The organism is Paraburkholderia domus (assembly GCF_905220705.1).
Lineage (GTDB): Bacteria > Pseudomonadota > Gammaproteobacteria > Burkholderiales > Burkholderiaceae > Paraburkholderia > Paraburkholderia domus.
Genome location: NZ_CAJNAT010000004.1, coordinates 285,349 through 343,019 on the forward strand (window position 1 = coordinate 285,349; position 57,671 = coordinate 343,019).

At 59.9% G+C, this 57,671-nt stretch carries 51 protein-coding genes and 1 pseudogene (2 of these 52 only partly in view); 35 read left to right on the plus strand and 17 right to left on the minus strand.

The window, feature by feature from the left end; translation table 11 throughout:
• Positions 1–912: the 5' portion of a LysR family transcriptional regulator gene (locus tag KHO31_RS11515; RefSeq protein ID WP_201085590.1), read on the minus strand. 15 nt of this gene lie to the left of the window's left edge; only the first 912 of its 927 coding nucleotides appear in the window; the start codon lies at positions 910–912; its stop codon lies off the left edge, out of view.
• Between the two features lie 280 nt (positions 913–1,192).
• Between KHO31_RS11515 and KHO31_RS11520 the strand changes: the two genes are divergently transcribed.
• The 3 genes from KHO31_RS11520 to betA all read left to right on the plus strand — a co-directional run bounded on the left by KHO31_RS11520 (position 1,193) and on the right by betA (position 6,093).
• Complete coding sequence (locus tag KHO31_RS11520; protein ID WP_201085589.1) at positions 1,193–2,701, plus strand: aldehyde dehydrogenase family protein; 1,509 nt, start codon at positions 1,193–1,195, stop codon at positions 2,699–2,701.
• A 130-nt stretch (positions 2,702–2,831) separates the two neighbouring features.
• Positions 2,832–4,358 carry a purine-cytosine permease family protein gene (locus KHO31_RS11525; protein WP_201074702.1) on the plus strand — a complete coding sequence of 509 codons (1,527 nt, stop codon included), beginning with the start codon at positions 2,832–2,834 and terminating at the stop codon, positions 4,356–4,358.
• Between the two features lie 43 nt (positions 4,359–4,401).
• Positions 4,402–6,093, plus strand: a complete 1,692-nt coding sequence (betA, locus tag KHO31_RS11530; protein ID WP_201074703.1) for a choline dehydrogenase — start codon at positions 4,402–4,404, stop codon at positions 6,091–6,093.
• Between the two features lie 68 nt (positions 6,094–6,161).
• On the opposite strand, the gene cuyB is transcribed toward betA, so the two are convergent.
• The 3 genes from cuyB to KHO31_RS11545 all read right to left on the minus strand — a co-directional run bounded on the left by cuyB (position 6,162) and on the right by KHO31_RS11545 (position 10,027).
• A complete protein-coding gene (cuyB, locus tag KHO31_RS11535; RefSeq protein WP_201074704.1) occupies positions 6,162–7,646 on the minus strand; it encodes a cysteate racemase in 1,485 nt (494 codons plus the stop codon).
• Complete coding sequence (locus KHO31_RS11540) at positions 7,643–8,932, minus strand: dicarboxylate/amino acid:cation symporter (RefSeq protein ID WP_201074705.1); 1,290 nt, start codon at positions 8,930–8,932, stop codon at positions 7,643–7,645. Before KHO31_RS11540 ends, cuyB begins: the two co-directional genes overlap by 4 nt.
• 180 nt (positions 8,933–9,112) lie before the next feature.
• Positions 9,113–10,027, minus strand: coding sequence for a LysR substrate-binding domain-containing protein (locus KHO31_RS11545; protein ID WP_201074707.1), 915 nt, complete (start codon positions 10,025–10,027; stop codon positions 9,113–9,115).
• A 410-nt stretch (positions 10,028–10,437) separates the two neighbouring features.
• Here KHO31_RS11545 and KHO31_RS11550 point away from each other — a divergent pair, with 410 nt between their 5' ends.
• From KHO31_RS11550 to KHO31_RS11560, 3 genes are all read left to right on the plus strand, one after another.
• A complete protein-coding gene (locus tag KHO31_RS11550; RefSeq protein ID WP_201074708.1) occupies positions 10,438–10,884 on the plus strand; it encodes an Ohr family peroxiredoxin in 447 nt (148 codons plus the stop codon).
• A 51-nt stretch (positions 10,885–10,935) separates the two neighbouring features.
• The gene (locus tag KHO31_RS11555) at positions 10,936–11,208 is read left to right on the plus strand and encodes a hypothetical protein (protein WP_201074710.1); all 273 of its coding nucleotides are present in this window, start codon (positions 10,936–10,938) and stop codon (positions 11,206–11,208) included.
• A gap of 146 nt (positions 11,209–11,354) precedes the next feature.
• The gene (locus tag KHO31_RS11560; RefSeq protein ID WP_201074712.1) at positions 11,355–11,816 is read left to right on the plus strand and encodes a MarR family winged helix-turn-helix transcriptional regulator; all 462 of its coding nucleotides are present in this window, start codon (positions 11,355–11,357) and stop codon (positions 11,814–11,816) included.
• Positions 11,817–11,820: 4 nt separating this feature from the next.
• Here the strand turns inward: KHO31_RS11560 and KHO31_RS11565 are convergent, their stop codons facing one another.
• On the minus strand, positions 11,821–13,176 hold the full coding sequence (locus KHO31_RS11565) for an epoxide hydrolase family protein (protein WP_211623353.1): 1,356 nt from the start codon (positions 13,174–13,176) through the stop codon (positions 11,821–11,823).
• Between the two features lie 10 nt (positions 13,177–13,186).
• Between KHO31_RS11565 and KHO31_RS11570 the strand changes: the two genes are divergently transcribed.
• Positions 13,187–13,360, plus strand: a complete 174-nt coding sequence (locus tag KHO31_RS11570) for a hypothetical protein (RefSeq protein WP_201074716.1) — start codon at positions 13,187–13,189, stop codon at positions 13,358–13,360.
• On the opposite strand, the gene KHO31_RS11575 is transcribed toward KHO31_RS11570, so the two are convergent.
• Both KHO31_RS11575 and KHO31_RS11580 read right to left on the minus strand, forming a co-directional pair.
• On the minus strand, positions 13,361–13,597 hold the full coding sequence (locus tag KHO31_RS11575; RefSeq protein ID WP_201074718.1) for a DUF4148 domain-containing protein: 237 nt from the start codon (positions 13,595–13,597) through the stop codon (positions 13,361–13,363).
• A gap of 209 nt (positions 13,598–13,806) precedes the next feature.
• Complete coding sequence (locus KHO31_RS11580) at positions 13,807–14,388, minus strand: thioredoxin family protein (RefSeq protein ID WP_201074720.1); 582 nt, start codon at positions 14,386–14,388, stop codon at positions 13,807–13,809.
• A gap of 214 nt (positions 14,389–14,602) precedes the next feature.
• Here KHO31_RS11580 and KHO31_RS11585 point away from each other — a divergent pair, with 214 nt between their 5' ends.
• The 3 genes from KHO31_RS11585 to KHO31_RS11595 all read left to right on the plus strand — a co-directional run bounded on the left by KHO31_RS11585 (position 14,603) and on the right by KHO31_RS11595 (position 17,154).
• A complete protein-coding gene (locus KHO31_RS11585; RefSeq protein WP_201074820.1) occupies positions 14,603–14,974 on the plus strand; it encodes a GFA family protein in 372 nt (123 codons plus the stop codon).
• A gap of 126 nt (positions 14,975–15,100) precedes the next feature.
• Positions 15,101–15,841 carry a response regulator gene (locus tag KHO31_RS11590; RefSeq protein WP_201074722.1) on the plus strand — a complete coding sequence of 247 codons (741 nt, stop codon included), beginning with the start codon at positions 15,101–15,103 and terminating at the stop codon, positions 15,839–15,841.
• Positions 15,838–17,154: a sensor histidine kinase gene (locus tag KHO31_RS11595; protein ID WP_201074724.1), complete on the plus strand. Its 1,317-nt coding sequence runs from the start codon at positions 15,838–15,840 to the stop codon at positions 17,152–17,154. The genes KHO31_RS11590 and KHO31_RS11595 overlap by 4 nt, the downstream gene beginning before the upstream one ends.
• A 108-nt stretch (positions 17,155–17,262) precedes the next feature.
• On the opposite strand, the gene KHO31_RS11600 is transcribed toward KHO31_RS11595, so the two are convergent.
• From KHO31_RS11600 to KHO31_RS11610, 3 genes are all read right to left on the minus strand, one after another.
• Positions 17,263–18,528, minus strand: coding sequence for an MFS transporter (locus tag KHO31_RS11600; RefSeq protein WP_201085588.1), 1,266 nt, complete (start codon positions 18,526–18,528; stop codon positions 17,263–17,265).
• Between the two features lie 196 nt (positions 18,529–18,724).
• Positions 18,725–19,651 carry a LysR family transcriptional regulator gene (locus tag KHO31_RS11605; RefSeq protein WP_201074727.1) on the minus strand — a complete coding sequence of 309 codons (927 nt, stop codon included), beginning with the start codon at positions 19,649–19,651 and terminating at the stop codon, positions 18,725–18,727.
• A 6-nt stretch (positions 19,652–19,657) separates the two neighbouring features.
• The gene (locus KHO31_RS11610) at positions 19,658–20,638 is read right to left on the minus strand and encodes a LysR family transcriptional regulator (protein WP_201085587.1); all 981 of its coding nucleotides are present in this window, start codon (positions 20,636–20,638) and stop codon (positions 19,658–19,660) included.
• A 158-nt stretch (positions 20,639–20,796) separates the two neighbouring features.
• Here KHO31_RS11610 and KHO31_RS11615 point away from each other — a divergent pair, with 158 nt between their 5' ends.
• Together KHO31_RS11615 and KHO31_RS11620 are read left to right on the plus strand one after the other, a co-directional pair.
• Positions 20,797–21,000, plus strand: coding sequence for a tautomerase family protein (locus KHO31_RS11615; RefSeq protein WP_172164264.1), 204 nt, complete (start codon positions 20,797–20,799; stop codon positions 20,998–21,000).
• A 30-nt stretch (positions 21,001–21,030) separates the two neighbouring features.
• Positions 21,031–22,107, plus strand: a complete 1,077-nt coding sequence (locus tag KHO31_RS11620; protein WP_201108062.1) for an NAD(P)H-dependent flavin oxidoreductase — start codon at positions 21,031–21,033, stop codon at positions 22,105–22,107.
• Positions 22,108–22,231: 124 nt separating this feature from the next.
• On the opposite strand, the gene KHO31_RS11625 is transcribed toward KHO31_RS11620, so the two are convergent.
• Together KHO31_RS11625 and KHO31_RS11630 are read right to left on the minus strand one after the other, a co-directional pair.
• Complete coding sequence (locus KHO31_RS11625; protein WP_201074732.1) at positions 22,232–23,341, minus strand: polyamine ABC transporter substrate-binding protein; 1,110 nt, start codon at positions 23,339–23,341, stop codon at positions 22,232–22,234.
• A 48-nt stretch (positions 23,342–23,389) separates the two neighbouring features.
• Positions 23,390–24,517 (minus strand): DmpA family aminopeptidase, encoded by a 1,128-nt coding sequence (locus KHO31_RS11630; RefSeq protein WP_201074733.1) that lies wholly within the window; start codon positions 24,515–24,517, stop codon positions 23,390–23,392.
• Between the two features lie 155 nt (positions 24,518–24,672).
• Between KHO31_RS11630 and KHO31_RS11635 the strand changes: the two genes are divergently transcribed.
• From KHO31_RS11635 to KHO31_RS39260, 10 genes are all read left to right on the plus strand, one after another.
• A complete protein-coding gene (locus KHO31_RS11635; RefSeq protein ID WP_201074734.1) occupies positions 24,673–25,476 on the plus strand; it encodes a helix-turn-helix transcriptional regulator in 804 nt (267 codons plus the stop codon).
• A gap of 232 nt (positions 25,477–25,708) precedes the next feature.
• A complete protein-coding gene (locus tag KHO31_RS11640; protein ID WP_236071195.1) occupies positions 25,709–27,619 on the plus strand; it encodes a potassium transporter Kup in 1,911 nt (636 codons plus the stop codon).
• A gap of 16 nt (positions 27,620–27,635) precedes the next feature.
• Entirely contained in the window at positions 27,636–29,192 is a 1,557-nt protein-coding gene (locus KHO31_RS11645) for a DUF2235 domain-containing protein (protein WP_201074735.1), read from the plus strand.
• A 145-nt stretch (positions 29,193–29,337) separates the two neighbouring features.
• Complete coding sequence (locus KHO31_RS11650; protein ID WP_201074736.1) at positions 29,338–31,107, plus strand: ABC transporter ATP-binding protein/permease; 1,770 nt, start codon at positions 29,338–29,340, stop codon at positions 31,105–31,107.
• 355 nt (positions 31,108–31,462) lie between these two features.
• Complete coding sequence (locus KHO31_RS11655; RefSeq protein WP_236061348.1) at positions 31,463–33,094, plus strand: ShlB/FhaC/HecB family hemolysin secretion/activation protein; 1,632 nt, start codon at positions 31,463–31,465, stop codon at positions 33,092–33,094.
• A 37-nt stretch (positions 33,095–33,131) separates the two neighbouring features.
• The gene (locus KHO31_RS11660) at positions 33,132–36,764 is read left to right on the plus strand and encodes a beta strand repeat-containing protein (protein WP_201139151.1); all 3,633 of its coding nucleotides are present in this window, start codon (positions 33,132–33,134) and stop codon (positions 36,762–36,764) included.
• A gap of 10 nt (positions 36,765–36,774) precedes the next feature.
• Positions 36,775–37,539, plus strand: coding sequence for a FecR family protein (locus tag KHO31_RS11665; RefSeq protein WP_201074738.1), 765 nt, complete (start codon positions 36,775–36,777; stop codon positions 37,537–37,539).
• A gap of 195 nt (positions 37,540–37,734) precedes the next feature.
• Entirely contained in the window at positions 37,735–38,766 is a 1,032-nt protein-coding gene (locus KHO31_RS11670) for a hypothetical protein (protein ID WP_201085582.1), read from the plus strand.
• 24 nt (positions 38,767–38,790) lie between these two features.
• Positions 38,791–39,795 (plus strand): hypothetical protein, encoded by a 1,005-nt coding sequence (locus KHO31_RS11675; protein ID WP_201085581.1) that lies wholly within the window; start codon positions 38,791–38,793, stop codon positions 39,793–39,795.
• Positions 39,796–39,930: 135 nt separating this feature from the next.
• The gene (locus KHO31_RS39260) at positions 39,931–40,125 is read left to right on the plus strand and encodes a hypothetical protein (RefSeq protein ID WP_236061346.1); all 195 of its coding nucleotides are present in this window, start codon (positions 39,931–39,933) and stop codon (positions 40,123–40,125) included.
• A gap of 90 nt (positions 40,126–40,215) precedes the next feature.
• Here KHO31_RS39260 and KHO31_RS39265 read toward each other — a convergent pair whose 3' ends face one another.
• The gene (locus KHO31_RS39265; protein WP_236061344.1) at positions 40,216–40,857 is read right to left on the minus strand and encodes a TonB family protein; all 642 of its coding nucleotides are present in this window, start codon (positions 40,855–40,857) and stop codon (positions 40,216–40,218) included.
• A 645-nt stretch (positions 40,858–41,502) separates the two neighbouring features.
• Between KHO31_RS39265 and KHO31_RS11690 the strand changes: the two genes are divergently transcribed.
• Positions 41,503–41,739, plus strand: coding sequence for a hypothetical protein (locus KHO31_RS11690; RefSeq protein WP_201074745.1), 237 nt, complete (start codon positions 41,503–41,505; stop codon positions 41,737–41,739).
• A 125-nt stretch (positions 41,740–41,864) separates the two neighbouring features.
• On the opposite strand, the gene KHO31_RS11695 is transcribed toward KHO31_RS11690, so the two are convergent.
• Positions 41,865–42,884: a Crp/Fnr family transcriptional regulator gene (locus tag KHO31_RS11695; protein WP_201085580.1), complete on the minus strand. Its 1,020-nt coding sequence runs from the start codon at positions 42,882–42,884 to the stop codon at positions 41,865–41,867.
• A gap of 201 nt (positions 42,885–43,085) precedes the next feature.
• Here KHO31_RS11695 and KHO31_RS11700 point away from each other — a divergent pair, with 201 nt between their 5' ends.
• The 5 genes from KHO31_RS11700 (at position 43,086) to KHO31_RS11720 (ending at position 46,512) form a co-directional block, all read left to right on the plus strand.
• Positions 43,086–43,448, plus strand: a complete 363-nt coding sequence (locus KHO31_RS11700; protein WP_201074748.1) for a hypothetical protein — start codon at positions 43,086–43,088, stop codon at positions 43,446–43,448.
• 49 nt (positions 43,449–43,497) lie between these two features.
• Positions 43,498–43,710, plus strand: coding sequence for a hypothetical protein (locus tag KHO31_RS11705; protein WP_201074750.1), 213 nt, complete (start codon positions 43,498–43,500; stop codon positions 43,708–43,710).
• Between the two features lie 21 nt (positions 43,711–43,731).
• On the plus strand, positions 43,732–44,028 hold the full coding sequence (locus tag KHO31_RS40000) for a transposase (protein WP_201074752.1): 297 nt from the start codon (positions 43,732–43,734) through the stop codon (positions 44,026–44,028).
• 1,406 nt (positions 44,029–45,434) lie between these two features.
• A complete protein-coding gene (locus KHO31_RS39270; protein ID WP_211623355.1) occupies positions 45,435–45,818 on the plus strand; it encodes an AMP-binding protein in 384 nt (127 codons plus the stop codon).
• A 1-nt stretch (position 45,819) separates the two neighbouring features.
• On the plus strand, positions 45,820–46,512 hold the full coding sequence (locus tag KHO31_RS11720) for a formyltransferase family protein (RefSeq protein ID WP_201074757.1): 693 nt from the start codon (positions 45,820–45,822) through the stop codon (positions 46,510–46,512).
• A 481-nt stretch (positions 46,513–46,993) separates the two neighbouring features.
• Here KHO31_RS11720 and KHO31_RS11725 read toward each other — a convergent pair whose 3' ends face one another.
• On the minus strand, positions 46,994–47,182 hold the full coding sequence (locus KHO31_RS11725) for a hypothetical protein (protein ID WP_201074759.1): 189 nt from the start codon (positions 47,180–47,182) through the stop codon (positions 46,994–46,996).
• A gap of 384 nt (positions 47,183–47,566) precedes the next feature.
• Here KHO31_RS11725 and KHO31_RS11730 point away from each other — a divergent pair, with 384 nt between their 5' ends.
• From KHO31_RS11730 to KHO31_RS11735, 3 genes are all read left to right on the plus strand, one after another.
• The gene (locus KHO31_RS11730) at positions 47,567–48,016 is read left to right on the plus strand and encodes an ester cyclase (protein ID WP_201074827.1); all 450 of its coding nucleotides are present in this window, start codon (positions 47,567–47,569) and stop codon (positions 48,014–48,016) included.
• A 195-nt stretch (positions 48,017–48,211) separates the two neighbouring features.
• Positions 48,212–48,481, plus strand: coding sequence for an aromatic-ring hydroxylase C-terminal domain-containing protein (locus tag KHO31_RS39275; RefSeq protein ID WP_328821097.1), 270 nt, complete (start codon positions 48,212–48,214; stop codon positions 48,479–48,481).
• Between the two features lie 177 nt (positions 48,482–48,658).
• Positions 48,659–49,222 (plus strand): isochorismatase family cysteine hydrolase, encoded by a 564-nt coding sequence (locus tag KHO31_RS11735; RefSeq protein WP_201074761.1) that lies wholly within the window; start codon positions 48,659–48,661, stop codon positions 49,220–49,222.
• Between the two features lie 70 nt (positions 49,223–49,292).
• On the opposite strand, the gene nhaA is transcribed toward KHO31_RS11735, so the two are convergent.
• Positions 49,293–50,513: a Na+/H+ antiporter NhaA gene (gene nhaA, locus KHO31_RS11740; protein WP_201074829.1), complete on the minus strand. Its 1,221-nt coding sequence runs from the start codon at positions 50,511–50,513 to the stop codon at positions 49,293–49,295.
• A gap of 333 nt (positions 50,514–50,846) precedes the next feature.
• Here nhaA and nuoN point away from each other — a divergent pair, with 333 nt between their 5' ends.
• Together nuoN and KHO31_RS11750 are read left to right on the plus strand one after the other, a co-directional pair.
• The gene (gene nuoN, locus KHO31_RS11745) at positions 50,847–52,316 is read left to right on the plus strand and encodes an NADH-quinone oxidoreductase subunit NuoN (RefSeq protein WP_201074768.1); all 1,470 of its coding nucleotides are present in this window, start codon (positions 50,847–50,849) and stop codon (positions 52,314–52,316) included.
• 515 nt (positions 52,317–52,831) lie between these two features.
• Positions 52,832–54,163, plus strand: coding sequence for a hypothetical protein (locus tag KHO31_RS11750; RefSeq protein WP_201074770.1), 1,332 nt, complete (start codon positions 52,832–52,834; stop codon positions 54,161–54,163).
• Between the two features lie 18 nt (positions 54,164–54,181).
• On the opposite strand, the pseudogene KHO31_RS11755 reads toward KHO31_RS11750, so the two are convergent.
• Positions 54,182–54,655 (minus strand): annotated as a pseudogene (locus KHO31_RS11755) (HD domain-containing protein); the annotation flags it as partial.
• A 32-nt stretch (positions 54,656–54,687) separates the two neighbouring features.
• On the opposite strand from KHO31_RS11755, the gene KHO31_RS11760 reads away from it, so the two are divergent.
• Together KHO31_RS11760 and KHO31_RS11765 are read left to right on the plus strand one after the other, a co-directional pair.
• On the plus strand, positions 54,688–55,347 hold the full coding sequence (locus tag KHO31_RS11760; RefSeq protein ID WP_201074774.1) for a LysR family transcriptional regulator substrate-binding protein: 660 nt from the start codon (positions 54,688–54,690) through the stop codon (positions 55,345–55,347).
• 360 nt (positions 55,348–55,707) lie between these two features.
• A protein-coding gene (locus tag KHO31_RS11765) for a DNA-binding protein (RefSeq protein WP_201085575.1) crosses the window boundary here: on the plus strand, positions 55,708–57,671 show its 5' portion. 826 nt of this gene lie beyond the right edge of the window; only the first 1,964 of its 2,790 coding nucleotides appear in the window; it begins with the start codon at positions 55,708–55,710; the stop codon falls past the right edge of the window.

The following is a 57,671-nucleotide window of genomic DNA, read 5'->3' on the forward strand; positions in this document are numbered from 1 at the left end:
CGTCCGCTGAACCATACGGTAGCTTTCCATCAAGTCGATCATGAAGACCTGCAGGATGGTCGGGGGCGCGGCGGCCCGCCGCGTGATCGCGCAAAACGGCCAATCCGAGCCGAGTTGCTCCGGGCAGATCTGATGCATCTCGCCGCGCGCGACCCATCGGGCAGCGTAGTGAATCGGCAGGAATCCGATGTAAGCGCCCGATAAAATAAGGATGGCCTGCGCCTCGATATTGTCGACGGTGGCTGCGGCTTTACTCACCTTGAGCATCCGCAGGTCGTGCTGCTGCAGATACCCCCGCGCCACTACGCGGCTGGCCGCGATCGCCTCGTCGAGCGCGGCGTCGTCAGGCAATCGGCCGGCGAGTGCGTGACCCTTCCCGCAATATAAACCGTCCGGTTCGCAATACAGGTCGGTGTAGGTCAGCCCCGGCACGTGCAGTGGAAAATGCCCGACTGCGATGTGCAGCCGGCCGTCCAGTACACGTTCTTCCAGTTCGGCGGGCGTGCCGACGTAGACATCCAGATGCACGTCGTGCCCTCTCGACACGAACGCTTGCAGTGCCTGCGGCAGCGGCGAGGCCGAGTCGGTTACCGTGTTGTCGATGATGCCGAGATACAGCTTCCCCGAGACGTGCTTTTTTAGCGCATCGGTATCCACACAGAAGCTTTCTACCGCAACCTGCAAGCGCTGCGCCGCCTCGAAAGTGGCCACGCCGTGTTCGGTCAGGCGAAAGCCGCTCCGCCCCCGCTCGCAAAGCTTGAGCCCCAGGCGCGTTTCGAGCGTCGTCATTTGCTCGCTGATCGTCGACTGGCTTACGTTCAGGGTCGCCTGGGCGGCGGAAAATCCGCCGCACCGTACCACCGTCATGAACACCCTCAGGAGTTTGAGGTCCACGTCCTGCAACTGGATCACGGTCGTTGCTCCCCTTGCGCCGCTTGCTTCGATATTCCCGATATGAACATCTGATTCACGTGATTTTTACCCCCTGCCTTGTCGTACATAGTCTCTCAAAACACCGCGCTGCCACAAGCCGCGTTTATATCGATGGACCCCGGTCGCTTTTGAACGGCCGGACCTGTCGGCTACTACGCAGGATCCACGAACAAACGTGGCAAGAACAGGCGGACCTATCTGCACGAAGCCGGCCCATGAGAGGCCGAATAGCAGCCAATCCGTAAGACAGGAGACAACGATGGACAAGGTCGTACAGAATTATCTGGAGACGTTTGGCATTCGGGAAGAGACACAACGCTTTCTCGCCAGGCCGCAGAAAATGTTGATTGGCGATGCCTGGGTGCCGCAAGGCGACCGCGAATCCTGCGCGGTGCTCGAACCCTCCACCGCGGGCGTGATCACGCATATTCCCTTGGGCACGACCGCCGATCTGGATCGCGCGGTCGACGCTGCCCGCAAGCAATTCGACGGTGGACCGTGGCGAAAACTCAAACCCCTTGAGCGCGAGCGGCTGCTGCATCGCCTCGCCGATCTGATCGAAGCGAACGCAGAAGAGTTGGCCGAAATCGAATCGATCGACGTAGGCAAGTCTGTCGCCAATGCGCGTGACGTCGACATACAAGGCACGATCGATACCTTTCGCTATTTTGCCGGTTGGGCGTCGAAGCTCCACGGCCGTACGGTCGAACCCTCCCTGCCTGGCGACTACGTTGCCTACACACGCAAGGAGCCCATCGGCGTGGTCGGCGTCATCGTGCCGTGGAACTTCCCGCTGCAAACCATGGCGTGGAAGGTCGCGGCCGCGCTCGCCGTGGGTTGTACTACTGTGATCAAACCCGCTGAACTCACGTCGCTGTCCACGCTTCGCTTCGCGGAGTTGGTGCAGGAGGCCGGAATTCCGGACGGTGTGGTGAACGTCATCACGGGGCGAGGACGCGAAATCGGCGCGGCTATGGCCGCCCATCCGGGCATCGACAAGATCACGTTCACGGGTTCCACCGAGGTGGGTCGAACGGTCGGCCAAGCGGCCGTGGGCGGCATCAAACGGATGACACTCGAACTGGGCGGCAAGTCGCCGGTGTTGGTGCTAGAGGACGCCGACATCGAAGCGGCGGCCCAGGCCGTGGCAAACGGCGTTTTCTTCAATTCTGGACAAGTCTGCGACGCGGGCACACGGGTCTACATCCAGCGCGGCATTCACGATAAGTTCATTGGCGCGCTGATCGAGTACACCCGCACGTTGAAGATCGCGCCAGGCCTCGATCGGGATTGCTTCATCAGCCCGCTCGTTTCCGCGCTGCAGAAGGACCGCGTCTCGTCCTATATCGAAACCGGGCGGCGCGAAGGCGCGGAACTTGTGCATGGCGGCCACGTGCTGGACCGGCCGGGCTACTTCGTCGAGCCGACCATCTTTACGCATTGCCGCAGCGACATGAAGGTCGTGCGCGAAGAAATCTTCGGACCTGTGTTGGTGACCACCCCCTTTGACGACCTGGGCGATGCCCTGTCGCAGGCGAATGATTCTCCGTACGGTCTTGCTGCCGCGATCTACTCCAATGACCTGAACCGTGTGCACAAACTGATTCCGCAATTGCGCGCCGGTACCGTCTACGTCAATGCCCATAGCACGATCGATCCGTCGATGCCGTTCGGCGGCTTCAAGGAATCCGGCTTTGGCAAGGACCTCGGCCCCGAACAGCTTGATCATCTGATGGAGAGCAAAGCGGTCTGGATCACGCTGCGCTGAACCGTCCATGCGCCGACGGCGTTTCCAGCTGAGCGTGAGCCAAAGTGCCACGTGACGAGCGGGCGCCGCGGCCACGCATGCATGCCGAGTCAAGCCTATTCCATCAACCTCTCATTGCTGTCAGGGGTACATGATGCAAGCAACAGACGAAGTCGTTAAAAGCACGGTAGTCGGCGTCGAGCACGGCGCCATCGAAGGTCATTCAATCGATTTCATTCCGGATAGCGAACGAACCGACAGGTTGTCGAGACAAGGTCCATTCTGGTTTCTGGGTAATTTCACATTCTTCACCATGACCATCGGCTTTGTTGGTCCCAGCATTGGCCTGAGTGCGCTGTGGACCACGATAGCCGGCACGCTTGGCATTATGTTCGGCACCTTGTTCATGGCCTTTCACGGTTCGCAGGGACCGCATCTCGGCTTGCCGCAGATGATCCAGTCGAGAGCGCAATTCGGTTATCGCGGGGTCATCGTCGTTCTGTTGGCGACGTTATTCGTGTTTGCGGGATTCAACATCGTCAACCTGGTGCTGATGATGCAAGGTCTCAAGGCATTGTTCAATTGGGATCCCGTCAAGGTGGCGTTGGCAGTGACCGTTCCGGCCTCGGTTCTGGCGATTCTCGGCCACGACTGGATGCATCGCAGTTTCAAATGGGCGTTGTATCTGTCGATCCCCCTTTACGGTCTGGTCACGGTAGCTGTGCTGATGCACTGGGTGCCTGACGTCCCCCTCGCGGCTGTCGCACCGGGCGCGGCACCGACGCCACCGCTGGGCTTCAACTGGATTGCGTTCATCGCGCAATTCGCGGCCGCCGCCAGCTACAACATCGCTTACGCACCGTATGTATCCGACTACTCGCGCTACCTGCCGAAAAACACGCCGAGCGGCAAGTTGATCGCGGCGGTGTTTCTCGGCGCATCCCTGTCGGGTGCGTGGATGATCGCGATTGGTGGCTGGCTCGCGGACCATCTGCACGCGACCGATGTGCTGGTCGCATTGAGTCAGGTGGGTAACGACCTGGCACCGGGGATGGGAAGCATTGTTGTCGGCGTCACGATTCTGGCGTTTTTGCCAGTGATCGCGATGAACATCTATAGCGCCAAGCTGACGGCCATCACGGCAGTCGATTCGTTCCGCAAAGTCCAGCCGACTCCCAAGGCTCGCATTCTGGCGATTCTCTTTGTAGTGATTCTCCAGCTGGGCGTCGCGCTCAGCATCTACACCTCGGGTAAGGGTCTCTCCGTCCTGAATATTTACCTCGTTGTCATGCTGTATTTTCTGGTCCCCTGGACTGCCGTCAATCTGACGGACTACTTCTTCGTCCGCAAGGGCCGCTATGCCATTCCGCACTTCTTCATGCCTCACAACAATCTGTACGGAACATGGGGCGCGCGCGGTCTGATCGCGTACGCGATCGGCTTTGTCGCGATGATTCCGTTCTTCTGTGTCCTCGACGGCGCTAACGAAGTGTATGTGGGCCCGTTTGCCCGTGCGATGGGTAGCGTCGATCTGGCGTGGCTGGTCGGTCTGATCGTCTCGGGCATTGCCTACTACGCCTTGTCGCGTTCGCTCGATCTGAAGTACGAGGAATCGGTCATCGCCCACATCGAGAAGACCTCACCGCAATACACCACGGGCGACAAGGGTCGCTACTGAAACACGGACAAACCCGTCAAGATCTGGAAATCAGGCAAATATCATGGCTACCGAGCAATTCGATTACATCATTGTGGGCGCCGGATCGGCAGGATGTGTGCTGGCCAACCGGCTTACCGAGGACCCGGCGGTCCGCGTTCTGGTGCTGGAATACGGCGGCAGCGATCGCAGCGTCATCATTCAGATGCCAAGTGCGTTTTCGATGCCGATGAATACGGCCAAGTACAACTGGCGTTATCAGACCGCGCCCGAGGCTCATCTGAACGGCCGCCAGCTGCATTGCCCGCGCGGCAAGGTGCTGGGAGGGTCATCGTCGATCAATGGCCTCGTCTATATTCGCGGCCACGCTTGCGATTTCGACGAATGGGAGGAACTGGGCGCGCGAGGTTGGGGTTATCGCAACTGTTTGCCGTATTTCAGGCGCGCGGAGACCTACAAGTTCGGCGGGGACGAGTACCGGGGCGCGGCGGGGCCGCTGTGCACCAACAACGGCAACAACATGGCGAATCCGTTGTACGGTGCGTGGATCGAAGCGGGGGCAGAGGCCGGATACATCAAGACGGAGGACTGCAACGGCCACATGCAGGAAGGCTTCGGGGCAATGCATATGACCGTCAAGGACGGCGTGCGCTGGTCGACCGCGAACGCCTACTTGCGCCCTGCAATGAAGCGGCCGAATCTGACCGTCGTGACGAATGCGATGACACGTCAAGTGATTCTCGAGGGCAAGCGTGCCGTCGGGGTCGCATACGATCAAGGCGGACGCACGCATGTCGCGCGGTGCCGTTCTGAGGTGTTGATCGCCTCCGGACCGATCGGCTCGCCGCACTTGCTGCAACGCTCCGGAATCGGGCCGGCCGATGTGCTGAAAAAAGCGGGGATCGAGGTCCGGCATCACCTGCCCGGGGTCGGCGAGAACCTCCAGGATCACGCGGAAATCTATATCCAGTACGCGTGCAAGGAGCCCGTCACGCTCAACGCGAAAATGGACCCGTTCAGCAAATTCATGATTGGCTTGCGCTGGCTCCTGTTCAAGGATGGCCTGGGTGCGAGCAACCATTTCGAGGCGGGCGGATTCATCCGTTCTGAAGCCGGGTTGCGCTGGCCGGACATTCAATTCCATTTCCTGCCGGCCGCCATGCGCTATGACGGCGACAAGCCGTTCAAAGGGCACGGGTTCATGGTGTTGACCGGACCGAACAAGCCGAAGAGCCGAGGCCACGTGAGAGCGGTGTCAGCCGATCCCTATACGCATCCGGAAATCCGCTTCAACTATCTGGATCGCGAAGAGGACCGGGAAGGATTTCGACGCTGCGTGCGCCTGACCCGGGAGATCATCGGGCAGCCGGCGATGGACCGCTTCCGTGATGTCGAACTCGCTCCTGGGCCAGACGTGCAAACGGATGAACAGATCGATGCCTTCGTCAGGGCGAATCTCGAAAGTACGATGCATCCGTGCGGTTCGTGCCGCATGGGGGAGGACGATATGGCGGTGGTCGATTCCGAGTTGCGGGTGCGCGGCATTGACGGCTTGCGAGTCATCGATTCATCTGTTTTCCCGACCGAGCCCAATGGCAACCTGAATGCGCCGACGATCATGCTGGCGGAACGCGCGTCGGATCTGGTCCGCGCGGTGTCCATGTTGCCCGCGTCCGACGCTGACGTGGGCCTGGCCGAGGGATGGGAGACGCGGCAACGCACGCATGCGCCGACCCGGGATTTGCATATCGGGTAGGTCGATTGACGGCGACAATGTCGAGCGGCGCCGACGTGTGTAGGTGGCTTGCGGCGCACGCTGCCTGTTCAACGTCGGACGCCGCTAATCTGCGCCTTCCGCGCGGCCGCCGTTGCCAGGGCCACGCATTGTTGTGCTAGGACATCGGTTGGATCGACCAGGCTGACGCGTGTGCCGGTCGTCCCCACGAAACTCGTCTGTGGCAATAAGAGCGGCAACTCGGTACATCCCAGGATGATGACATCGACGCCTTTCGCTATGAGCCCATCAATTGCAGCGGCGATGTCGTCGAGGCATCGCCCGGTGGTGAATCCCGCTTTTACCCCTTCCGTGCCGTAGATCGCGTCCATCACCCGAGCCTGCAATTCCGCTGCCGGAACGATTTGCCGCATGCCCTGTGATTTGAGGGCCTTTTCGTAGACGCCACTCGCGATCGTGCCCGAGGTGGCCAGCACGCCAACGGAGCGCAACAGCGGAAATGTTTCTCGGAGATGGCGCACTGTAACCGTCAACATATTGACGATCGGTATGCCCAGATACGGTTGAATGCGTTCGATGAATGCGTGAGCGGTGTTGCACGGAATTGCGATGAGGTCCGCGTCGCCTGACTCGAGCTTCTTGCAGGTCGCGTAAAGCGAGATCGTCGGGTCGGGCCCGTCTCCGATCAGGTTTTCCGTGCGGTCGGGAATTTGCGGATTCTGTTCAATCAGCAGCCTGATATGGTCCTGATCCCGATTCGCCGGCGTATTGCGTACGATCTTCTGCATGAAGTCCACCGTGGCCGCAGGTCCAACGCCACCGACCACACCCACTTTGAAAATGGATTCGGGCAAACCGTATTCGCCCGCAATCACGTACTGCGCATACGCGAGATTCGAATCGATCAGTGGCACCCGAAACGGGCCCATTTCCTCAGCCACGAGCGCAATTTCCGTCAGGCCCGGCACGATGATTTGTGCACCTTGCGCGATGAGGTCCTCGCACGCCTCGCGCAGAAGCGCGACAGGCCGGCCCGACAGGTTTCCGCTCTTGACGCCGTTCGCGCCGTAGACGGCTTCGGTGATGAGATCGATACCTTCGCGTGGGCGGGAATGAATGACTTCAAATTCCGGCTCCGCGAAATACTTTTCGAATAGCCCTTTTTGACGGGTGTAGTCCGAGGCCAGCACGCCGATTCGCCGTGCCGTCGGAAATTTTCTTCGAACGTGGCTGCGAACGGCTTCCACCATATCGACAATCTGCAAGGGCGAGTTAGCCTTGAGTTCGTCGATAAACGTGTGGCTGAGAAAGCAGGGGAGTACAACGGTCGTCACCCCCGCTTTCTCGAAGCCGCTAATCATGTCGAAAATGTATAGCTTTCGTTGAGTCGTCGCTTCACCGCCTTTGGCTGCGCTTCGAAAGGGATGCTGCTCGAAAATGACGTCGACGTGTTCCGCATCGCTCGAAGCGGGCGTCGATTTGACGAGCTTGAAAAAGACGTCCGCACTAGCCAGTGGCCCCAGGCCGCCTACTACGCCGAACTTTTTCCCGCTCAGCACGCTTGCGCCGATCATTTTGTCTCGCCTTGCAGTTGGCCCAGGACAACGTTGTTCTCTCCGTCGTTCTGCCTGGCCACCCGCTTGGCCTCCCACTTCGCAATGACGGCCGTCGCGATGCTGTTGCCGATCACGTTCGTGGCGGTTCGCCCCATATCGAGAATCTGATCGATGGCGAGGATCAACACCACGCCAGACGGCGGCAAATGAAACATCGGGGCAACCGCCGCAACCACCACCACGGAACCTCTTGCGACGCCGGCCATTCCCTTGCTGCTCAACATAAGCACCAGCAACATCATGATTTGAGCGCTGAGCGGCATATCGATGCCGAACGCTTGCGCAATAAAAATCGCGGCGAACGCCTGGTACATCATCGATCCGTCGAGATTGAACGCGTAGCCGAGCGGCAACGTAAAGCCGACGACCTTCTTGTCGATACCGAACTGTTCGAGCTTCTCGGTCAGGCGCGGATAAGCGGCCTCACTGCTCGCGGTCGAAAAGGCGAGCATCGCGGGCTCCCGGACCGCTTTGAGCAACCTCCAGATCGATTTGCCCAGAAAGACGTGGCCAACGAGGATAAGCGCAGCCCACAGCAGGACGAGGCCAAGGTAGAAGCATCCGACGAGCTTGCCATAGGTGGTCAACACGTCCAGGCCGTGCACCGTAATCGCGGAGGCAAGGGCGCCGAAGACACCAATGGGCGCGAGTCGCATGACATAGTCGGTGAGCTTCAGCATTGCGGGGACGAGTGCATCGATGGCTGCGATCAGAGGTGTGACGCGTGGGTCCGACTTGATGGCACTCAGGACCACACCAAACAGCACGGAGAAGACGAGGATTTGCAGGATGTCATTTCGAGCCATCGCATCGATGATGCTGGAAGGAAACGCATGCGTGACGAAGTCCTTGAAGTTCAGACCCGCGGTGTTGAGGCCGGTGGCAACATCGGCACTGGTCTGCGTCATATGCAAGCCGGCGCCGGGCTGAAGCGCATTCGCCAGGACGAGACCAAGCGCGAGCGAGAAAAGCGAGGCGCACACGAACCATCCCACCGACCTGAACCCGATTCTGCGCACGTCGCTCGTCCCTTCCATTCCGGCGAGCCCGGACACCAGCGTGGCGAAGACGAGCGGCGCGATAATCATCTTCACGAGGCGCAAGAAGATATCGGTAATGATCGAGAAGTAACCGGCGATTGTCTTCGCTTCTGCAGCATCGGCTACGCTCCGATGGCACACGTAACCGACAATCACGCCGAGCACCATGCCGACCAGAATATAGAACGTTAGGCGGTTTTTCATTTCCATCAGTCCGAGGAAGGCGCACAAAGGCCTGACGTGACCACGTACGCTGGCAGGAGGCAAAAACGCCGTTAGTGAGGCGGCGTTTCTGTGTATGGACGGATGATAGAGATGATCAAAAAAGACTCAATGCGGGTCCTGCATAGGGATATGCGAGACTCGCATAAGGCGGGATAACCCTTAATCCGCGGCCTGCGACGCGGCGCGAAGGTGACGCCAAAGCGCGTCCAGAAACTCGCTGCGATTCGAGGCGTCCCGGTAGACGCGTAGCTCAACTTCGAGATGCCATGCGTCCCGGCCGGCTGGGACCAGTTCGCCCGCGTCGAGTTCGGCGACGATCGAGCTTTTGGGAAGCCAGGCGACGCCTTCGCCTTCGAGGACGAGTTTCTTGAGGACCTCGGCCATGTCGGACTCGTAATGAGGCTGCAAAGCCGGGGTTGCATCGACTCGACTCAGGAGGAGTGCAAGACAGCGGCCGAAATAGCTGGTTTCCGTGTACGAAATCAACGGCAATGGACGAGCCGCTGTTCCCGGTAAGCGGAACATGGGCGCACCACGTGGGTTTGGCCGGCAGACAGGCATCAGTACATCGACGCCCACGGTGAGATGCTCGTACCTGATCGGGTCGAGATGAAGCGGCAGCTCCGGGTGATGGTAGGCAAACATCAGTTCGCAGTTGCCGTTCACGAGCATCAGGATGGAGTCGTGGACGTTGGTGGGTATCACCCTGGCACGTACCTCCCCGAAACGTGCGGTGAGCGCCTTTAGCCAGGCAGGCAGGAAACTTAGCGCGATCGTATGGCCCGCTGCAATCTGCAAGCCTTTGCCCGCCATGCGTTGGTCGATACGAATGATGGCTCGCGTATCGAATAGCTTCCCAAGGATATCTACCGCTGCTTCCCGAAACAGTTGTCCGGCAGGCGTCAGCGTGGGAGGAAAGCTGCTTCGGTCGATGAGGTCCGCGCCCACCCATTGCTCAAGTGACTGAATGCGCCTGCTGAACCCCGACTGGGTGACATTCCGGAATTCCGCCGCCCGCGAGAAGCTCTGATACTGGGAGAGCGCGATGAAGTCCTCAATCCACTTGATTTCCATGTCGGATCCAATGTGTGCAGCGATGGCGCTCACCGCTGTGCGCCGAATGGGAAAGCTCTGTGCGTGATCCCGAAACTGGCCGGCCACTCCCGCTGTGCGTTCAATGGTCGCCTCGGAGGTACGGGCCGGTTGAGTTGGCAAGATAGGCAAAATATAACAGGCAAAATTGTGCCGGTTGAATTCGTTTTTTTGCGTTAACTGACCAAAAAATGATGGTTAAACGCAATCCTGTTTAGCATCGGCGTCATGCGCGTCATCGTCGGATCTTCGGTTTTCCCTATCAAAAAATCACATGCGATTAAATCGGATGCGATTGACATCGTCGATTTTTTCGTCCACTATGCATCGCATGCGATTGAAGCGCATACGATGCAAATCCACTCAACAGCCTTTCCATCAAGGAATCCATCATGACCAAGATCGAAAAAGTCATTTTCTCCGGCAACACCCATACCACGATGAACCGCGACCCTGGCGTCCAGCGGGGCGAGCACGGCGTCGTCGACATCAAGCTGTCGGCGCCCGGCGGTGAAAACTACGAGTTCATCGCCGCCGTGCCGCACCCGACCGCCGAGCAGCTGTTTGCGGGCGCCTGGTCGGCCTGTTACATCAGCGCGCTCGGGATTGCGGCCTCCCTGAAGAAGGTCACACTGCCGCCCGACCATTCCGTGGATATTCAGGTAGACGTGGGCCAGACCGGTCCCGGCTGGTTCCTCGGCGCCCAGTTCACCGTTCGGGTGCCGGGTCTGGCACAGGACGTCGCCGAGGCAATCGCCCACGCGGCTCATCAAATCTGCCCGTATTCGAAGGCTGTGCACGGAAACATCGAAGTCGCCCTGAACGTCGTCACGGCGTGATCGGGCAAGACATGCACCTCTCTCACTGAACCCTTTTAGCGAATATCCATCATGAAAACCAAACTCGTTGTTGCATTGCTTGTCGCCCTTTCGGCTTCCGCTGCCACGCCCGCGTTCGCCAGCGGCTATGGTCCGGCCCCGTCTTACCGTCCCTCGATTGGCGCTCCGGCGTCGCAACGCGGTCAGAGCGCGCAAACCCTCGCCGCTGAGCGCGACGATGCGACTGGCTCGCAAGCAGCGTATGGCGGTGTAGTTTCCAGCCAATCAGAAGCGGGAAGCCGTGTCGCCGCGCCGCTGCGCGACAACCTCTACGCCCGTCACTAGCTCGCGTATCTCCCGTCGCCATGCCGGCGCGCATCATCGCCGTTGATGCGCGCCGTCTACCGCATGGGGGGCATCGCATTGCGATACAATCGCATGCGATATATTTTTGCTTGCGAGACTTGTGTCTCTAGCCAAAGAGGATGCTGATGAAATCCACCGACAAACCGGCAGACGCGAACGTGGTGCTCTCCGACTTCCTGTGCTTTGCGGTCTATTCCGCAAACCTGGCGTTCGGCAAGGCCTACAAGCCGATCCTCGAGGAACTCGGGCTCACCTATACGCAATACATCACGATCATTGCGTTGTGGGAGGAAGACAACCAGACCGTCAGCAGCCTGGGCGAGAAGCTGTTTCTCGAATCCAACACGCTCACGCCGATCCTGAAGAAGCTCGAGGCGATGGGTTATCTGGAAAGGCAGCGCGATCCCGAAGACGAGCGCCAGGTGCGGGTCAGTCTCACGAAGGGCGGTCGGCGGCTGCGCGAAAAAGGCTTGAAGATGGACCTCGTCGAGGCGACTGGCTTGGCGCCAGATGAGTTCGCGAAAGTGCAGAAGGCGATCGTGACGCTGCGCAACAATCTCATCAAGTCGGTCCAAAGCGGGGAGTGATCCGCTATTTGCGCAGCGGTCTCAAACCGGCGCGAACCTCTTCGGCAAACAATTGCGGCTGTTCCCATGCTGCAAAGTGGCCGCCTTTATCCAGCCTGTTGTAATAGATGAGGGTGTGATACGCCCGCTCCGTCCAACTCCGCGGGGCCTGATAGTTCTCGCGGGGAAAGACGCTCACGGCAGCCGGGACGGACACATCGGCGGCGGCCAGGAAGTTGAAGTGAGACTCCCAATAAAAGCGTGCGGCGGAAATTCCCGTGTTTGTCAGCCAGTAGAGTGTGATGTCGTCGAGGAGGTCGTTCCGTGTCAGGTCGCCTGCGGATTCTCCATTGACGGTGTGCCCGAACACGGCCGAGGTCAAGGCCGCCACCGGCTGAACATACCCGTCGCCGTGATCAAGAAGCCAACTCGCCAGTGCAACGGGTGAGTCCGCCAGTCCGTAGAGCGTTTGCGGGCGTGTCCCCATCTCCAGGGCATAGGCGCGTCGTTTCCTGGCCGCGCTGCTCAACTGCTCGTAAGCGTGCTTTTCGTCGTCCGATAGACCGGGTGGCGGCGGATCACCGGCTTGGAGCGCTTTTGCAATCTCGGGCGGCACAGTCGCAGGGAAGTTGACGTGGATGCCCAGCAATTCCGGTGGCGCCTGCTTACCCATCACATTCGCGACGATGCCACCAAGATCACCGCCTTGCGCCGCGAATTTCTCGTATCCAAGGCGCCTCATCAGGACGACCCACGCACGCGCGGTACGCTCCGGACCCCAACCGGTCGTGGTAGGTTTGCCAGAAAATCCGTAGCCGGGCAAAGACGGAATGACCAGATGAAAAGCATCCGACGCGTTCGCACCGTATGCCGTGGGATTCGTCAGCGGATCGATAATCTTCAACATCTCTATCACCGAACCAGGCCATCCGTGCGTGACGATCAGTGGCATCGCATTTTCATGTTTCGAACGAACGTGGATGAAATGAATGTCCAGCCCGTCGATCTCGGTCATGAACTGCGGCAGGGCGTTCAGTTTGGCCTCGCACTTGCGCCAGTCGTAATCAGTCGCCCAATGGCGCGCGAATTCCTGAATCATCGCGAGCGGCACACCCTGCGAGTCATCGGTGACCGTCTCCCGGTCTGGCCACCTCGTGGCTTTGATGCGTCTGCGTAAGTCGATCAGTTGCGATTCCGGCACATGCACACGAAGCGGACGAATAGCGGTCTTGTCGCCGCTGGCCGGTTGGGCAACTTCAGTAATCGCTTGATCTGTTTCCGCAAAAGCGAGCTGACTCAGCGAGCCTGCGGCAACGGTCGCCGCTGCCACACTGACAAAACGACGCCGAGACGGCGATTGGGGAAGAAGGGTGTCTGACATAGCATTTCCGATGGGTAAAGCGAGGTTCCCGATCAACGACAATGTGATCTCACGAGCCATTGAACGCGATACGCCCACGCCGAGCGTGCTCGGTGTGGGCGTAGTGGAACGTGCGAAGGATATCGAACCAAGAGGATTGCTTACCGTATGGGAAGCAGAGTTCAATCCGGCGGCGCTCAGATAATCAGCTGCCGCGATACAAGCTGCTGATCTGGGCGAGCTGACCATCCTGCTGAGCCTGCACCAGCTCGTGTCGGACCTCTGCGCGCGTCTTCTGCATTGCGCCAGTTTGGCTCGGGTTCCATTGCTGTATCTGCGCGGCGGCCGATTGGCCAGCGCTTGCTGCAGGCACTTCAGAGGCGTGAGCGAAGCCAGCCGTAGCGAATGCTGCGAATGCCAAAGCGATCATTGAGGTTTTCATGTCGTTCTCCGTGAACCAATAAATTAAAAGGAAGGCGCCGGGGTATCAGGAGCAAGGGCAGCAATTCGGTCAGGCTCTGAGAATCTGCTTGCGTCTTGCATCCGGCGTTGATGCATTAAAACGTGCCGACGTATCTGGCTTGTGTAGGGAAACCGGGTCAATTGCAATGTTCTGTATCACCTCGATGCCCAGATACATTGCGATACGAATCACGGGTTTTCCGCCAGCAAGGCCTTGATCTTCGCTTCGGTCTGTTCGTAGTCACCTTCGCCGAAGTGCGTGTAGACCACGTGCCCTTTCTTATCGACCAGATAAAACGCAGGCCAATACTGATTGTCGTAGGCGCGCCACGTTGCGTAGCTGTTGTCTTGCGCTACCGGGAACGTAATGTCGAAGTGCTTGATCGCCGTCTTGACGTTGTTCGTGCTGCGCTCGAAGGGATACTCGGGCGTGTGGACGCCGACCACCACGAGGCCCTGGTCCTTATATTTCTGATTCCAGGTCTTCACATAGGGCAGCACGTGGATACAGTTGATACACGTGTAGGTCCAGAAATCGACCAGCACGACCTTGCCCCGCAACTGCTGCATGGTCAGGGGATCGCTATTGAGCCATTTGTCGATGCCGGTGAATTCCGGCGCGGTCGCGCTGTTGTCGATCTGGCTTGCAACGGGACCTGCGGCAGCGCGAGCCGCAGGACTTGCAACGAGCGTTGCGATTGCGGCGGCGCCAGCGGCCACGGTTGCGGCGAACAGGGCGACAGAAGCGGTGGTTTTGAGCCGGGAGAGCATGTCAGAGTCCTTTAATGAAAGGGAAGATCCGGACGTCGTGTCGGGCATTCAAGTGGTTGGCATGACTGCATTTGAACGCCCGTTCGTATCTGGCTTGTGTCGCCGGGGCGGCCGGGTGCAATGTTTTGTGTCAGGCGAGCGCCCAGATACATTGCGATACAAAGCGTCGCGCGTACTGGGCTATAAAGCAGCCATTCCTACTTCGGAGCGCCACATGAATACCGAGCTGCTGCAAGGATCCTGTCATTGCGGGACCGTGAAATTTGAAGTCCGTACCGAGGTGGTCCCTGCCGCGCGGTGCAATTGCAGCCTGTGCCGGCGCAAGGGCGCGCTGATGACGCCGCCGTTCGCCGCTGGCGAACTGAAGATCCTGCAAGGTGAAGAAGCGCTGACGCTCTATCAGTTCAATACGCGCACGGCGAAGCACTACTTCTGCAAGCATTGCGGCATTTATCCGTTCCACCAGACGCGTAAAGATCCGCAGCTCTGGCGCGTCAACATCGGTTGCCTGGAGGGCGTCGACCCGTATACGCTGGAGGCCAGTGTTGCCAATGGCGCCAGCCTGTCCGTCGTGGAGGACGCATGAGACGGTTCATGGCGATTCTCGCCTTCCTGGCAGGCGGATTGGCAGCGGAACTGGCGCATCCCGTGCACTGTTCGCTGGTCAACGTGAACCGGGTGCGAGTCAATCGTCGAAGGGATTGATCCATTGATGGAAAACACCGACCACGTGCTGATCGTCGACGACGATCGGGGTATCCGTGAATTGCTTGCCACCTATCTCGAGAAGAACGGCATGCGCGTTTCGCTGGCCGCCAACGGCCGCCAGATGCGTACTGTCCTCGAGCAGGGTGCGCCCGATCTGATCGTGCTTGACCTGATGCTGCCCGGCGAAGACGGTCTCGTGCTGTGCCGGGAGCTGCGTGCCGGCAAGTTCCGCACGGTGCCAGTATTGATGCTGACCGCCCGCAGCGAAGAGGCGGATCGCATTGTCGGGCTGGAGATGGGCGCCGACGACTACCTGTCCAAACCGTTTGCGGTGCGCGAACTGCTGGCGCGCATCCGCTCCGTGTTGCGCCGCGCCCGGATGCTGCCGCCCGGCATGCAGGTGACGGAGACCGCGCCGATGATCGGCTTCGGCGACTGGCGCCTCGATACCACCGCGCGCCATCTGCTCGACGCCGAGGGCACCATGGTGGCCTTGAGCGGCGCGGAGTACCGCTTGCTGCGCGTATTCCTCGATCATCCGCAGCGCGTGCTCACGCGGGATCAATTGCTCAATCTGACCCAGGGCCGCCAGGCCGATCCGTTCGACCGCTCGATCGATCTGCTGGTCAGCCGTTTGCGGCAGCGCCTGCAGGATGTTGCGCGCGAGCCGCGTTACATCAAGACGCTGCGCAGCGAAGGCTATGTATTTTCGGCGGCCGTGATCATGATCGAAGGCAGTCCATGAAGCTGAATGCATTACTGCATTGGCCGCGCACGCTGTTCGCGCGGCTCGCCCTGATTCTCTTTGTCAGTCTTGCGCTGGTGCAGACGCTGTCGGTCTGGCTCACCATGACGGAACGGGACCAGACGATGACGAACGTGATGATGGGTTACATCGCACGCGAGGTCACCAGCTCCGTCGCGCTGCTCGATCACTTGCCCGCTAACGAGCGCGCGGAATGGCTGCCCAGGCTGGCAAGGCGCACCTATACCTTTAGTCTGGGACCCGGCGTTGCCGGCGCGCCTCCGGATGCGACGCTCTCGGCGAGGGTGGCTCAATCTATCGCAGACGGCATCGGCAAGCGCTATCCGCTAACGGCCAATGCTGTCCCTGGCGACCCGGACCGCCTGCAGGTCCATCTGCAGTTGAGTGACGGCACACCGCTGACGATCGACTACCGCCCCATGCCGGGCGCGCCGCTGTCGCCATGGTTGTCATGGTTGCTGGTGCTGCAGTTGGTGGTGCTGGCCGCATGCTGCTGGGTAGCCGTACGGCTGGCGACGCGTCCACTGAGCCAGTTGGCGCGAGCGGCCGATACGCTGGGCCCTGACCTGAAGGCAGAGCGTCTGCCCGAGGACGGACCGGACGAAGTGGCGCGCGCGGCGCGGGCGTTCAACGCCATGCAGGACCGCATCAGGTTGTACATGACCGAGCGCTTGCAGATCCTCGCGGCGATTTCGCACGACCTGCAAACGCCGATCACCCGCATGCGTTTGCGCGTGGACGTGATGGACGACAGCCCACAGGGAGCCAAGCTGCAGCAGGACCTGCAGGAAATGGAAACGATGGTCAAGGAAGGCGTCACGTACGCGCGCACCATGCACGGTGCTAGTGAGGCGCCGCTGCGCATCGATCCGGATGCGCTGTTCGACAGCCTCGTGTTCGACTATGTCGATGCGGGCAAGGACGTTTCGCTGCATGGTCGAATCGACACTGCACTGGTGACGCGTCCTCAGGCGTTGCGCCGGATCGTCGGCAATCTCGTCGACAACGCGCTGAAGTTCGGTGGGACGGCCGAGATCAAGGTTGCCTCGCGGGACGGGTACATAACCGTCTCAGTGCTGGATCGCGGGCCGGGTATTCCGGCTGAGTCGCTGGAAGCGGTGTTTGAACCGTTTTATCGGCTGGAAGGATCGCGCAATCGGGGAACGGGCGGTACGGGGCTGGGCCTCGCGATTGCGCGGCAGCTTGCTTTGGCGATGGACGCGGCCCTGTCGTTGCACAACCGGCCCGATGGCGGCCTGGAAGCCAGGCTTTTGTTGAAGGGCGTCAGCTAGATTACAACGGTGCAGGTACGGGTAAGAGATCGACGTCAATATAGCTGTGGCGCCGGCGCTATCCTCATCGTGTCGCGAGGGCGCCGACGCTTCGCTAGTCGAAAACCATCAAGCTTGCATTGGCCGATTGCGCACAACCAGGCCGAGCACGGCACACGCCATCAACAACGAGCCGGTGACGAAGAACACAGCGTGCAGACCGAGATGGACGCCGATCAATCCACCGAGCAACGGTCCGATAACCTGACCGGCGAATTGCGCCGACTGAAGATATCCGAGCATCGTTCCCGACTGGTGTTCACTGGCCGCATGCCGGACCAGTTTCGCAATCGACGGCAGCAGGCCAGCCAGCGTCATGCCCATCAACCCACGCAGGAGCGCCAGTTGCCACCACTGTGTGACGAACGCTTGCGGCACCATGACGAGTCCGGTCAACACGAGGCAACCGATAATCACGTTCCAACTGCCGATCCGGTCCGCGAGTGCGCCAAGCCGCGCCGCAGTCAGCATGCTGCCGAACGCCGAGCACGCCATCACGATGCCGGCGGTGCGGGCCAGGTGGTCGGTCGGCACATTGAGGTGCGCGATATACACGGTGATGATCGGCTCGATCGACATGTTGGCGAGCAGCACCATCATTGCGGTGAGCAACAGCGCGATCATCACGGTGCGGTTGGCCAGCTTCGGCGCCGTGCCGCTGGTTGAAGCACGTGCTTTGGTATCGGACTCGGGGTGAAAATCTTCCCGTACGAACAGGACCGTCAGCAACGCGGCGACCGCGATCATGGCACCGCCGGCGAAGAAGGTACTGCGAATGCTGATCAACGAGGGCAGCAGTCCACCGACCAGCGGACCCGCGAGACTGCCGGCCAGCGAGCCGGTCGACAGGATGCCGAGCGCCCACCCCGCACGCTCGCGCGGCGCCTGGGTGCCGATCATGACAATCGACGCCGATGCATATCCACCGATCAATCCGGCCAGCAGTCGCAACACGACCAACTCGGTCACGTTGTGCGCCATGCCGATCAAGGACATCACAATCGCCATGCCGACCGCTGCTCTCACGAGCATGGGCTTGCGTCCATAACGATCGGCGAGACGCCCCCAGAGCGGCGCCGTGACGGCCGTGCCGAGAAAGGTGGCGCCGAACGCCACGCCTGACCACTGCACGATCGCGGCCTGCGAAGTCACACCGAGTTGCTGCACATAGAGCGGCAGAAATGGCAGCAACATGCTCAGACTGACGAGCGTGGTAAATGAGCCGAACACGCAAATGAAAAGATTGCGGCGCCAGTAGAGGGTATTTCGTGTGGCGTAACTGGTGGCGTTCATGAACCCAACCCCATGGGGCGCCACATTGGCTGGCTGATTCATAACGCCCCCTGCGATTCGGCACGCATCCGCGCGCCGGCGATGAGCACCACTTTCCGTTCCGAGTCCATTGCCTGCTCCATACGTTTGGCGCCGCAGCCAGATTTGGCCGTAGCCGTCACCGATGGAAACCAGTTTAGATATGAACGCGCGGCGAGAGAATCGCCGCCGCTCGGCAGACATTCTTCCGCGTTGCGGTTTAATCCGCGTCGGTAATCGCTTTGAGGGCGCTGAAATGGGCGCGCAGACGCGGAATCGCGAAGTCGACGAAGGCCCGGACTTTCGGTACCGCGAGACGGCCTTGCGGCGTAAGCAGGTGAACGGGGAGCGGCGCCTGCTCATAGCCGGTCAGCACGATCTTCAATGAAGCTTCGCGGACCTGTTCGGCGACGTGATACGAAAACAGCCGCGTGACGCCGTACCCGTCAACGGCGGAGGCCACCGCGCCTTGCACGCTGTTGACGATCAGCCGTGGCGTGAAATGCACCGTTTGCGGCGCGGCCGAATTATTCGACGACGGAAAACTCCATGAATCGACGCCGAAATGCGTCATCGAAATGATCCGGTGGTGGGCGAGATCGGCGGGTTCCTTGAGACGCGGATGGTTGGCGAGATAGCACGGCGCGGCGGCAATCACCCGGCGTACTTCGCCGACTGGCATCGCGATCAGCGTCGAGTCGGCCAGGTGGGCAATGCGCAGCGCGACGTCGATTCCTTCGTCGATCAGGTTGGCGGGGCGGTCGAGCAGGTAGAGACGTGCGGTGACATCCGGATACAGATCCACGAATTCGTCGAGCAGCGGACGCAGAAAGTCCTGACCGGCGGCCACAGGCGCCGTTAGTGTCAGTGTGCCGCGCGGCGCCGCCCGTTCGCCGGCAATCGTCAGATCAGCTTCGTCGAGATCGGTCAGGATTTGCCGGCACGAGGCGGCGTAGCGTTCGCCGGCTTCGCTCAGCTTGATCGTGCGGGTTGTGCGGTGCAGTAGCGCCATACCGACATGTGCTTCGAGAAATGCAATGGCGCGGCTCACGGCGGCAGGCGAACGGCCGAGCCGCCGGCCTGCCGCGGCAAGGCTGCCCTCGTCGAGGGCGGCGACGAACACCTTCATCGCGTCGATTCGATCCATTGTCGTTCAGGCGCCAGGGAGGGACGAGGCGAACTCATCGCGTGGAGCGGAGCCGAGCGTCTCGACGAGAAAGTCGACGAAGCGTCGCACCCGCAACGACAGATGGCGTTTGTGCGGGTACAGCAGCACGAACGGCCGCGAGGCGCCGCCGAGCTCCGGCAACACTTCCACCAGACCGCCTCTCGCCAGGTCCTGTTCAACCACAAAACGATACGTCTGGAACAGCCCTGCGCCGCTGCGCGCCAAGGTCACGCCGCCGAGCACATCGCCCGCGCTCGAATAGCCGCCGTCGGTGTAAAGCTCCCGCACATCCGCTCCGTGTTTGAACAGCCAGGGAATCTTGCGGCCACTGCTTGGCAGGTCGAACTGGATGCAATCGTGGCGCGCGAGGTCGTCCAGCGACGCTGGCATTCCGGCTCGCGACAGGTAAGCGCGGCTGGCCACCACAACCAGTTCCGCGTCTTCGAGCTTGCGGGCGATCAGATTCGATTCGCCCGGCGCGCTTCCGCGAATGGCCAGATCGAAGCCTTCCTCGGCGAAGTCGATGTTGCGATTGCTGATGTGCACCTCGACCCGCACCTGCGGATGCCGTTCGCGGAAGGCCGGCAGGATGGGCAGCACGCGATAGTGCGCATAGGGAGTCGGCATGCTGATGCGCAACACGCCGGCCGCCTCGGACTGCTGGCCGGTCGCTTCGCGCTCGGCGTCGACGAGTTGTCCGAGCGCCTCGCGGCATCGCTCGTAGTACGTCCTGCCCGCGTCGGTCAGCCGGATACGGCGCGTGGTTCTGACGAAGAGCCGCACCTCCATGCGCTCCTCGAGCCGCGACACCGAACGGCTCACCGCCGCGGGCGTGACGCCGGCAGCGGTGGCGGCGTCCGTAAAGCTCTCCAGTTCCGCCGCGAGACAGAACAGTTCGATGCTGCCGAGCATCACGTCGTCGAACTGGCGCTTGTTGGTTCGTTCGATGATTCGCGGGCTATTCATTACGTGATGTATCAAATGAATTCGACATGGGCGCATTTATCAACGTGAGTGGCATAAGTATAGTCAGTTGCATGAGAGCTGGACAGACATCGCGACTGCCTGCGGTGCCCGCCGGTGGTAACCCCCGTCGAACTTGGGACAACTGAAAGGAGTGCAGCATGCCCTACATCAATATTCAGGTGACGCGTGAAGGCGTCACGCGCGAGCAGAAGGCCGAGTTGATCAAGGGCGCCACCGATCTCGTTGTGCGCGTATTGCACAAGGATCCCGCGGCCACTTTTGTCGTGATTGAGGAAATCGATACGGACAATTGGGGCTGGGGGGGCGAATCGACCACCGACATTCGCGCACGGCAACGCTGAGCGCGTCGCGATTTTCATGGGGCTAAGGACATGAAAGACTCTCCAAATCTGCTCGCCCGCTTGGGCGTCGCCTTGCCGATCATCCAGGCGCCGATGGCGGGTGTGGGTACGCCGGCCCTCGCTGCGGCGGTATCGAACGCGGGCGCATTGGGCTCGCTCGGTGTCGGTGCGATGAACGCGCAAAGCGCGCGGGCGGCGATCCACGAACTACGCGCGTTGACCAGCAAGCCGTTTAACGTCAATGTGTTCGTCCATGCGCCGGCCGTTGCCGATCCCATTCGGGAGGCGCGTTGGCTCGACTATCTGGCGCCGCACTTCGCGCGCTTCGGTGCTAAACCACCCACGGCGCTGAGCGAGATCTATACGAGTTTTGTCGAAGACGACGCGATGCTCGCGATGTTGATCGACGAGCGTCCGGCCGTGGTCAGCTTTCACTTCGGCTTGCCGTCGGCCGCAAAAATCGCGGCGTTGCGCGAAGCCGGGATCATGTTGCTGGCGAGTGCCACCAGCCTTGACGAAGCCGCTCAGATCCATGCAGCAGGACTGGACGGCGTCGTTGCGCAGGGTGCCGAGGCAGGTGGTCATCGGGGCAATTTCGACCCGTCGGCGCCGGACGAATTGCTTGGCACGATGGCGCTTGTGCGGCGGTTCGTTCGCGAGATTCCGCTGCCGGTGATCGCGGCTGGCGGCATCATGGATGGCGCGGGCATCGCGGCTGCGTTGGCGCTGGGCGCGCAGGCAGTGCAACTCGGCACTGCATTCGTCGCATCGCCCGAATCGGCTGCCGACGCAGCGTATCGGGCCGCACTGCTGAGTCCCGATAGCCGCACGACGTTCATCAGCGCGATTTCTGGACGTGCGGCGCGCGGCATCAAAAACCGCTTAAGTGAGCTGGGTGACGATCCAGGGCGCCCCGCGCTGCCTGACTATCCCATTGCTTATGACGCCGGCAAGGCGCTGCATGCGGCCGCGAAAGTGCAGGGGAGCGCCGCCTATGCTGCTCAATGGGCAGGGCAGGCCGTGCGGCTTTCGCGCGCGATGCCGGCGGCGGAACTGGTTGAGACGCTGGTTCGCGAGGTCCGTGAGGCGCAAACTGGAACAATTTAGGTGAACACTAGAATCCAGGCGATGGCAGCCGCTGACCGCTTCCGTCCACAAAGCGGAAGTTGCAAGCGGACTGCCACCCGGCTCATTGTTCAACGCTGGCGCGATGTGCCGATCAGTTTCGCCGTTACCGCCCGGACTTGAGTTGTGTCCACAGCCTGTTTTCAAGGCGCAGGATATCGGCCGGCAACGGCAATGACAGTGTGAGCGATTTCATCTTTTCACCGCGGGGGTAGACCGCTTCATTGTCGAGGATGGCCGGCTTCACGAAAGTACGTGCAGCAGCGTTAGCGTTGGGATAGAAAACCTGATTGGTGATCGCCGCGCTAACCTTAGGCTGAAGGATGTAATTAATCCATTGCATCGCCGCTTCCGGGTGAGGCGCGTCTTTGGGCACACCCATCAGATCGAACCACAGCACGCCATCGCCTTTTGGAATGACGTAGCGAATCTCGTAGGAGCGGTGAGCCTCTTCGGCACGCCGCTTCGCGATCCCGACGTCGCCCGACCACGCGAGCGCGATGCAGACATCGTTATTGGCCAGGTCGTTGATGTAGCCGGAAGAATTGAACTGGGTGATGTACGGGCGAATCGTTTTGAACAGCTTGTACACGGCCTGATAATCGGCGGGGTTGGTGCTATTGGGATCCTTATGCAGGTAGATCAGCCCAACCGAAAATGCGTCTTCTGGGGAGTCGAGCACGGAAACACCGCAGGTTTTCAGCTTCGATACGTATTGCTGATCGAACAGCAGATCCCAGCTATCGTAGGGTGCATCCTTGCCTAATATCTGCGTCACTTTCGTGACGTTGTAGCCGATGCCGTCCGTTCCCCATGACCATGGCACGGTGTATTGATTGCCCGGATCGGCTGATGCCAGCATCTTCATGAGCACCGGGTCCAAGTTAGCCAGGTTCGGAATCTTGCTCTTGTCGAGTTTCCGATAGACGCCCGCTTCAATCTGCTTGCCGGCATAGCTCGACGATGGCACTACCACGTCATAGCCCGATGACCCGCTTAGCAACTTTGCCTGCAAGGTGTCGTCGCCGTCATAGACGTCGTAGCGCGTGTGAATGCCGGTTTCCTTTTCGAAGCCTGACACGGTGTCGTCGGCGATATTGTCCGACCAGTTGTAGACGTTCAGTTCTTCGGCTTTAGCATGGTTTGTCGTTATAGCCAGCATCCCCGCTGTTGCGAGGAGTCCAGTGACGACAGTGATGAGATGTCGGGATGTCATAGTGACCTTTCGGTTTTAATGAAGGAACTCATGCAAGGGAAAGAAGCGTCAGTCAGCGGACGGGCAGGTGGCGTGATCTGCTTCGCGGCGCCAGCCAACCTGCTCCAGTGCTGTCAGCAGTCGGGCTGCACCGAGCGCGGGAACATGAACGCCTTGGCCATCCATATCGTCAGCAGCAACAAGGGCGTTGAGAATGGCCTCTTCGACCGCTTCGGCAGCCGCGACGAATAGCGGAGAGATGAAATCCTGACTGACGCTGCGCACGCTGATGACAGGTTCGATCGCTTTACCGTAGTTCGCCGGCGGTATGCCGCGGTTGCCGACCGAGAAGGCGATGAAGATGTCGCCACTGGAATATTCGGTGCCGCCCCCCACACGGGCCAATCCGATGCTCGCGCGTCGTGCAATCTGCTCGCACTGATGCGGAAGAAGCGGCGCGTCGGTCGCAAGCGTCACCACGATCGATCCCATTCCGGGGACGCCCGTCTGACGCCGGTCGAATGGCGACGGCAGATTCCGCAGCACCTCGCCAACCGGGTAGCCCGCCACACGCAGTGCGTCGCGACGGCCGTAGTTAGCCTGGACCAGCGCGCCGACGGTCCAGCCGCCGTCCTCTGGTGCGAGTCTGCGCGAGGCGGTTCCGATGCCGCCTTTGAATTCGTGACAAATCATGCCGGTACCGCCGCCAACCGACCCCTCGGCCACCGGTCCACTGGAGGCCTGGGCCTGCGCTTCGTGGACATGCGCCGCAGTGACATGCTGCCCCCAGATGTCGTTCAGCACCCCATCGAAGGTTTCCAGCACTACCGGCATGCACCAGTACTGGCTATTGCCGACCCACGCGCGTTCGGCGGCGACCAGTGCATCACGAACCACGCCGACGCTGTGCGTGTTGGTGTAGGCAATCGGCGTGGTTAGCAAGCCGGCTTCGCGGATCCATTCCAGGCCGGTGGCATCGCCGTTTCCGTTGAGCACATGACAGCCGGCAAAACATGGATCGAACCGTGCGATGCCGGCGCGCGGCTCGATGATCGTCACGCCGGTTCGAATCGAACCTTCTGCGCGGTTTTCGACCAGGGTACGATGACCGACTCTTACGCCTTGCACGTCGGTGATGCTGTTAAATGGACCGGGCGTGCCGTGGCCGACTCGAACGCCGATGTCTCTGATACCCATACTTTTCTCCTGTGTTGCTTGCTGCGAGCAAGCCTGCCGTCGCGCATGCGTCGGGGTACTGAGATGGTAGGGTGGGGAGAGGCAGGTGAAAATCAGGCCGAAGGGCTAGAACGATCGTGCGACCTACCCTCTTAGGGGTAGTGGGGGAAACTGACATGCAGCTTGAAGTAGCGGACGTTGCATTTCATCAGCGGCTTGGACGCCTGGTCGAAAAACTCGACGACAAACAGTTCTGGCATGCGCTGATCGACCTGTTGCGCAAAGTGGTCCACTTTGACAACTGGGTGGTGGTGATCTTCTGGCCCAACGGGAAACCCCAGTTGATTGCGGAGATCCAGGCGCGCACGCCGCAGGACGAACTGTTCAAAGGGTATTTGAACAGCGTCTACTTGCTGGACCCTTTCTATCAATTCAGCCTGGGCGCGATCAGCCCGGGCGTGTATTGCCTCGACGAAGTGGCGCCCGACCACTTCCGGGAGACCGAATATTTTCGCCGTTATTTCTCGGTGAACGTGCTGGAAGATGAGGTGCAGTTGTTGGCCCCGCTGCCCGCCGGCGGAACGCTGTCTGTGTCGATGGGCAGTGAACGCCGCTTTAGCTCGACTGAAATCGGGACCCTCTGTCTTTACGGCGCATGGTTACTCCCGTTGATGTGCCATGCGCTGTCCGCACAGACCGCTGCGCTACCCCCGCCGGTGAGTGCGGCCGCAGGAGGCGACCGGCGCCTTCACTTCGAACAGGCGTTGCGCAAGCGCTCCAATGCGTCGCTGACCAACCGCGAAATTGAAATTGCGCTGATGATTCTTGCCGGTCATTCGACAAAAAATATGGCAAGGCTACTCGGCGTGTCACCTGCCACTGCTAAGGTTCACCGGCGCAATCTTTACAAGAAGCTGGATATCTCGTCTCAGGCGACGCTGTTTCTGCTGATCATGGACGAAGAACCGGAAGCAAGCTGAGGCGAAGCGGTGCTGACGATGAATCTCGGCGATGAACGGCCTCATTCCCCGCCTATCCGTTTCCGTACCAGGAGCGCTCGCGCCCTTTCTTCTGTACGCTGTCGCCGTGGGCTGGCCGCTGATCAGCCCATTGCGGGAAAACCAGCATAAGCAGACGGCCGCCCGGCGCTTGCGGGCGGGCGGCGCACCGTTCGCTGGCGCAGGGGCCCCGCCCACTGAGAAGGAGCCAGTCATGGAATCGTCTTCAGGCCCGCAAGTGGGCGCCCAGGAAACCAGCCACGCGTCGATGCCCAAGCTGGCGCTGGCCGCCATCGGCATCGTGTTCGGCGACATCGGCACCAGTCCGCTCTACACCATGAGCACGGTATTCGACTCGGGTCACGGGCTGGTGCTCAACCGCCTCAATGTGCTGGGCGTCGTGTCGCTCATCATCTGGTCGCTGATCATCGTGGTGTCGTTGAAATACGTGACGCTGATCATGCGCGCCCACAACCACGGCGAGGGCGGCATCATGGCGCTGCTGGCGCTGGCCTCAAGTTCGGTGATGGACCGGCCCCGCCTGCGCAACGGGCTGCTGCTCGCCGGTGTGTTCGGTGCGGCGCTGTTTTACGGTGACGGCGTCATCACGCCCGCCATCTCGGTGCTCAGCGCGGTTGAAGGGCTGCAAGTAGCGGAGCCGCAGCTCAAGCCCTTCGTGGTGACGATCGCGCTGGTCGTGCTGATCGGCTTGTTCCTGGCGCAGCGGCACGGCACGGCGGGCATCGGTGCGGTGTTCGGGCCGGTGATGGTGGTATGGTTCGGCGTGATTGCGGTGGTCGGGCTGTTCAACATCGGTCGCGCGCCGGGCATCCTGGCCGCGTTCGACCCGTTCGTGGGCCTCGAATTCCTGATTCGTAACGGCTGGGGGGCCTTTGTCTCGCTCGGTGCGGTGGTGCTGGCGCTGACCGGCGCCGAGGCGCTGTATGCCGATATGGGTCACTTCGGCGCGCCGCCGATCCGCCTGTCGTGGTTCGCACTCGTGCTACCCGCGCTGGCGCTCAACTACCTGGGCCAGGGCGCGCTGCTGTTGTCGGACCCCAAGACCGTGGACAACCCCTTCTTCCACCTCTTCCCGTCGGTGGCGCTGTTCCCGATGGTGGTGCTGGCTACAGTGGCGACAGTGATCGCGTCGCAGGCGGTGATCAGCGGCGCGTTTTCCATGACCAAGCAGGCCATGCAACTGGGCTTCATGCCGCGCATGGGCATCGTCTATACCTCCGAACGCGAGGTCGGCCAGATTTACGTGCCCGCCATCAACTGGCTGCTGCTGATCGCGGTGGTGGCGGCGGTGCTGGGCTTCGGTTCCTCGACGGCGCTGGGGTCGGCCTACGGCATCGCGGTGACGGGCACCATGATGATCACCACCTTCCTGACGTTCTACGTGGTGCGCTACGCCTGGCACTACAACTGGTGGCTGTGCGTGCTGGCCACCGGCTTCTTCTTCATCATCGACTTCACGTTCTTCGCGGCCAACCTGCTCAAGTTCGTGGATGGCGGATGGTTCCCGCTGCTGTTGGGCGCGATCATGTTCACCATCATGTCGACCTGGCACCGCGGCCGTGAGCTGATGGTCGAAGAGGCCAGCGTCCATGCCGGCGCGCTGCCGCTGGCCAAATACCTGGACAGCCTGTTCGCGAAGGAAACGATACGCGTGCCCGGCACTGCCGCGTTCCTGACCATCGACCCCAACACCGTGCCGCACGCGCTGGTCAACAACCTGGCGCACAACCACGTGCTGCATGAGCGTGTGCTGTTCGTGCACGTGACCAACCGGGATGTGCCCTATGTGCCGCGCGAGCAACGCGTGGCGATCACGCCGCTGGGCCACAACTGCCACAGCATCGTCGTGACCTACGGCTTCAAGGACGTGGCCAGCCTGCCACAAGCGCTGCGTGACTGCGAGCCGAAGGGCCTGGTGGTCGATCCGGCGCAGGTGTCCTATTTCCTCAGTCATGCCACCGTGGTGGCGACGGGCGGCAAGGGCATGCCGGTGTGGCGCGAACGCGTGTTCAGCGTGATGGCGCACAATATCGGCAACCCCGCGGCCTATTTCAAGCTGAACTCAAACCGCGTGATCGAACTGGGCTCGCGCGTCGAAATATGAGGTAGAACCTGCAAACATGAAGAGACTTTTCGTTTGCTGTGACGGCACATGGAACTCGGATAGCGACGAGTTTCAGGGGGTGCCCGTTCCAACCAATGTCGTTCGTTTTTTCAACGCGTTGAGTGAGCACGGCGACGATGGCGTCGAGCAGCTCCGGTACTATCACGCCGGCGTTGGCGCTAACGAAGGCTGGCTTCGCCGCCTCATAGATGGCGCGATAGGATTAGGCCTCTCGCGAGACATTCGAACCGCGTACAAGTGGCTGTCCGACCACTACGAAGAAGATTCTGAAATCTTTGTGATTGGCTTCTCTCGTGGGGCGTTCACGGCTCGAAGCCTGGTGGGCATGCTTCATCATTGCGGACTTCCTCACGAGGCAACCTGGGCGCTGGTAAAGCAGGCATGGAACCTGTACCGGCTTGACCCAAAAGTACCGGAAAACCTCATCCGGCAGGAACGGTTCCGCATTGAGAATGGCAAACCGCCTCCCGTTCGCTTTCTGGGGGTGTGGGAGACGGTGGGTGCGCTCGGAATCCCCGAAATTGTGAACTTGTTCGGCCTCGGGAGACAGCGCTTCGAATTTCATGACACGACGCTTTCGCCAGAAGTTGAACGTGCGGCACACGGCCTTGCAATCGACGAGCAGCGGAACAACTTTTTGCCAACGTTGTGGACGGACGAGGATGGCTGCGACCCGGCACGCGTGACGCAAGTGTGGTTTCCTGGCGTGCACGCTGACGTTGGGGGCGGCTACAAGGAGACCGGGCTTTCTGATGCCACACTCAAGTGGATGATTGGCGAGGCCGCGCAATACGGTGCGGTGTTCGAATCAGAAATGTTGAACCAGATAGCCAATGCGGGCCCGTTGTCGCCGTCTGCGGTACATGGCGTCCTCCACAACTCACTCACTGGCTTCTACAGGAAAATCGGATTTCGTCCTCGATCCTTTCCGTATCTCGTGAAGAGTTCACGAAGGTGTTCTGAATCGATATCGGATCTGGCATTGGCACGGCAGGCTAGTCCGCCCATCTTTCAGGCGCCCTATCGACCGAATATAGACCCTGCGGCCGCGGTCCAGGTGCGGGTTTTCGCCAGCCCGTTGTGGAATTGGACAGGTATTTTCATGAAGGAGGGCGTGCGCTACCGGTTCAAGGTGCCTGAGGGCCAAACGTGGCTGGATGGGGACAGCGCATCGGGCGCGGAGGGCACGCCAGGTAACTGGGCGCAACGTCTGTTTGCGTGGCCCAAGCGGGTCAGGGGGGCGAACTGGTTCGAACTCTGCGGTGCAATCTCCTATCCAGGGCAACCGGGCGAGGCGGCGGTGCCACCTCAACCCTTCTACTTCAGAATTGGTAGAGAGGTGGAGATCAAGGCTCCGTATTCGGGTTACCTGTACTGTTTTGCCAACGATGCCACCTGGGCGTATTGGAACAACCAAGGGAGTCTGCGGGTTGAAATTAAAGAATCAGACGGCTTGCCAACTGGCAAGGGGGCGGCATACGCGCCTTCAGACGAGGACCTGACTGCGCCTGCGACAGCACCCGGCGGTTCTGGACAAGGTCAACCGTCATGACGCGTCAGGCAGTTCGTCAGGCATCGGCGACTTTGCGTCTGTGACGACTGGCTCGCATACGCTGCCGCAAGACAGCCGTACGTGCGCGAATCGGATAATTACTCCGTGCACTTGGTCCGCATTCACTGCGCGTTAAGGGGCGCTCATGAGCAACCTATCTTCCGCCCCTGCATCCGGGCAAGCAGACCGTGTCACAGCCTGGAGCCTGATCAGACCGTACTGGGTTTCCGAAGAACGCAGAACCGCGTGGGGCCTGCTGATCACGATCATCGTCATGGACCTCCTTCTGGTCGGCATCAACGCCCGCTTGAACACGTGGAACCGCGATTTCTACAACGCGCTGGAAGGCAGGAACGTCCGCGAATTCCCGCAACTGATGCTGTTTTTCAGCGCGCTCGCGTTCGCGTTCGTCGGGATCTCCGTCTATAACCGCTATCTGCGCCAGATGCTTGGCTTCCGATGGCGCCAGTGGCTGACCACGCGCTATATGCAGGAGTGGCTGGGCGACGGCACCTTCTATCGCATCGAGCGCGACCGCCTCACCGACAACCCTGACCAGCGGATCGCCGTCGACCTCGAGTCATTTGCCAACACCACACTTTCGCTCACACTCGACCTGCTGTCGACGCTCGAAACACTCATCTGGTTCTCGACAGTCCTATGGAGCACGGCGGGCGCGCTGGCAGTCATGATTGGCGGCACGCCCGTCCAGATTCCTGGCTACATGCTCTGGGCAGCCATCGTCTATGCGATTGCCGGCTCACTCCTGACAAACAAGGTCGGTCATCCGCTTGTGTCGATCAACTACCAGTTGCAGCGCGTCGAGGCGGATTTCCGGTTCGGCCTGATCCGGCTGCGCGAAAACGCCGAGCAGATTGCGTTCTACGACGGTATGCGGACCGAGGAATCGACCGCCCAGGACCTGTTCGGCCGGATTCGTGAAAACTGGTGGCGCGTGATGAAGTACACGCGGCGCTACAGCTTCGTGCTCAATTTCTACGGTCAGATCGCCGACATCTTTCCGATCGTCGTGGCATCGCCCCGTTATTTCGCAGGATTGCTTAGTTTCGGCACGCTGATGCAAATCGCCGACGCCTTCGGTTCGGTTAGCGAATCGCTTTCGTGGTTCATCAACAATTACGACACGCTCGTCCAATGGCGCGCAACGGTCAACCGTCTGCGCGAGTTCAAACGCGTCATGCAGCACCCTCATCTGAAGGAGTCCGTGTCGCCCGCAACCGAGCATGGCGGCATCAATCTGCACTACGTCGACGAGAGCCAGCTCAGCACGCACAAGCTCACGCTTGCGCTGCCCAACGGCGAGACGCTCACGAGCGTGCGAGATATCGTCGTCAAACCCGGTTCGCGATGGCTCGTGCGCGGGCCGTCCGGATCGGGCAAGAGCACGCTATTGCGCGCGCTGGCTGGCCTCTGGCCGTTCGGAGAAGGGTCCATCGACGCCCCTGTGAACGCGCGCATGATGTTCATCCCGCAGCAGAGCTACCTGCCGGTTGGCACCTTGAAGGCGGGGCTCACTTACCCCGCAGCGGCCACCGACTTCAGCGACGAGGAATGTTGCGAGGCGCTGCGTGTGTGCCGGCTCGAAGGCTATGTTGACCGGTTGCACGAATCTCACCAATGGTGGCGCATTCTTTCTCCGGGAGAGCAGCAGCGGCTAGCGGTTGCACGCGTGCTGATGCATAAGCCTGACTACGTGTTTCTCGACGAAGCCACGAGTGCGCTCGACACTGAGAACGAAGCGCATCTGTATCGACTGCTGACCGAACGATTGCCGAAAGGGGCGATTGTCAGTGTCACGCACCGCAAGCCGCTTGCGCAGTTCCACCAGGAGACCCTCGATATTGCGCGTGCGGGCGAGCACGCAGTCGCCTATACCCGGCCGCCGTCGACGTGAGCGCTTGATCACAAAGACGGCGTCGCAATTTCTTTCACACTCCTGACAAGTTCGGCAGCGCCGCGCACGCGGGAATGAATTCCACCCCGAAATTGCCTCATCGCCATGAGCTACCACTGGCGACACCTTCTGAATCAGACGTAGTTTATTTGGGTCATTCGCTATCAAGTAGCGCTGTACATTGCCGATAACAAGGGTGAGCGAGCGTTACGAGAATGCAGCAGCAACGCATAGCAAGGACGGTACGTAGCGAACGCGCCGGAAAGGGGGGCTCCTATAACAGTTCGAGACGATGGTTGCCATGAAACGACTGGCATCCGGTTATCGTCCGGAAAAGAGACGGACAGAAAGAATAATGAAGCGACGTCTGATTCAATGCCTGTCGGGGATGGCATTGATAGCTGCAGCCGCAAGTGCATTTGCCGACGACGGCTTCACTATCGCGCGCTTCGATGTGGAGGGGAACAGCCTGCTGCCGGCCGACGAGGTGCAACGCCTGTTGCAACCGATGAGCGGACCACACCGCGTCTATGGCGATATCCAGCACGCGCTCGAGGCGCTGGAAAATGCCTACCGCAAAGCGGGTTACACGGCAGTGCAGGTCTATGTGCCCGAGCAGGAGCTGACCAGCGGCGTCGTCAGGATCCAGGTGACCGAAAACCGGATCGGCAAGATCACCGTCACCGGCAATAAGCACTTCAGCGAAAAGAATGTCCTCGCCGGGCTGCCGCGACTCCAGAGCGGCCAGTCGCCGAACCTGCGCGCAATCTCCGAGGCGGTGCAACTGAGCAACGACAACCCGGCCAAGCAGGTCGGTGTGACGCTGGAGAGCGGCAACGAACCCGGCACGGTCGACGCCGAAGTCAAAGTGGTGGACGAGAATCCGTTGCATATCTTCGCGACGGTCGATAACACCGGCGCGACCTCCACCGGCCGCTGGCGCACCGGCGTCGCTATTCAGGACGCCAATCTGTTCAACCGCGATCAGGTCGGCACGCTGGCGTACACGACATCCCCCGACAGCCCGAGCGGCGTGAGGGTTAACGTCTATTCCGTCGGCTATCGGATTCCGCTGTACAGCCTCGGCGATAGCCTTGATTTCTTCTACGGCAAGTCCGACATCAACACGCCAAGCGCGTCGCCGACGCTCGGCGGCCTGCTCGGCTTCACCGGCAAGGGCGACATCTACGGTTTCCGCTGGAACCACTTCTTCACCCGCCGTGGCGAGACCACCAGCAAGCTCATATTCGGCGTCGACTACAAGAAAATCGATTCGACCTGCAACGTCAATGGCGTCGGGATCAGCACTGCGGGACCGACGCCGCCCGTCGCGTCCTGCGTGCCCTACGCAACGATGCCGCTCAGCCTGACGTATAGCAGCCAGACGCTTGGCGTCGGGCAAAGCATCGATTACGACATCGGCATCTCGCGCAACGTGGCGACCGGCACGGAATACACCAACACCGACGGCCGCACCGATCACTATTCGTACCTGACGCCCGGCAGCCGCGATACGGTCGACGGCTTCATGATCCTGCACGCTGACGCATCGATCCTCAGGAGTTTCGGCAATGACTGGCAGTGGCGTGTCGCCAGCTCCGCGCAAGCCGCGAGAAACCCGTTGGTGTCGTCGGAACAGTTCGGCCTGGTTGGCATATACGCTGTGCGCGGCTTCACCGAGCGCGCGGTAGTCGCCGATAGCGGCGTGTTCGTCAATGCCGAGATCTACACGCCGCAACTTGTCAGCAAAGGCAACCTGCGCCTGCTGGCTTTCTTCGACTTCGGGTATGGCCACAACAGTAACGTCGGCAGCAGCGGCCTTCCGGCGAACCTGAACGTATCGAGCCTTGGCCTCGGCGCGCGTTACGTCCTGGGCCGCAACGTCAACATCAGGCTAGACGTCGCGCGAGTCGGCGCCGCCGGCAATTCACTCACCGAGAAGAGCGGGGACTTCCACGCCGATGTCGCCGCGAGCATAGGCTTCTGATATGACAAGTCGAGATCAATCGAATCGGCCGCGTTCCTTGCGCCCAAAGACCGTCTCGCCGTTGCGCATGTCGGCGATTGCTGCTGCGGCCATTTTCGTGACGTGGAATATTCCGTCCGTGGCGGCAGCGCCCGCGGCCAATGCACTGCCGACTGGCGGCACGGTGACGTATGGCGCCGCCACGATCACGCAAAACGGCAATACGCTCAACATCAACCAAAGCAGCGGTTCGGCGATTGCGAGCTTCGGTACGTTCAGCATCGGCGCCAACGCGGCAGTCAACATCAACCAGCCGGGAGCGGCATCGTCTTTCCTGGCGCGAGTGACCGGCTCGGACCCGTCCCAGATTTACGGCCTGCTCAAGTCGAACGGCACGGTTGCGCTGATCAATCAGAACGGCATCCTGGTCGGCCCGTCCGGCGTGGTCGACGTATCGCGGTTCATCGCCAGCACGCTCAACATCCGCGACAGCGACTTTCTGGCGGGACGACTGACGTTCAATGCCGGCGACGTTGCGGGCCGTGTCGAGAATCAGGGCGTCATCAAGACGGCCAGCGGCGGCAGCGTCTACCTGATCGGCGCCGACGTGAAGAACAGCGGCGTGATCACCAGCCCGAACGGTGAGGTGCTGCTGGCAGCCGGACAGACGGTGCAGCTAGTCGACACCGGCACGCCGGGTGTGACGGTCAACGTGACTGGCACCAGCGGCAACGTGACCAACCTCGGCACCATCGCAGCGGAAGCGGGCAGCATCGGCGCGGCTGCGGGCCTGATCAACAACAGCGGCGCCATCAACGCCAGCAGTGTGGTGAATCGAGGCGGACGGATCTTCCTGCGCGCCTCGCAAAACCTGGCCACGACGGCAAGCTCGAGCATTACGGCCGACGGTGCGATCCAGGGCGGCAATGTCACGTTGGTTTCGGACAAGATCGCGTATCTTGGCGGCACTATCTCGGCGACCGGCTATGCGGGACCAGGCGGCTATGTCGAGACATCGGGCAAGCAGTCGCTGGACGTGGTGAAGCTGCCGACGGTCGGCGCGGGCGGTAAGTGGTTCATTGATCCGTATTCTCTCGAAGTGGTGGCGGGAAGCTCCAATAACGCGAGCACCTCGGAGAACGTGATCACCTCTACGGGTTCGGGCTCCACCATCAGTGCCGGCACGGTGTCGGGCATGCTCAACAGCGGCGCCAGCGTCATCCTTGCCACCGGCGCCGATGGCGGAACCACCGGCGGTGACATCACCGTTAGCGCCGCCATCAACAAAACCAGCGGCACGGCGGCATCCCTGACCCTGAATGCCGACGGCAACATCAACATCAACGCCGATGTCACCAGCACCTCGAACACGCTTGCGCTGAATCTCAACACCAACGTCAACGGCATCGGAAGCGGCACCCATACGGTGACCGTCAGCAACGCCACCCTCGGCCTCAACGGGGGCGCGCTGACCGTCAGCGACGGCGCGAGCGCATCCGGCAACGGCAATATGGTGCTGGGGAGCGGCGGCTCGATCGACCTCAGCCACGGCGGCGGCCTGTCCGCCGGCAACCTGACGCTGCTGGCCGGAGGAACGCTGAACGCCAATGCTTCCGCCCACCTCAGTCTCTACGCACTGACCAACGGCGGTACGTTGTCGCTGAACAATTCCAGCATGAACGCCGGTTCGTTTCTCAATACTGGAACGGCCACGTTTACCAACATGACGGGATCGGTCAGCAATGTCAGCAACCAGGGCACCCTGTCGATGACGTCCGGCACTTCGCTTGTCGGCGAACAACTCACCAATACCGGCAACCTCGCGCTGGACAATGCCACCCTGAGTGTCGGCACGTTCACCAACGACACGGGCGGACATCTGTCCGGTAACGGCACGATTTCGGTGGCGTCCGGCACGGGCGTCCTGCTCAACAATGGCACGATCTCCCCTGGTGGCGACGGCGCGATAGGTTCGCTGTCGATCAATGGTGGCTATAGCCAGAGCTCCACCGGCACGCTGCTGATCGACGTCGCCAGTGCCAGCAGCTACGACACGCTGAACTATTCCGCGTCGTCGCTCTCGCTCAATGGGACCCTGCAAACGAATTTGCTGGGCGGTTATGTCCCGGCGTCGGAGACAAGCTTCGCGGTACTTTCAGGCCCGGTCAGCAGTACCGCGCCCGGTGTATTCCGTCATGTCCTCGGCAACGTGATCGACAGCAACGGCGCCCTGCAGATGATCAAGCCGGTTTACAACAGCTCGGGGCCGGGCTTGTCGCTTGCCATGGCGGGATCGGAGACCATCACTTATACGGGCACGGGCGACAGTGTGTGGGGCGGCACCTATTTCTGGTCAACCGGTTACTTCCCGACGGCCATCGACAACGTCATCGTGACTGCGGGTGGACGCCTCGCGCATGGCGTCTACGACGGTGTCGATACGGTCAACAGCATCACGTTCGGTGCGGGCTCCAATCTGTACCTGTCTGGCGGCACGCTTAATGTGACCAACCTCAACGGCAACGGCAGCGTCGCTGTCGGCGGCGGCGTTCTCGGTTATACAGGCGTTGCCAACCTGGCTTCGTTGTCATTGACCAGCGGGGGAAGCATCGTCGGCACGGGCAGTGGTTCCCAGCTCAATATCGCCGGCAGCTTTTCGCAAAACGGCGGCTCGATCTCGACCAGCGGCGATATGTCTGTGACGCAAAGCACGGGCGACCTGACAGTGGGCGATATCACCGCGCGCAACCTGACGCTGACCGCGGCAAGCGGGGCAATATCCCAGCAGGACTCGCCACTGCACGTCACGCAACAGTTGAGCACCGCGTCAGCCAACGGCACGACACTGACGCTTGCCGGCAATCAGATCGCTGGACTTTCCGCCAGCAACACCACCGCTGGCGACATCTCGATCGTCAATCACCTCGACACTTCCGATACCAGCGCGGTGAATGTCAACCGCATCACTAACGCTGGAGGCAACGTCAGCATAAGCAACACGGGCGCGATGACCGTCGGTGCGGTGGGCGTCAATGCGACAGGCGGCATCGATCTGTCGGTCGCCAGCACCGGTGCCTCGACCGGCAATCTCACCCTCAATGGCGCGCTTTCGTCCGCTGGAGGGAATATCAACGCGGTCGCCGCCAACAACCTATCGGTCAATGCGAACGTCGCGACATCCGCGCCGGGATTGATCACGCTTACAACGGTCAACGGTGTCGTGACGTATGCGGCGGGTGTCAGCCTTTCCGACGCCACCGGCACGCGCGTGCCAGTGCCGGTTGTGGTGCCGCCGATAACACCTATAACACCGGTGATACCTGTGACGCCTGTGACGCCTGTGACGCCTGTGACGTCCGTGACACCTACGAGCCCCGCGACTTCAGCAACCCCTACGACTCCGGCGACTTCTGATCCTGATTCTTCACAAACGGTGGCGTCCGTGGTTACGCAAGCGGTGACGCCAGTATCGAATGCCGTTGTTCAGACTGTGACGTCGACATCGGCCGTCACCACGACCTCCACGCCTCCCACAACGACAGCCGGCGCCAGCAGTTCATCGTCCGCGGAACCCACGACGGTGGGCGGTCAGCCGGGCACGTTCGGTGGCACCGACACGCCAGTAGATTCGAGCCAAAGCACCAGCAAAAGCGGCAGCAAATCCACCACGACCAAAATGTATTGCAGCTGATATCCCGACAATGAAACGAGTCATCAACACAACCCATTGGCGCGACCGTGCGATGTTCCGGCTCACGGGGCAATTCCTGCTGCTGCTAGTCATGGTGGGCTGCGGCAGCAGCGCCTATGCGCAGGCTGTGGGCACGGTTACGCACTTGTCCGGCGTGCTGACGGTGAAACACGCCGACGGCAGCACGGCGCTGCTGGCGGTCAAGTCATCGGTATTGCAGGGCGACACGTTGGTCACCGAAGTGAACACGTACACCCGAGTGAAATTTGTCGACAACGGCGAGATGGTAGTGCGCCCGTCTTCGCAAGTCGTCATCAAAAGCTACGTGTACGACGTGGATCACCCGGAGATGGACAATGTCGCCATCCGCCTGGTCAACGGCGGCTTGCGCTCGGTAACCGGTCTGATCGGAAAGCGCAACCATGATGCCGTCAGCTTTGAGACGCCGACGGGCGCCATCGGCGTACGTGGCACCAACTTCGGTGCGCTGTTCTGCCAGAACGATTGCGGCAGCGTCCCGACGCCGAGTGGGAACACGCCGCAGAATGGTCTGTATGTCGACGTGTCGCAGGGTGCCGTAGTGCTCAGCAATCCGGCCGGCCAACAGGTCTATCAGACCGGCCAGTTCGGCTATGTAGCCAACTTGAATACCCCGCCGATGGTGATACCGCCGGCACAGGGCGTGCCGGTAACGATGCCGCTGTCGATCAGTCGGAATGCACCGGCGACGAATGCCGGTGGGAAGGGCTCTGACGTGGATTGCGTGGTGCAGTAAATGCAGCAGGCATCATGGCCCAGTGTCGTAGCGCGAACCCGGGCCAACAGGATCAGTGACTCCGCTGAAACTGGATCCAACCGATATTATCGTCATGCCCATGCCATAGCATTGCGTAAACCCGACCCGTGACGTTGCTTGCACGAACCCAATCTCCAGTCGATACTGAATCGTGCACGCCATCGGGAGGCCGTCATGAACGTCACGAGCGAACACCTCAAATCGATTAACGCGATTTTGAAAAGCAAAAAGCGCGACTCGGATCCGGCACATTTCCTCGCCCTGCTGACGGGCCAGTTCATCATCTACGGCATGGACGATCCCCAGCGCAATTATCTTGCGATCGCTCTGCTGGCGGAGGAAGCCTTCAAAGCGAATCAAACTTCCATCGACGAAAAAAAAGTGGGACCGAAAGTCGCATCCGACAAGGCGGTCTCGAAACAGGTGTCGAACTATTTCATCGACTTCAACAAACAAGGCGACGTGGTCGCCCACGGCGCAGGCTTCGCGCTCATACGTGGCGCCGATCCCACTCCGCAAGATGCCACGCGTGAAGCAGAGCGGGCTGCGTTCAGCACCCGGTTCGAGACTTCCAGCCTTGGACTCACTGCGGTACCCAACGCCGATCAGCTTTTCTCCGGCGCGAAAAAGGACAATCTGGATCTGTACAAGTCCAAAAAAGAACTCAAGGATCTGACGGGTAGCCTGAAGAACTTCGCCGTGCGTCGCGCGTGCAAATTTCTGATCTACGACTCGATCAAGGACGGTGTCAAGATTGCCTACGCATTGGACGACCTGACCCTCTTAACGGTTGTCACGGGCGCCGCCATTAACCTCAGGGACCCAGGCGGCAAATCGGTCAAGCAGAAGGTGCCGGTATGCACATCGGAGATCCGGGAGATTTTCCGCAACTGGGACTACCTCAAGGACCACGTTGTGTTCTTCAAGGATTTCAAGAGCGTACCGCCGCCTTGGTGCGCGCCGACCGCTCAGGGCAACGAAATCGCGCTCTGGGCGAAGTACGCAGCCGCGCGGGCGAGAAAGCTGCAGGCAAAATACGACAAGACTGATAACAAGCTCTACAAGACTGTGAAGAATACGGTCGCAAGCGCGGCACAGAACAATATCCCGATCCTCACGCTGAGAGACTTCCACGCGTCGAAACCAAGTGCTTTCAACCCCAGGTATGCCCTGCCCGTCGATAACGAGGCACACGAAAACGTGTAATCGCCAGTCTGGAGGTGGCACAAAATGTACGAGATGCAGGATGTGCGAACAAAGCTCGACGGCTTGGCCATCGAACCAGTGTGCTATTACCGTCAAGGGAAGGGTATGTGCACCGGGGTGGTCATGGAATGGGTACGGAGAATATTGGTAGGAGACAAAAATATCAACCCCCAATCCTCTCTTTATCCCAAGATGATGATTGATCAAGACCAGGACTTTTTTAAGGAAAATAAAATCAAAATTTTAGAGAAATCTAAAAAGAAAGATGATAAGAGAGAACACGCGCAGAAAATAATCTACGACAGATCGCGGAGTGCCTTTGATAGCGATTTTCAGACTAATGGGGCACGTCACCCGTGTCTTTCGGAATGGATCGCATTGACTGCCGAGTGGAAAGGCGCATCCGGAAAGGGCGATCCCAATCAGAGATATATTGTGAAAGGGAAAATCACCCTCTGGGCACAGAAATACAACATAACCGCGGCACCGGAGGGGGTTGATCCTAAGGTCATCGAGAAGTACCTGGCGGAAGCAAATCGGGATGCATATGATCACGATTACTGGGAATGGAGAAAGACTGAGCCGATCGAAGTGGGCATCTTTAAGGAATATTCCGAGGAGGTGGAGCGGATGTACTTTGATGACGTTGGAATAGCATTGCGTGCACGGTTCAGCGGAATGAAAGTTATCGAGTCGGCCAATTCATTGAAAATACAGACCAGAACGTCTTGGGAAGCGGTGCAGCAGGCAATTAGAAACCAGCAGTTCACAGAAGACCGGGGAATCGTATTTGGCATCCTCGGAAAAGATATCGCCCATTCGTTGGGTTTGTACCATGTCGGCAAACAAGAGTATTTCTGGATGGACCCGAACTACGGCGTGTGGTTCATGGAGCAGCCTGGAATCGTCGACGCTATGAAGTATCTTTTTGATGCAACGGGCAAACCAGGAGAGGCAGGGGTCTACCAGGAAAATGGCGGTGGGACACCTACCGGGTTCGAGTATTCAGTTTGGGGTGCAAACAGTTGAATTCGACCTTGAGCCGTGCTCGAGCGTTCAAGACGGAACAGGTACACGCGCTCTTCGACGTGAACGTATTCGGCATCCAACGAACCCTGAGGGCTGTATTGCCTGACCTTCAGGAAACAGGGTGATGGCCTGGTTGTGAATATCGGCTCGATCCTCGGCCGGGTGACCTTCCCTTTTTTCGGTGGCACGCGTCCCGCACGTTTGGTAGTGGGGCAGTCGTTCGGCGCTGACGCTATCAATGCTCAAGCAGTGTCGATCCATGCCCAGTTGATGGAGGGTCTCGGTCTCGGACAGTTCGCCGAACCGCGCATGGATTCGGCGGCGGCTTAAAAAGCCGGTCACCCACTGTCGACGATCGGTAGCACGCGACCCGATGCGGACAATCAATATTCCAGCAAGCGGCCAATTGATCCCTGCCTGTTAATCGGGCCCTGGTCGGATCGTCAACCTCAACTTAGCCGGCGTCTTTCCGTCGTCATCGGCAGGCAGCGGGTCCGAACGCAGGACGGCCTGCAGGGCAGCTGAATCCCACTCGGGATTGCCACTGGATTGGGCGATGGTTGCCTCCAGAAGCCGACCGTCTGGCTCACTGCGCACAGCAATAATCGTTTGCAGGTTTCGGTCCTTCCCGTCCCAGACGATATTGGGTCTGATGCGCTGCCGGAGTTTCTTCGCGAACGATCGGACTGCATCGGTGCGCAGGACGAAAAACTGGAATTCCGTCTCGATGGCAACCGGTTTCCCGTCTGTGCCGGTAAACGCGTTACAAATGGCCAATTGCGACTTACGAAGCGCGATATCGTCAAACATCGGATCTTCGGAGGACCGAACCAGCACGGCATCCGTCACCTTCCCCTGCGCATCCACCGAGGCCCGGACGACTGCAAGCAGGCCTTGTGTCGGCAGCGTGCGAACAACGCTGGTCGAGAGACCATAAGGGGGGGAGCCATAGTGGCACTGCATGAGGACAGCTGGAACGTATTGAAGCAACGGCTGGGCGTGGAGAGGCACAGCGGCGATCGCGATGGTAGTGGCCAGGAACGCGTGTAGTTTTCTTATCATTGATCTGGTTCGTCAAAGGTTCGAAGTGCAGCCCGTACCGCTGCCATTCGCATAGGCATCTTGCGGCAAAGGGTTTGACACAACCTGGTAGCGGCACGGCGGCATCGAGTGCCCAGGCTTGCATCGACATGTGTGGGTTGGTGCTCCATCTGATGCGACCGGCGGTGATCGTGAACTGCCCTTCAGTGAGCTCTTTCTAACGTCTCAGCTTTGTCGAAAAGCAGTCGTTCATGCTCCCGACTGCGCACCGCTGACCGCAGCGGATGGTGCGGGACGCTGAGAGTACCAGTGCCGATCACGCTCAATCGATCAGGAATGCGCAAGGAAAAATAACCGCGCGCCGAGGACTAGTTCCGTTGTCCGCGCTATCGACGAATTGCCCTGCTGCGACATTTACACCGCTTAATGCAATTGTCGTACGGAACATGTAGTCAAGGAGTGCTCGACGCACAGTCCGAGCTTGACGTCGGCGAGACGATCAGTTGATCGGGCTCAACGTTCGCCATGCCAAAGCGCGTCAAATGGGCCATGGCGCCGCTGTTTGACCATCATGCACCTATTGTCTGAAGATTGACTGCAATTCGGACATCCGTGCCGACAGAGGATCCGCCTCTCCTTTACCGCTCAACCGAGAGAGGATAAAAGATGGGGACTTTCCGTTTCATCTACCGTGTCGTTTCCGCCGGGGCACAGCAACTGGAACGAGGCACGTTTCGTGGCTATGTGGAAGTGGTCACAATTGCTGCGGACGGCTCAGTGTTTAACGATGTGTTGCCGTGCGGACTCTTGAGAGAAACTGAGGCCGACGCGTATGCCGACGGGGCAGCCCTCAAGGATCGGCTCGAAATCAAGGAGATCATCCGGGAAGCCACGTTAGATTAGCAACCGGCCGCACTGAAACGGAACGCGACCTTGTCCGATCACCCTTGTCAGCCGTTCATGACCTGCTGATCCGCGCTTGCCAGAACACCCTGTGTCAACCGCGTCTCATGGCAAGCCGCGCTTCCTCACAGGCTGCTAAAAAGCAGCTCAGATTCGCGCTGAATGACGGCGTAACAGTCGCAGGCCTGAAGTTCCAGCGCAGCGCGGTCGACCAGCCGGATCCGTCCATTGTCGTAACGGATCGCGCCGGTATCCTCGAGCTGCTTCGCGATCTCTGCCACCTTCGTCCGACGCACGCCCAGCATGTTCGCGATCAATTCCTGTGTCACGTGCAACTCACTCGCCTCAAGGCGATCAAGACTCAGCATCAGCCATCGACAAAACCGCTGAGTAATCGAATGATGCCGATTGCACACGGCAGTCCGGGCCATCTGGCTAATCAGCGCTTGCGCATAGCGCAGGAAAATTCGCTGCACAGAGCCGCCACGTGCAAACTCTTCCACGGCGAACTGCGCGTTCAACTGGTAAGCCTCGCCCGCGCTCTGGACCACGGCACGATTCGACGCGGTGTCTGCGCCCATAAAGACGGTTATGCCAAGTAACCCATCTTTGCCGATGACCGCCGTCTCTGCCAACCCGCCGCTATCCGTCACATGCAGCGTGGAAATAATTGCCGTGGTGGGTAAATACAGGTGCGTCAGGCGGTCGCCCGGCTCGTGCAACACCTTCCCCAGCGGCATGGAAACGGGAGTGAGATGCGGCACGATGCGCGCCCACTCCTCGGCGGGGAGGCCAGCCAGCAACTGATTCTCGTCCCGAGCCTGTAGCCCATCGCCAGGCGTGTCAGTCGCACGAGCCTGTGCCTGCATACCGCGTAACACCCGCTCGGTCAGATTGATATGCAGCCGTTCAAGTTCGTCCCGATTCTGCTCAGGCAACAGACTCAGCACTGCCGTGCGCAACGTGTCATGCCCGAGCGCGTCAAGGATCTTGAGTTTCGCGAGCGTTCCCAGATCGCTCTTGCCCGTGCGCCATGCCGAAATCTGGGCGCGTGTCAGCCCGAGGCTCTCGGCCAGTTGTGCATCGCTGCAAAACTCTCCGAGCCGCTTCACGTCGTCGTACAGCGCATGCCAATCGAATGTCATTCAGGAAGGACGAAAAGGGTTGTCAAATACATTTGACGTCGACAAGGCGGTATGAAATACTGCCTCGAATAGAAAATGTGCGAATCAGCGTGTAACGTGTAAGGCCAATTAATTTGTTATAGCACACGGCATGCGCTCGATACATGAGGGGCGGTCGCGCGCCTTTCTGCATTACATTCAAGTTGTTACCGGAGCCTTCGCTTGAGCGATTTCACATCGTACGTGCGGCTGCCCCATACGTTGACCGCCGACAAGCCTTCAATCGTTGCCTCGGGTTCGATCGACGACGATCAATTCGCAGCACGTCAGGTCGAATTTGTCCGTCATCTATTCGGTTACTGCACCTATTTGCATGAGCATGCCCGGACAACGCCAGTGTCCGATGCTTTTCTGGCCGTGTTCGTCATGCTACTTGAAGTTCTCGAACTGAACGCCCCAATCGAAGCACGTCAATGCGCTACGCAACTTGCCCGGATCATGCAGGTGACGTTTCCTGGTCTCGAAGTTGAGACGAAACAGATTCTGGATTCGGCCATCGCCAAAAGCAAACGGCCCGACGCATGACGCAACGCTGCCTCAACGCTTCAATCGTGGAGCGCAATTCGGCATATCAATGTTCGATTCCATTCTTCGGCATCGAAAGCTTGAGTCGCACATGATCGCCCAAGGTCAAAACGATAGTTCTTCTGTGAGCGAAAAGCGCCGCCGAGCGTGGCGGTTTGCCAATGCAACCTTTAACGACGTGCTTATCTGGGTAGGCACGACGACTGCGATTGTTCTGATGGTTCTGTTCGTGGTCGGCTGCTGCTATCTCAATGGTGCGTAAAGCTTGTTTCAGAGATTGAAGATGCCTCATTTTCCGTTATCAGACGAAGACTGGTCCAAGATTGAACATCTGTTTCCGCCTATTAGTAGCAAGGGCGTCGGACGCCCACGCCGAGACCCGCGCCCTATCATTGAAGCGATCTTCTGGGTCATGGAGACAGGCGCAAAATGGCACCACCTCCCCAGCCATTACCCACCTGCGCAGACCTGCTACATTAAATGGCGCGAGTGGAAAAAAGCCGGATTGATGTCCAAGGTTGCGGACGCGTTGGACACGGTACCTATTAGGGAAGCAACCCGCTGCTCGCCGGATTTTTAAGCCCCCGCTCGGCCGAAAGGGCGGTGTCGATCAGTCTCGCTTCGTCAACGGTGATTGACTCAAATTAACCGACAAGGTCGATCGACAATTTTGTCTGACCGCCTCAGACTGGCCGGTCTGTGTCCGCCATCTACATCCGCCTCGCGGGCTTTTTCAATCCGCTGCCCAATCGCTGTTTCAGATGGAAGTGACGTCTAGCGAGCACGTTGATCGCAGCCACGCACGCAGGAACTCGTACCGGCCGAGAGAGGGCGACAGGGTTTGTAACTCGGCGGAGAGCCTATCGAAAGAGTGGATCAGCTCTTCCGCTGTGGACCGTTTAAAGCACGCCTGCGCATGCGCATCCGGTAGTGGTGGAGGACTTTCGGCGGCGGGCAACCCCCGACGCCATTGAACAGGAAGGGGATAATCCGGCCCCCACAAGACAGAAGCTGATGGGGCGGCAACCGCTCCTGAAGCAGTTATCGCAAAAGCAATGAGTACGCATACTTCTCGCATCGAAGCCTCGTGGTTCTCGCTGCGGCTAGTTCCTTCGACTTGGCCACGGCATTCCCCTTTGTTCTGGTTTCCAGGACCTGCAAAAAGCGCTTTTCTTCAACCACGGCGCCGCCAACGCGGCAAAGACAAGCTTCGTAATTTTGACGCAGTGGCACGGCGTTTCTGAATGGGCCACCGTGCCCCAAATCATAGCCGTGCGGTGAGAGCGTGACTAGCGACGTGTCGAGATGCTGCGAAGCTTTGGCTTAAGGGTGCTCCCAATGGGTAACGGGTGCCAGGATACTTATCAGAGTCCTCGCGTTGCGCTGCCCCTGATCTCCGACATTGTTGTTCTTTACACCGCCGGATGCTACCTGCGACAACGGAGGTCCGTGAACGACCGATACTGTTGAAAAAGTCGGTGACGGCCGTTCTTATCCGGCTTTCATGGGTCGCTTTACCCTTAGCCGATGCTCGCGAGCGGTTTGTGGGGCGATCTGAGAGGTCGAATTTTTCGCTCGCGATGTTAGCGCGACGCGCTACGACTTTTTCAACAGAATCGACCCACTGCCGCCGTTCGACCCTGCAAGGGTCCGGCGACGGCTCTCCAAGGTGCAACGGCCGTTCAGTCGGTCACATTGGGTGGCCATCGGCGCCGAGTCGAACACGGTGTGCTGCGAATGGCCGCCTCCGAAAAAAGTTCGAGACCGTTGTCAATATAAGGCCGTATGGAAACGTGGTGTGGAATGTGCGCGGTGACTGAGCTAGTGCCATCGATCAGGACGATGGCGACGAATTTTGAAATCGATGATGGCAATCGCTATCGCGGTTCTGCGTGCGGTATCGCGCAGAGACCAGCGGTTCCCTACTCTATGCTTAATTGCTTAGTCGGAAGCCTTCAATTGGGGGCTTGAAGTTTGCCGGAGAGGATGGAATTGCCCCGCCCGGCTGTCGGCAATGAGGGGGTTCCCTTGGAGGTTCGTCGAGGGATGACACAAGAGCGTGCTGCAGATACCGTTGGCGCCGTGCTTGCAGCGGTTGGACAGACCAGCGACGCGAGGCGATGTTTGCTGTTTGGGCATCGTAGCGTCGCCGCCTATGTTGGCGTGCTGGGAATTCTCGACGCCAGGATGGCCTATGTAAAGCTCAGCCCGGAGATTCCGGCTACGCGGATCGCGGCCATCATCATGCAGTCCGGCGCGCCGTTGATGCTGGTCGATCGTCGTAGCGCCGGGGTGCTGGAAGAAGTGCTGTCTTTGCTCGACTGCCTTCTGCTTGATGAGCGTCCGGATATTTCATACACAAGGACTTAAGATGATCTTTGTGGGCGGCGGCGATCTTCTTACGCAAGCGGTAAGTTGCGCTCACAAGCTTGGGCTGAATGTTGATGTCGTGTGTTGTCCAGTTGGCGACCCTTCTATACCAAGACTCAAAAAGCTTGATGTTGCGATATTGGAGGCGGAAAATCCAAATGTTGATCTGCTGCCGATACTGGATGATCTCAAGGGTAATGTGGCTTTTTCAATCAACAACAAATATATCTTGGGTAATGGATTATTATGTTCAAGTGTTAATTTTTTTAATATTCATAACGGGCTCACTCAAAGATACAGAGGTGCTGCGGAAGTTTGTATTTTTGCGGCGCTTTGCAAGGGCGAACAACGATATGGCGTCACCTTGCACAGGATTCTGCCGAGCCAGAAAGTTGATTCTGGTCCGGTTATAGCACAACTTGAGTTCGATATTGCTACTGATGATGTATTTTCAACAGTTCTCACGAAGTCACTCGATGCCTGCCAAAAAATCTTTGAGTTAAATGTTGAAAGTGTGGTGACTGGAACATACAGAGCAAACGACGTCGAACTTTTCGATTCAGAGTATTCATATAAAAAACTCGCTCAGATCTGCGTTGAAGCTGACGCACTCGGATTTGCCAAAGCAAGTAAACTTGGACCTTACGCGGCTTTGTTCCCTAAGTTAAAGGCTTTAGTTGAGTCGTCGCGCTAAGACGCGGCGTGGGGAACGCTCTAGCCAAGGAAGCTATACGCCTCGTCCAGCTATTGGGGACGCTCGTCATCCAGCATAGGGCTCGACATCATCACGGCGGCTAACGCTCAGTTTTGTTAGATCACGCGCAACAAGACAGAGGAGCTGAGTGATCGAGTTACTCAGCACAGGTTGGTCCAAGGCAAACCTTGCCCGATTTTTCTCACCCCAACCAGTGGCCGCAAAAGCCCATCCAGCTGACGGCAGATCAACGCGGCGAACGTCCACCGTTGGTTGCGGAGCTGCCGCTCAAACACCAGCCCGCGCACGCTTGCGAATGGCGGGAACTGGCCGCGTGCTGCCTCATGCGAAGGGCATACGCAACCTGAGTCGCGCAAGTCTGTGATCGGCAGCACGCGATCCGATTGAGTCGCTCAGAACTCGTGACCTACTGTCCGCTCCAGCTGGAGCATAAGACGTTCGCCGACGCCTCATCGGCCCGTCACTCCTTCACAGGACCATTGGAGACGGCGCCTGCAACCTGGGAAAGAGACTCTGTTTCGACAGGTTCGATGATGGCAGCGAGACCAGTCTCTGATCGCGCATGGCGTTCAAACAAGGCTAGAAGTTGAGGGCGCAGTCCATCGCCGCGTTGGGCTGCGAGCGCGTGAAACGAGAGAAATGGCAACATGGTTGAACTCCTTTCAATGAGGGACAGGCGAGCGCTACGTCGATGACGGCATTGGCGCTTCGGGCGCCCGCAAGATGCACGCGGTTCGAGCGCATCGCCCTTCGTCCGCCGGCCTCGGTTACTGTGCGATCGCATGGACAGGCTATGGCAGCAAGTCGGTATGGGCACCCCGATTCTTGCTGTCTATTTCACGTCGCTACGCCTCCTGGCTCCGTCGCTTACGAACGACGCGCGCAGTGACCATCGCCACCACAAGACGCGTGTCGGTTTATCGAGTATTGCAGCAAGAAACGGGGGGCGGCTGAATGCTGGCGCCAATATTGTGCAGACAGAGGGAAGCCTTTGCGTTTCCCTCTTTCAACCACAGTCAATGAGGAATTCACCATGTCCAGGGAAGATGACAACAAGGCCGTCGTGGGCCGCTGGTTCACCGATTTCTGGGGCAAGACATGCAAGCTCGACATTGTCGACGAACTTGCTGCTCCTGACATGCTTCTTCAATACTCGCTGCACGAGGCGCGCCGTGGCCGCGAGGACATCAAGGCATTCATGACCGATTTCCGCCAAGCGTTTCCGGATCTCAACTTCTGGGGCGCCGCTGATCTCATCGCCGAGGGGGACTATGTAGTCGGCCGTTGGGAGGGTGGAGGCACACATACCGGTCCGGCATTCAGCGATTTCCTCATCGGATCGCTGCCGGCCGCGACCGGACGGAAAATGCGCTTCACAGGCACGACCGTGCTACGGCTCAATGGTGGCAAGATCGTCGAAGAAATCGGGCTGGACGACGGCGTAACGGCGTTGCAACAACTTGGACTCCTCAAGGCGGCGTGATCGAAGGTACAGCGCTTCCGCAGTTTTTCAGCAACGCTGTGCGTATCTAACGCCACAGCGGGCCGGGAGCACACCGGCCCGTTGTGGCGTTATCTGTCCACTGGGCGACCGGCTCAAACCAGTTCGACAGCGGCCGCTCGGCCGCAGACGATAGGCGACCTGAACTAGCCGATCCCGATCCGACGACGAATTTCCGTGGTCGACTCACTTCGGCCATTGGAGGCGCTTACGAGCCGTTGGCGAGAACGGGTCAGCTATGTCGCAGGCGACGCCAGGGATCGGCTGGGTTTGCGTGCTGTACTGGTGCGTCCTGACGGGTTCGTCGCGTGGGCAAGTGAAGCCTGTCCTGACGATGAGGAGACTGCCGAGGCCTTGTCGCTATGGTTCGGCGAACCTGAGGATGCGGGTGCATCCGCCTGGTCGATAGCAACATCGGAAGGGCCGTTGTTCGGGCGGAAGCGTTAATCAGCCAGCTTGCGGGTCGATGATCTTCGCACTTCCTTGTTCAACGTTGCCGGAGTGGCGACATGAAGTATTATTTCCCCCGCAGCGAAGCGTCGTTTTGACAATGGATGCTTCGCAGCGTTCGACGTTCTCTGGTAGTGAATATGAACCGCGTGTCGAAATAAAGGAGAAGTGCAAATGGAGGCGATTTCGCCGGCGCGAACCGCGCTTGTCGTCATGCATTATCAGACTGACATTCTCGAGCTCTTTCCATCGGTCGCACCGGCCTTGCTCGCCAATACGCGCAAGCTATGCGACGCGGCGCGGGCCAAAGGCGTCAGCGTCTATTTCGCCAACCTCCAGTTCAGTCCGGGCTATCCGGAAGTCAGCCCATTGAACAAGAATGGGCAGGGAATCAGGCAACTTGGCCTCTTCGTCGACGACCGGATCGCGCCGGAGTTAGGCCAGCGGACCAGTGAACCGGTCATCATCGCGCATCGCGCCAGCGTGTTCTTCGGCACCGATCTGCAGGCACGACTCTTTGCACAAGGTATCGATTCGCTGATTATGGTCGGCATTGCGTCGACCGGTGTTGTGCTGTCGTCGGTCGCGTATGCGAGCGACGCGGACTTCCGCTTGTACACGGTCAAGGATTGCTGTTACGACCCGGATCAGGTGGTCCATGAACATCTGTTCTCCACCGCATTCGAGTCGCGTACCACGGTGCTGTCGCTCGTGGATGCCTTGTCGCTGCTCGCCTAGACGTTCCACGTTCGCTCCGGAGCAAACGCGGGCCAGTCGAGTGCGTGCTATTCCGTACCTGAATGAACGGCTAGTGAGTCCCGTTCGACGACGAGGTTGTTCCAGATTGATCCCGCACGAACCTGAGAAGTAGATAGCCCATCGTGCCCGATAGCATCGACCCAACGATCACCCCCAGCCGGACGGGTGTGAAATATTCGGGACCTTCGAAAGCGAGTGAGCCGATGAACAGACTCATGGTGAAGCCGACACCACACAGTGCTGCGATGCCAACCAACTGAGGCCAGTTAGCGCCCTCAGGTAGCCTGGCCAAACCGAGCCCAACCAGCGCGGCGCTTGCCCCGCAAACGCCGACGAGTTTTCCGACGAACAAACCTGCGGCGATGCCAAGCGGCAGCGGCTCTGCCAGTGCCGTGAGTGTCACGCCAGCGAACGAGACGCCGGCATTGGCAAAAGCAAAGATCGGCAAAACAGCGAAGGCCACCCAGGGGTGGAGTCCATGTTCCAGTTGGTGAAGCGGAGAGTCGCCTTGCGCGTCCTTCGTCTTCAACGGCACGGCGAAAGCGAGCGCAACGCCTGCGAGCGTTGCGTGAACGCCGGACTTCAGCACGCACACCCACAAGATCACGCCGACAATAGCGTAAGGTGCAATTCGTGTGATTTTCAGCAGGTTCAAGGCAATCAGCACTGCAATTGCCACGGCCGCGAAAAGTAACATCGGGATGGAAAGATCGGCCGTGTAAAACAGCGCGATGATAACGATCGCGCCCAGATCGTCGGCGATCGCCACCGCGGTGAGAAATATTTTCAGCGAAACAGGCACCCGTTTGCCGAGCAGCGAAAGAATGCCGAGCGCAAATGCAATGTCGGTGGCCGTTGGAATGGCCCAGCCATTCAAGGCCGCGCCATGTCCACGATTGATAAGAAAGTAGATGAGTGCGGGCACGACCATGCCGCCGACTCCAGCGGCGACAGGCAGCACGACCTGTGCGGGAGTGGAAAGCTCTCCTTCAATGACCTCGCGTTTGACCTCCAGTCCGACGAGGAGAAAGAAGATGGCCATCAACCCGTCGTTGATCCACAGCAGCAACGGCTTCGCGACAATTAGTGATCCAAAGCGAACCTCAACGGGGATCTTCAGCAGATCGTCATACGCGTGTCGAAGCGGGGAGTTGCTGCAGATCAGCGCGAGTACTGCTGCGGCCATGAGCAGCAGTCCGCCCGCCGATTCCAGTTTGAGGAAGGTGGAGATTCCATCGATCGTCTTGCGAAACGCGTTGTCGATCACGATGCCCGTCCGTTGTCAGCGCATGAACTCGTGAAGGTATCTGGGTCGCCCGGTCAGATTTGGTCGCATGGGGCTGTTCCGCGACTGCCTCTGGAACAACCCAAAACACATGATATTTTTAATGAAATTCGCAGGCTATTGGACTTTGGGCCTATATAGGGAGGCATCTCACCGCCCATCACGTATAGCGAAAATCATCGATACCTGACAGCGATGGCTGTGTATCATCAACGCATAGTCGACGCTTTCGGCGCGGTCGTCACGCTGCTCTTGTTGTGCCGGGCCACCCACCGCTTTCAACGTGACTCACCCAATCTCGTAAGAGCCATAAAGATCATGCAAGCCGCTCATGTGCTGTTGCCCGACGCGGTGGTCGTGCTCGGGATCGTGATCGCCTCCCGGGTGGGAGACTTCTGCTCCGAGGCAACGAACCGGCGTCTTACTTACCTCATCGCGCTCCTGTCGTCGGCCGTGGCGTGTGTGGGGTTCGCGATCCAATCGTTCGACCCGCATCAATACTATTTCTTCTCGCGGATGATCGTAATCGATTCATTCGCCAGCGTGATGAAGTCGGTCGTGTCGCTTGGCTTCGCTGTGTCGCTCGTCTATTCGCGTAGATATCTCGAAGATCGCGACATGTTCCGCGACCACGTGTTCCTGCTCGGCATGTTCTCTCTGCTCGGCCAGTTGATCATGATTTCGGGCAACCACTTCCTGATGCTCTACCTCGGTCTCGAACTGATGTCACTGTCGCTGTACGCAATGGTCGCATTGCGCCGCGATGTCGCGCAATCGAGCGAAGCGGCGATGAAGTACTACGTGCTTGGCGCACTGGCTACGGGTTTCCTGCTGTACGGCATCTCGATGCTCTACGGCGCGACGGGCTCGCTCGAACTGAACGAGGTACTGAAGGCGGTGGCTTCAGGCCACATCAACGATGCCGTGCTGCTGTTTGGCGTGATTTTCATCGTCGCAGGCGTTGCATTCAAGATGGGCGCGGTACCGTTCCATATGTGGGTGCCGGATGTCTACCAGGGCGCGCCGACCGCAATGACGCTCTTCGTCGGCGGCGGTCCGAAGGTCGCGGCGTTCGCTTGGGGCCTGCGCTTCCTCGTGATGGGGCTGCTGCCGCTCGCAGCCGGCTGGCAGGGAATGCTCGTGATTCTGGCGGCGCTGTCGATGGTCGTCGGCAACATTACCGGTATCGTCCAGCCTAACGTCAAGCGGATGCTCGCGTACTCGGCTATTGCGAACATGGGGTTCGTGCTGCTGGGTCTGCTGGCGGGCGTTGTCGACGGCAAGACCGAAGGCGCGGCCAGCGCGTACGGTTCGGCGACGTTCTACAGCATTGTGTATCTCGTTACGACGACAGGCACGTTCGGCGTGATCATGCTGCTGGCGCGCCGCGATTTCGAAGCGGATATGCTCGAGGACTTCAAGGGCCTGAATCAACGCAGCCCGGTGTTCGCGTTCGTGATGATGGTGATGATGTTCTCGCTCGCCGGCATCCCGCCGACGGTCGGCTTCTACGCCAAGCTCGCGGTGCTCGAAGCCACGATGAACGCCGGCCTGACATGGCTCGCGGTACTGGCCGTGATTACGTCGCTGTTCGGCGCGTTCTACTACCTGCGCATCGTCAAGCTGATGTACTTCGACGCACCGCAGGACACGACGCCGCTCCCGGCCGGCGCCGGCAACCGTACGCTGCTTGCGCTGAACGGCGTGGCCGTGCTGGCGCTCGGCATCGTTCCGGGTCCGCTGATGACGGTCTGCCTGCAAGCGATCTCGCATACACTGCCGCGCTGATTTCGGTGGCTGGCTGATTCAGCTTCGATATGCGCGTACCTCGATCGTGCGACGCGTTCCAGAAGCGCACACCGCTGGTAGCGGGAAAGGTCACCGGCGTGCCGCATGTCGCCGACGTCAAATCATGTCGTTCACGAGAGGGACGTCGCGTGGACGCGCCAGATTCACCGATTCACCGGCTTGTTCAGCACATCCATAGGCGATAGAAGACGGGGAGCAGCGATGTCGCGACAAGTTTTCTATCATTAGCCAGTGCGCTATGAAAACGTTGCTACCCACGCGGCCGACAAATCGGACCACCGGACGCGGTGTTGGCATGCTTTCATGCCTTTCCTCAATGCGCACTGCATGCTTCGCCGGTCGGGGCCGCCTGACAAGCGTACGCAAGAGCTGCCGCCCCAACGGGCGATCGCGGCAACTGCCGCTCCTCATTGAAGAGGAGCTTCGCATGAAATACCCCGAATGCCTGCGACGGAGCAAGTGGCCCGCCCGCCATGCATGGCAAGGGAGTCGAGATGTCTCACGAACTCTACATCCAGGCACTTAGCGCGATGTTCCTGTTCTGGAATGGGGCGCGCATCCTGACCTACCTTCCGACTATCGGAAAACTCCTCGCGAGGGAAACAGACGTGCGCAGCCACAGTCTGCTCAGTTGGGGAAGCTGGGCGCTCAGCAATGGCACGTTCGCACTCATGCTCCTCGAAATGAGCCGGGGAATTCCGAATGGGATGTTCTGGATGAATCTGGCCAACACGCTGATGTGCGTGATCGTTTCGCTCATCATCCTCTTCAGGCGGTTCCCTGGGCTGCACACAAGTGTGAGCAAGGCCTATCGAAAGATCAGACGAAATGAGGCGAGGGCTGGCGCCGTGTCCGGACAGCCGGGATTGCTGCATCTGGGTACAGGTAGCCTGGCTGCGGGCGCCAATCTTGCGGTGGATCCAGTACCGTCCAGACTGCCTACGCGGTTCGGACGCCCCGAGCTTTGGATTGCGTCGGCAAGCGCATTGGCCTTCGGGGTCGTGGGTGCCGTTACCTATGATGTGTGGGCCAACCGTGATCAGAGCGCCTACGTCGAATCGAAGGCGAGCACAGAGCAGGTGCTCGGGATAACCGGACCGGCATCGCGGACGCAACAAGTGTCTTCGTCCGGTCCGGTTACGCCATCAACCGCGCCTCCTGCTCGCGCCACCGCAATCGCCCGTACCGAACTCGCTCCGCCTACGCCTTCCACTTCGTTCGAACGCCGCGCGACACCTTCCCGGGGCTCCGCTGCACCGCGACCAGTGACAGGGCGGCCTGGCAAAGCGGGCAACGGCGCGCCCCAGCATCGCGGGAATTGGGCGTCGCACTTTATGGCGAGCGTGCGGCAGGCGCTCGGCATCACCCGATTGACACCGCCAAAGCGACAGACGTCTTCGTCCGGTCGTGGCGCACCATCATCGTCGGCTTCTTCTCGCGGAACTGCGGTTTCCCGTGCTGAGATCGCCCGGCGCGTACCTTCCCCTCCGTTCGATCACGGCGCTGCGCCTTCCCGGGATGTCGCCGAACCGCAGTTCGCTTTGGGGCGGCCTGGTCGTGCGGGCGATTTCGCCCCGCAGGATCGCCTCCGTTCGGCGCGGTACGTTCCCGTGTATGAAGCGCCGCCTACCGTCGTCATTGAAGCGGCGCCCGTCGTACACGAGCAATCCCCAGTCGTGTATCAGGAGCCGCCCGTCGTGTACGCGCAAGCGCCCGTCGCCTACGGCCGCGGATATGAGGGCGAGTACAGGGACCGTCGGCAATGGCACGACAATGGCTGGCATAAGGGCTGGAAACATCGTCAGCACGAGGAGGACGACGATTAGTGCCAGCCGTTTAGACACTCAGCCGATTTTTTCGAATGCGGCTTTGTACAGGGTTCGCTTCGGCTCGGCAAACACTCGTCGCACCATCGGTTCGAAGAACGCTAGCGGCAGCGTTTCCGCATCCGGATCGAAGGCCGCCGCGTCATATTTCTCGCAGAAATGCGCAGTACGTTTGAACAACTCCGGCACGTCGCGGTAGTTATCGCGCAGATTGCGGTCCATGCCCATGTGGTGAAAGAAGTAATACCCCTGGAAGACCCCGTGGTGCTTGACCATCCAGTGATTTTCCGCGCTGACGAATGGCTCGAGCAGCACGGCTGCAACGTCGGCATGGTTGTAACTTCCCAGCGTGTCGCCAATGTCGTGCAACAGCGCGCAGACGACGTATTCCTCGTCCTGGCTGTCGCGATGCGCCAGCGTGGCAGTCTGCAAGCTATGCGTCAGGCGATCGACAGGAAAGCCGCCAAAGTCGCCTTTCAGCAAGCGCAGGTGTATTGGGCGTATCCATGCAGCTCGATAGTGCGGTGCAGGAAGCGCGCGGTATTGGCGGAGGACATGCGGGCCTGCTGCGCATCGGCGCGACGCCGGCCACCACGAGTTTTGCACTGCGCTCGCTGTTCCCAACGCTGCTGGCGGAGCGGCCCGCCGCACGCGTCACTGTGACGACAGCGTTTAGCGACATGCTATTGGACGCCATCGACAAGCGTGAAGTGGAGCTGGCTGTGTGTCCCTTGCCCGAGACATTGGGCGCATCCATGGCCAAAGAGGTGCTGTATGACGATCACTACAGCTTGATGGTTAGCACCGGGCACCCTCTGGCCAGGCGGGAATCGGTCACGCTAGACGATCTGGTGGACTGCGAATGGGCCGCGTCCAGTCGACAGGAATTTGCACGTGTGCAAATCGAGCAAGCCTTTGCAAAACAGGGCTACCCGCGTATGCGCGTTGTAGCCGAGGCCAATAGTCTGGCCGCGTTGATTCTGATCGTTTCCACTACGCAGCTGGTCAGCTTTATCAACGCGCGCAGCTTCGACCCGGGCCCTCTACCGTTCGACATTGCTGTGCGCCCGATCCAGCTCGACGGCCTGGTGCGTCAGGTCGGACTGATACGAAGGGCCGGTTATCTATCCCCGATCGCGCAACGCGCTCAGGAAATTTTGCGCAACGCAGCCCGGGAGTTGTGAGCCTGTACGCCTCGCGCGGCAGCTGGAATTGGCCAGTATTTGGCAGTTGCGTGCTGTGGGACGGTTGTGACCGAGTTCAGAAAGTCGGCACCGCGACGGTTGGTCCGTTCGATGCTGCAGTTCGACGCCGCGTGTCTGCTCGTCCGACGCTGCGGGGATATCGCCCATAATGTCGGTCACACGCGCTGTACCGCGACGATGACGTTGGTCATCGCGTTGCCGGGTTTTTCAGTGAGCGGCAAGTCGCGCGGTCGCGCGGTATGAGCCAACCCGCAATCCTTTCATCGGGAATATTGCTGGGTGGAGTAACGTATTGGGGACTCAATTTTTCGTCAGGTCAAAATGAGCTTTGAGGCGCTTATGTCTACGGACGCAGACACAATCACGGACGAACTCGTCGCCGGAATCGCAGATCGCATGGTCGAAGAAGGCCGGAAAGTGTCCCCGGTGACCGTTTGGCCGGAGATTCCGGGCGGTTCGATCGTTGCCATTGCGGCAGCTTTGCAACGCTGGCGCGACGCGCGGCAGCCTGTCACGCCCCACTTGCAGGTCCAGGCCGCGTTGCCGGAGCACATCGCCGAAACCATGATGAGCGCCGCCGATCGGATCTGGATGGCCGCCCAAGGCGAAGCCGATAAAGCGGTCAGTCAGCACCTGAGTGCCGTGAACCAGCACCTCGACACCGCCCGCACGGAACGGGACGAGGCGCTTGTCGAGTATCAGAAGACGGTGGCCGAAGTCGAAACCGGGCGTGAGCGGCACGTTGCGCTGACGAGCGCGCTGAGCACCGCCGAGGATACGTCCACGCGTCTCGCGGCGGAACTCGCAGCCGCGACGGGGCGCGCTGAGGCTGGCGAGGCTCGAGCGGAAGAACTGGCGCAGCGTGTGTCGGTGGAAGAGGCCGCGTTGGAGCACACGAAGGCGGAACTCGATGAGGAACGTCACGCGCGTGGAGAGTTGGCCGCCGCTGTTGCCAGTCAAAACGATGAAATAGCGCGGATGAAGCAGGAGCTCGACGAGGCGCGGCAGGAGGTCATCTCGTTGGGCTATGACTGTCAGGCTAAGTCGGCCGAAGCGGATAGAGCGTTGGAGGAGGCTAGTGAGGCTTCATCGCGCGCAGAAGCCGCGACGGCGCAGGCGAACGAGAGCCTTGCGCGGGTTACGGCGGCGGAGGCTGAACGGGACGAGGCGCGCTTTGCGCTCGAAGCAGAGCGCCAGACGAATGCGGCGCGCCGTGAAGAAGCAGCGATTCAGTTTGATGAATTGCAGCGCGTCGGCCGTGAACTGGAGGCGGCGCGGGAGCAGGTCAGCGCTATGGCTGAGGCGAAAGCGGCTGTGAGCGCTGAGCTGGCTCAGGTTTCGCAGGATGCGTCTGTCGCGAGCGCTGAACTGGCCCGGGTCTCGCACGACGCGTCGGCCGCGAAGGAGCGGGCCGAGGCCGCAGAACAGCGTGCTAGGACGTTGGAGCAGCGTGTCGCAGAAGTCGAGCAGGCGAAGTCTGCCGAAGCGGAGCGGTGGTCGCAGGAAGCCAGCGCGGCGTCGTCGCGTGCAGACGCTGCTATGGCGCAGGCGAGCGAGAGCCTTGCGCGGGTCACCGCGCTGGAGGCTGAGCTGGATGAGGCGCGTACTGCGCTCGCAGCGGAACGCCAGACAAGCGCGGCGCGGAGCGAGGAAGCGTCGAATCAGTTTAGCGAACTGCAGCGCGTCGGTCGGGAGCTGGATGAGGCGCGCGTCGCGCTCGAAGCGGAGCTCCGGACAAGCGCAGCGCGGAGCGAGGAAGTGTCGACTCAGCTTAACGAACTGCAACGCGTCGGTCGGGAGCTCGAGGAGGCGCACATCGCGCTCGACGCAGAGCGCCGGACAAGCGCAGCACGGAGCGAGGAAGCGTCGGTACAGCTCAACGAACTGCAACGCGTCGGTCGGGAGCTTGAGGAGGCGCACATCGCGCTTGAAGCAGAGCGCCGGACAAGTGCAGCACGGAGCGAGGAAGCGTCGGTACAGCTCAACGAACTGCAACGCGTCGGTCGGGAGCTCGATGAGGCGAGGGAACAGGTCAGCACAATGACTGCGGCGAAAACGGCCGCGATCGCTGAACTGGCTCAGGTGTCGCAGAACGCGTCTGCCATGAGCGCTGAACTTGCCAACGTTTCGCAAGATGCGTCTGCTGCGAAGGGGCGAGCGGAAACTGCCGAACAGCATGCGGCGACATTGCAGCAACGCCTTGCAGAAGTCGAGCAAGCGAAGTCGGCCGAAGCGGAACGATTGGCGCAGGAATCCAGTGCGGCTTCATCGCGCGCAGAAGCTGCTACGACGCAGGCAAACGA

Bases quoted from the DNA above. Each gene is read 5' to 3' on its own strand.
- KHO31_RS11720 (WP_201074757.1), top strand. From the start codon at position 45,820: ATGATCTTTGTGGGCGGCGGCGATCTTCTTACGCAAGCGGTAAGTTGC.
- betA (WP_201074703.1), top strand. From the start codon at position 4,402: ATGGCTACCGAGCAATTCGATTACATCATTGTGGGCGCCGGATCGGCA.
- KHO31_RS11580 (WP_201074720.1), bottom strand. From the start codon at position 14,388: ATGCTCTCCCGGCTCAAAACCACCGCTTCTGTCGCCCTGTTCGCCGCA.
- KHO31_RS11565 (WP_211623353.1), bottom strand. From the start codon at position 13,176: ATGTCAGACACCCTTCTTCCCCAATCGCCGTCTCGGCGTCGTTTTGTC.
- KHO31_RS11610 (WP_201085587.1), bottom strand. From the start codon at position 20,638: ATGAATAGCCCGCGAATCATCGAACGAACCAACAAGCGCCAGTTCGAC.
- KHO31_RS11635 (WP_201074734.1), top strand. From the start codon at position 24,673: ATGCAGCTTGAAGTAGCGGACGTTGCATTTCATCAGCGGCTTGGACGC.
- KHO31_RS11540 (WP_201074705.1), bottom strand. From the start codon at position 8,932: ATGAAAAACCGCCTAACGTTCTATATTCTGGTCGGCATGGTGCTCGGC.
- KHO31_RS11555 (WP_201074710.1), top strand. From the start codon at position 10,936: ATGAAAACCAAACTCGTTGTTGCATTGCTTGTCGCCCTTTCGGCTTCC.
- KHO31_RS11650 (WP_201074736.1), top strand. From the start codon at position 29,338: ATGAGCAACCTATCTTCCGCCCCTGCATCCGGGCAAGCAGACCGTGTC.
- KHO31_RS11670 (WP_201085582.1), top strand. From the start codon at position 37,735: ATGAACGTCACGAGCGAACACCTCAAATCGATTAACGCGATTTTGAAA.
- KHO31_RS11585 (WP_201074820.1), top strand. From the start codon at position 14,603: ATGAATACCGAGCTGCTGCAAGGATCCTGTCATTGCGGGACCGTGAAA.
- nuoN (WP_201074768.1), top strand. From the start codon at position 50,847: ATGCAAGCCGCTCATGTGCTGTTGCCCGACGCGGTGGTCGTGCTCGGG.
- KHO31_RS11625 (WP_201074732.1), bottom strand. From the start codon at position 23,341: ATGACATCCCGACATCTCATCACTGTCGTCACTGGACTCCTCGCAACA.
- KHO31_RS11690 (WP_201074745.1), top strand. From the start codon at position 41,503: ATGGGGACTTTCCGTTTCATCTACCGTGTCGTTTCCGCCGGGGCACAG.
- KHO31_RS11730 (WP_201074827.1), top strand. From the start codon at position 47,567: ATGTCCAGGGAAGATGACAACAAGGCCGTCGTGGGCCGCTGGTTCACC.
- KHO31_RS11590 (WP_201074722.1), top strand. From the start codon at position 15,101: ATGGAAAACACCGACCACGTGCTGATCGTCGACGACGATCGGGGTATC.
- cuyB (WP_201074704.1), bottom strand. From the start codon at position 7,646: ATGATCGGCGCAAGCGTGCTGAGCGGGAAAAAGTTCGGCGTAGTAGGC.
- KHO31_RS11525 (WP_201074702.1), top strand. From the start codon at position 2,832: ATGATGCAAGCAACAGACGAAGTCGTTAAAAGCACGGTAGTCGGCGTC.
- KHO31_RS11615 (WP_172164264.1), top strand. From the start codon at position 20,797: ATGCCCTACATCAATATTCAGGTGACGCGTGAAGGCGTCACGCGCGAG.
- KHO31_RS11665 (WP_201074738.1), top strand. From the start codon at position 36,775: ATGAAACGAGTCATCAACACAACCCATTGGCGCGACCGTGCGATGTTC.
- KHO31_RS11695 (WP_201085580.1), bottom strand. From the start codon at position 42,884: ATGACATTCGATTGGCATGCGCTGTACGACGACGTGAAGCGGCTCGGA.
- KHO31_RS11620 (WP_201108062.1), top strand. From the start codon at position 21,031: ATGAAAGACTCTCCAAATCTGCTCGCCCGCTTGGGCGTCGCCTTGCCG.
- KHO31_RS39265 (WP_236061344.1), bottom strand. From the start codon at position 40,857: ATGATAAGAAAACTACACGCGTTCCTGGCCACTACCATCGCGATCGCC.
- KHO31_RS11595 (WP_201074724.1), top strand. From the start codon at position 15,838: ATGAAGCTGAATGCATTACTGCATTGGCCGCGCACGCTGTTCGCGCGG.
- KHO31_RS11630 (WP_201074733.1), bottom strand. From the start codon at position 24,517: ATGGGTATCAGAGACATCGGCGTTCGAGTCGGCCACGGCACGCCCGGT.
- KHO31_RS11600 (WP_201085588.1), bottom strand. From the start codon at position 18,528: ATGAATCAGCCAGCCAATGTGGCGCCCCATGGGGTTGGGTTCATGAAC.
- KHO31_RS11545 (WP_201074707.1), bottom strand. From the start codon at position 10,027: ATGGAAATCAAGTGGATTGAGGACTTCATCGCGCTCTCCCAGTATCAG.
- KHO31_RS11675 (WP_201085581.1), top strand. From the start codon at position 38,791: ATGTACGAGATGCAGGATGTGCGAACAAAGCTCGACGGCTTGGCCATC.
- KHO31_RS11735 (WP_201074761.1), top strand. From the start codon at position 48,659: ATGGAGGCGATTTCGCCGGCGCGAACCGCGCTTGTCGTCATGCATTAT.
- KHO31_RS11640 (WP_236071195.1), top strand. From the start codon at position 25,709: ATGGAATCGTCTTCAGGCCCGCAAGTGGGCGCCCAGGAAACCAGCCAC.
- KHO31_RS11560 (WP_201074712.1), top strand. From the start codon at position 11,355: ATGAAATCCACCGACAAACCGGCAGACGCGAACGTGGTGCTCTCCGAC.
- KHO31_RS11750 (WP_201074770.1), top strand. From the start codon at position 52,832: ATGTCTCACGAACTCTACATCCAGGCACTTAGCGCGATGTTCCTGTTC.
- KHO31_RS11645 (WP_201074735.1), top strand. From the start codon at position 27,636: ATGAAGAGACTTTTCGTTTGCTGTGACGGCACATGGAACTCGGATAGC.
- KHO31_RS11570 (WP_201074716.1), top strand. From the start codon at position 13,187: ATGGGTAAAGCGAGGTTCCCGATCAACGACAATGTGATCTCACGAGCC.
- KHO31_RS39270 (WP_211623355.1), top strand. From the start codon at position 45,435: ATGGAATTGCCCCGCCCGGCTGTCGGCAATGAGGGGGTTCCCTTGGAG.
- KHO31_RS11705 (WP_201074750.1), top strand. From the start codon at position 43,498: ATGTTCGATTCCATTCTTCGGCATCGAAAGCTTGAGTCGCACATGATC.
- KHO31_RS40000 (WP_201074752.1), top strand. From the start codon at position 43,732: ATGCCTCATTTTCCGTTATCAGACGAAGACTGGTCCAAGATTGAACAT.
- KHO31_RS11520 (WP_201085589.1), top strand. From the start codon at position 1,193: ATGGACAAGGTCGTACAGAATTATCTGGAGACGTTTGGCATTCGGGAA.
- KHO31_RS11550 (WP_201074708.1), top strand. From the start codon at position 10,438: ATGACCAAGATCGAAAAAGTCATTTTCTCCGGCAACACCCATACCACG.
- KHO31_RS11575 (WP_201074718.1), bottom strand. From the start codon at position 13,597: ATGAAAACCTCAATGATCGCTTTGGCATTCGCAGCATTCGCTACGGCT.
- KHO31_RS11605 (WP_201074727.1), bottom strand. From the start codon at position 19,651: ATGGATCGAATCGACGCGATGAAGGTGTTCGTCGCCGCCCTCGACGAG.
- KHO31_RS11655 (WP_236061348.1), top strand. From the start codon at position 31,463: ATGAAGCGACGTCTGATTCAATGCCTGTCGGGGATGGCATTGATAGCT.
- KHO31_RS11725 (WP_201074759.1), bottom strand. From the start codon at position 47,182: ATGTTGCCATTTCTCTCGTTTCACGCGCTCGCAGCCCAACGCGGCGAT.